This is a genomic window from Streptomyces sp. NPDC058985 (assembly GCF_042740985.1).
Taxonomy (GTDB): Bacteria; Actinomycetota; Actinomycetes; order Streptomycetales; family Streptomycetaceae; genus Streptomyces.
Window position 1 is genome coordinate 112,765 of the sequence record NZ_JBHYJX010000003.1, and the last position, 49,375, is coordinate 162,139.

The following is a 49,375-nucleotide window of genomic DNA, read 5'->3' on the forward strand; positions in this document are numbered from 1 at the left end:
TAGCGCTCCTTGATCTGCTCGCGGGTCATGCCCATGGCCAGGCCACCGAGGATGACGTTCCGCTCGCCGGTCAGGTCGTTCATGAGGGCCGCGTTCACGCCGAGCAGCGAGGGCTGGCCGTCCGTGTAGACCTTGCCGCGTTCGGCGGGCAGCAGGCCGGCGATGGCCCGCAGCAGCGTCGACTTGCCGGAGCCGTTGGAGCCGATGAGGCCGATGGCCTCGCCCCGGTAGGCGGTGAAGGAGACGCCCCGCACGGCGTGCACCTTGCGCACGCCGCGCGCCGCGTCGTCGGAGCCCCGCTTGATGATCCTGCTCAGGGCCGCGGTCGCGCTGCCTTTGCCCGTCTTGGCGCCGTTGACCCGGTAGACGATGTGCAGTTCGTCCGCGATGACCGTCGGCACCCGCTCGCCCTGCTGCTGCTCAGCCACGGCCGTACCTCTCCTCCGCCTTCCAGAAGTACACGAAGCCGCCCACGGCGAGGGCCACGGCCCAGCCGAGCCCGACCGCCCAGACGTGCGGCGGCAGGTTCTCGGAGCCGTACCCGTCGATGAGCGCGAAGCGCATCAGGTCCATGTAGATCGCGGCCGGGTTCCACTGGAGGACGTCCGAGATCCAGGACGGGTGCTCCGCCAGCATGACCGGGATGGAGAACATGACGCCCGAGGCGTACATCCAGGTCCGCATGATGAACGGCATCAGCTGGGCGAGGTCCGGGGTCTTGGCCCCCATGCGCGCCACGATCAGCGCCAGGCCCACGTTGAAGAGGAACTGCAGGACGAGCGCCGGCACCACCAGCAGCCAGGACAGCTTCGGGTAGCTGCCGAACCCGATCACCACGGCGAACATCACGATCATCGAGGCCAGCAGCTGCTGGAGCTGCTGCAGGGCGAACGAGATCGGCAGTGAGGCACGCGGGAAGTGCAGCGCCCGCACCAGGCCGAGGTTGCCGGAGATCGCGCGGACGCCCGCCATGGCCGAGGACTGGGTGAAGGTGAAGACGAACACACCCGTCACCAGGAACGGGATGTACACGTCCTTCGGCATGCCCTTGCCCGCGTTCAGGATCAGGCCGAAGATCAGGAAGTAGACGAGCGCGTTGAGCAGCGGGGTGGCCACCTGCCACAGCTGGCCGAGCTTGGCCTGGCTGTACTGGGCGGTCAGCTTCGCCTGGGAGAAGGCGAGGATGAAGTGCCGCCGGCCCCAGAGCTGGCGGACGTACTCCACGAGGGACGGCCGGGCACCGCTCACGGACAGCCCGTACTTGGCGGCGAGCCGGGCCGGTGGGAGGCCCTCGTCGGGCGCCACGGGCTTGGTCATGGCGACCGTGCCGTCGTGCGTTGTCTCACTCACTGGTGGATGCTTTCGTCTTCGGAATGCTCGGCCGCGCGGGCCTGGCACGGACCTGTTGGCCCCGGTCGGGGCCGGAACGCTCTCGGGTACGAGCTTGTCAGATCACCGGGGGGCGGCCCAGCCGGGTCAGGCGCCACACCGTACGCCACCGCATGGGCCGGCGGGGACCGCACGGGGTCGCCCAGCCTTCGCGGAAACCGCCGAACCAGGCCTTCAGCGCAGGTCGCGAGGGGCGGCGCAGCAGGGTGAGCAGCATCCAGACGCCCAGGTAGACCGGGACCAGGAGCGCGGGCAGGTTGCGGCGGGCGAGCCAGACGCGGTTGCGGGCGACCATGCGGTGGTAGACCGCGTGCCGGGAGGGGGCGGTCGTGGGGTGGTTGAGCACCATGTCGGACCGGTAGTCGATCATCCAGCCCGCGTCGAGCGCCCGCCAGGCCAGGTCCGTCTCCTCGTGGGCGTAGAAGAACGCGTCCGGGAGGCCGCCGACCTGGGTGAGGACACGGGTGCGCACGGCGTTGGCGCCGCCGAGGAAGGTGGTCACCCGGGAGGAGCGCATCGGGTCGGAGGCGCGCAGCCGGGGGACGTGCCGCCGCTGGGTCTCGCCGGTGTCCGGGTCGGCGATGCGGAAGCTGATGATGCCCAGCTCGTCGTCGGCGGCGAACGCCTGGCGGCACAGCTCGGCGGTGTCGGTGCGGGCGAGCAGGCCGTCGTCGTCGAGGAAGAGCAGGACGTCGACGTCGCTCCCGCCCGGTCCGAAGGCCTCGATGCCGACGTTGCGGCCGCCGGGGATGCCCAGGTTCTCGGGCAGCTCGACGGTGCGCACGCCGTCCGGCACCTCCGGGACGGGCGAGCCGTTGCCGACGACGACGACCTGGACCGGGTCGCCGTCCTGCTTGGCGACCGAGTCGAGCAGGGCCCGCAGCTCCTCGGGGCGGTTGCCCATCGTGATGACGACGGCGCCGACCTTCATGGGCGCGCTCACTTCAGCCTGCTGGAGGCGAGGATGGACACCAGGTGCAGCAGGGTCTGCAGCAGCGCGATGCCGGCGAGTACGGCGGTGCCGAGGCGGGTGAAGAAGAGGTCGCCGCGGCTCTCGTCGACGATCGCGAGGACGAGGATCAGCAGGGACGCCTCGATGCCGAGGATCAGCCGGTGGAACTTGAGGGCACCGGCGGCCCGGCGGGCCAGGGCCATGCCGGAGGAGCGGGGCTCGGAGGCGGACTCCTGGACCGGCTCCTTGCCGGTCTGGTGCCGGGCGACCCCGACGAGGTCGGTCTCGGCCTTGATCAGGATGGCGCCGAGAGCGGCCAGGGTGCCGAGGAAGGCCCACAGCCAGTCGATCCGCCCGGTGCCGAACACGTCGGCGGCGCGCAGGCCGAGGCCGACCAGGACCGCGGCGTCGGTCAGGTAGGCGCCGACCCGGTCCAGGTAGACACCGGCGAGCGAGTACTGCCCCCGCCAGCGGGCGATCTCGCCGTCGACGCAGTCCAGCAGCAGGTAGAGCTGGACCGCGACGACGCCGAGCACGGCGCCCGTGATCCCCGGCACCAGCAGGGCGGGGGCGGCGAGCACGCCGCAGACGGTCATCAGGTACGTGAGCTGGTTGGGCGTGATCCTGGTGTTCACCAGGTAGCGGTCGATCCGCAGCGAGACCTCGCGCATGTAGAGGCGTCCCGCCCAGTGCTCACCGCTGCGCCGGTCCTTGACCCCCGCGGGATGGACGACCGGACGTAGTTCAGCTACCGATGGCCTTGACATAGTCGGCGTACAGGTCCTTGATCTGGTCGGTTTTCAGGTCGAGGTGCTCGAGGATCGTGTAGCGGCCGGGCCGGGTCTGGGGGGCGTACTCCACGGCCCGGAAGAACTCCTGGGGTGTGAAGCCGATCTCCTCCGGCAGCACCGGCAGCCCGTGCCGGCGCAGCACCTCGGCCATGTGGGCGGACTCCTCGTGGGCCCCGCGCAGGTACATCGCGAAGGCCGCGCCCAGTCCGCACTGCTCGCCGTGGGCGGCCGCGCGGGTGGGGAAGAGCAGGTCGAGGGCGTGGTTGATCTCGTGGCAGGCGCCCGAGGACGGCCGCGAGTCACCCGACACCGACATGGCGATGCCGCTGAGCACCAGCGCCTCGGCCAGCACCTGGAGGAACTCGTTGTCGCCGATGCCGCCCGGGTGCCGGAGCACGGCCTCGCCCGCCTGGCGGGCCATGGCGGCGGCCAGGCCGTCGATCCGCTCGCCCTTGACGCGGTTGGCCAGCTCCCAGTCCGCGATCGCGGAGACGTTGGAGACGGCGTCGCCGATGCCGGCGCGCACGAAGCGGGCCGGGGCCGCGCGGATGACGTCCAGGTCGATGACGACCGCGATCGGGTTCGGCACGCCGTAGGAGCCGCGGCCGGCGTCGTTGTCCAGGGTGGCGACCGGCGAGCACAGACCGTCGTGCGCGAGGTTCGTGGGCACGGCCACCAGCGGGAGGCCGATGCGCGCCGCGGCGAACTTGGCACAGTCGATGATCTTGCCGCCGCCGAGGCCCACGACCGCGTCGTAGTGGCCGCCCTTCATGGCGCCGGCCAGGTTGATGGCGTCGTCCAGGGTGCCGCCGCCGACCTCGAACCAGTCGGCGCCGGGCAGGGAAGGAGTGACGCGCTCACGCAGCCGGGCGCCGGAACCGCCGCTGACGGCGACGGCGAGCTTGCCCGAGTGGGAGATGCGCTCGTCGGCGAGCACGGCTCCCAGGTCGTCGAGGGCACCCGCGCGGATGTCCACGACGACCGGCGACGGGATGAGCCTCGTCAGTACTGGCACGCGATCTCCCGGCCCTTGGCGAGGTCGTCGTGGTTGTCGATCTCGACCCACTTGAGGTCGCCGATCGGCGCCACGTCGATCTTGAAGCCGCGGTTGACCAGCTCCTGGTAGCCGTCCTCGTAGTACAGCTGCGGGTCGCGCTCGAAGGTGGCCTTCAGCGCGTCGGCCAGGTCGGCGGCGGCATCGCCCTCGATGAGGGTGACGCCGATGTACTCGCCGGTCGCCTCGGCCGGGTCCATCAGCTTGGTGATGCGCTGGACGCCCTTGTCGGGGTCGACGACGACCTTCATCTCCTCCTCGGCGAGGTTCTTCACCGTGTCGAGGGCGAGGATGATCTTCTTGCCGTCGCCGCGGGCGGCGAGCAGGGTCTTCTCGACGGAGACCGGGTGCACGGTGTCGCCGTTGGCGAGGATCACGCCGTCCTTGAGGGCGTCACGGCCGCACCACAGGGAGTAGGCGTTGTTCCACTCCTCGGCCTTGTCGTTGTCGATGAGGGTGAGCTTGACGCCGTACTTCTGCTCCAGCGCCTCCTTGCGGTCGTACACGGCTTCCTTGCGGTAGCCGACGATGATCCCGACCTCGGTCAGGCCGACCTCGGCGAAGTTCGCCAGCGTCAGGTCCAGCACCGTGATGCTGTCCTCCGCACCCTCGGGGCCGACCGGGACCAGTGCCTTGGGCAGGGTGTCGGTGTAGGGGCGCAGACGGCGTCCGGCGCCGGCCGCCAGCACGAGGCCGATCATGCGGGTTCTCCTTCGTCGTGTACGGCGGGTGCGCCGACCTTGTGGGCGGCGACCCAGAAGCGGATGCTCTCGGCGAGCACCACGAGTGCCACGGCCACGGCGAGGACCGTGAGCGCGACCTTGAACTGTGTGGCGGTGAGGAGCACGGCCAGCGCGGTGATCACCAGCGTGCGGCCCTCGTGCCCCCCGGCCGTCCGCACCAGCCAGGCAGGCGGCGCGCCCGCGTCACCCCGGATGCGGTAGACCGTGTCGTAGTGATGGTAGGCGACCGCGGCCACCAGCCCGAAAGCCGCCGGAAGGGCTCCGTTCACGTCGGCCTTCGCCGCCAGTGCCAGGACCGTGAGGTACTCGGCGGCGCGGAAGAACGGCGGGACGAGCCAGTCGAGGGCGCCCTTGAGGGGGCGGGCGACGGCGAGGGACGAGGTCAGGACGTAGACGGCCGCGGCGACGAGCGGCCACGGGCCGCCGAAGTCGGTGAGCGCGGCCGTCGCGACGACGGCGGCGCCGCCGAGCAGGGCGACGGCGGGGGCGGCGAAGCCGGGCAGGCGGCGCGCGGTCCCGGCGAGGCTCCTGGCGCCGGCCTCCGCGAGCGGGCCGGAGTCGGCGAGGTCCGCCAGCGCCCCGGCGGCCCGGTCGGTCCTGGTCGCCCTGCGGGTCAGGGAGCGCAGGACCCGGCCCGCCGTGGTGTACGTCGCGGCGAAGGCGCAGCCGATCAGCAGCACGTAGAAGGTGATGCGGGGGGTGGCGACCGCGGTCAGGACGGCGATCATGGCCCAGCGTTCGCCGATGGGCAGGACGATCATGCGGCGGAGCCAGACCGTCCAGCCGACGCTGTCGAGCCGGTCGGAGAGGGCGGCGGTGGGGCTCGTGTTGGCGGCGGCATCGTGGTTGGCCTCGTTGAACGAGAAGTCGACGACGTGCCGGCAGGTCTGGAGGACCATGGCGCCGAGCGCGAGGGCCCACACGTCGTCGCCGCCGCGGGCGGCGCCGAGGGCGAGGCCCGCGTAGTAGGCGTACTCCTTGGCGCGGTCGAAGGTGGCGTCCAGCCAGGCGCCGAGCGTGGAGTACTGCAGGGAGTAGCGGGCGAGCTGCCCGTCGGTGCAGTCGAGGACGAAGGACGCGATCAGCAGGACACCGGCGGCGACGAAGCCGCCGCGGGTGCCGGTGGCCGCGCAGCCGGCCGCTATCAGCGCGGTGAGCAGCGAGGCGGTGGTGACCTGGTTGGGGGTCAGTCCGCGCCGGGCGCACCAGCGGGCGATGTAGCGGGAGTACGGGCTGATGGCGAAGGTGGTGACGAAGCCGTCGCGGGCCTTGACCGCCGACTTCAGGCGTACGGCCTCGTCGTCGACGGCGGCGACCGCCTGCCGGGCCTCGTTGCGGGCCTGTGGGTCGGCGGGGACGGCGGCGACGAGGCTGCCCAGTTCGGGGCGGTGCACGGCGGCGCCGTCCGCGTCGAGGGCGGCGGTGATCCGGTCGGCGAGGCTGTCGACGGCGACCGCGGTGCCGCCGCCCGCGGAGTTCTCGCGGGCCATCGCGCGGGTCAGGGCCTGCCGGCCCTCGGGGCGGGCGGTCACGGCGCCGGGGACGGCGGCCAGCGGGAAGCGCGGGTCGGTGAGGCCGAGGCGCAGGGCGTGCGGGTGGCCCACGAAGCGGGCGTCGACGACGGCGACCCGTTCCGCGGCCGGGACGCGGGCCAGCAGCGTCTCGGTGTCGGCGGCGCCGGAGGCGTGCTGCACGTCGAAGCCCAGGGACCGCAGTTCGCTCTCGATCGACGAACCGGGGACCGGCTGACCGGTGAGGATGGCGGTCGGCAACCGAACTCACTCCCTGGTGCCCGGTGCCTGGAACGCCGGGCCTGTGCATGGTGGGACGCCCGTGCCGGTGGCACCCGGGCGGCGTGTCGGCAGAGGCTATCGGATGCCGGGAACGCCGTGTTCACCGCCTGTTTCACAGTCGGTCGGCGCCGCTTGCACCCGCCTTTGCCGCGATCATCATCGTGGATCCGGGGGTCCGCTCACAAACCGCGCACCCAGACCGGACATCACGGGCGTCGCTCAGTGTCCGCGGGTGTTCGCGGAGGGTCAGACCGGCCCGCTCTCCGGCCGTTCGGCCAACTGGCCCAGACAGGGCTCCCGAGCGTCGCCCGCCCCCTGACCTGCGTAACGTTTACGCAGGTCAGGGCACATGACAACGGTGTTCAGTGCCGCGTTGCCGGATACCCCCTACCCGTAGTTGACTGTGGCCCGGAGGCCAGGCGTCGGACGCCGGACAGACAGGGAGGCGGCTTTCTCATGGGGGCTGGGCACGACCACGGACACGCGCACGGGGCGCCGGCCGGCGGGACGGCGACGGCCGCGTACCGCGGCAGGCTGCGGGTGGCGCTGGGGATCACCCTCGCCGTCATGGTCGCCGAGATCGTCGGCGGGGTACTGGCCGACTCGCTGGCCCTGATCGCCGACGCGGCGCACATGGCGACGGACGCCCTGGGCCTGGGCATGGCGCTGCTCGCCATCCACTTCGCGAGCCGCCCGCCCAGCGACCGGCGCACCTTCGGCTACGCCCGCGCCGAGATCCTCGCCGCCCTGGCCAACTGTCTGCTGCTGCTCGGGGTCGGCGGGTACGTGCTGTACGAGGCGGTCGAGCGGTTCATCACACCCGCGGCCACCCAGGGCGGGCTGACCGTCGTCTTCGGCGCGATCGGCCTGGTGGCGAACGTGGTGTCGCTGTCGCTGCTGATGCGCGGCCAGGAGGACAGCCTCAACGTGCGCGGCGCCTTCCTGGAGGTGGCGGCCGACGCACTGGGTTCCCTCGCCGTGATCGTCTCGGCGCTGGTGATCCTGGCCACGGGCTGGCAGGCGGCCGACCCGATCGCGTCACTGGTCATCGGTCTGATGATCGTGCCGCGCACGCTGCGGCTGCTGCGCGAGACCCTGGACGTGCTCCTGGAGGCGGCCCCCAAGGGCGTGGACATCGCCGAGGTGCGCGCCCACATACTGGCGCTGGACGGCGTCGAGGACGTGCACGACCTGCACGCCTGGACGATCACCTCGGGCCTGCCGGTGCTGTCGGCGCACGTGGTGGTGAGCGGCGAGACGCTCAGCGCGATCGGCCACGAGAAGATGCTGCACGAGCTGCAGGGCTGCCTCGGCGACCACTTCGACGTGGAGCACTGCACCTTCCAGCTGGAACCCGGCGGGCACGCCGAGCACGAGGCGCGGCTGTGCCACTGAGGGCACCGCGCTGAGGGTCCGGGGGCGCGTGAGGTCCGGGGGCGCGTGCGCGCGCGAACGCGCCGTCGAGGGCCCCGATCCGCCGTGCGGTCGCTCCCGGTGCCCCCGTTCCACCCCTCGTGGCCTCGACACGGAGGTTCCCGGACGGCGCCGCCGGGCACGATCACCCATCGGGCCCCTCCCGCGGCGGCGCCTGGGACATGCGGGTACGCCGGTAAGTCCCGGGAGTGCCGGATTCGTACGGCACACTTGGGGCGCGAGGACCGATGTGAAGGATGGGTATGCCGATCACTCCTGCCACCGCGACGCACAGTTCGTCGAACGGCACCGCAGACGCGATTTTGCTGGAACTGGTCGACGAGAACGGCGTGACGATCGGCACCGCGGAGAAGCTCTCCGCGCACCAGCCGCCTGGGCGGCTGCACCGCGCCTTCTCCGTGTTCCTCTTCGACGAGCGGGGCCGGCTGCTGATCCAGCAGCGCGCGCTCGGCAAGTACCACTCCCCCGGTGTGTGGTCCAACACGTGCTGCGGTCACCCCTATCCCGGAGAGGCGCCGTTCGCGGCGGCGGCCCGGCGGACGTACGAGGAGCTGGGCGTCTCGCCGTCCCTGCTCGCGGAGGCCGGCACGGTGCGCTACAACCACCCCGACCCGGCCTCCGGCCTGGTCGAGCAGGAGTACAACCACCTCTTCGTCGGCCTGGTCCAGGCGGAGCCGCGGCCCGACCCCGAGGAGGTCGCCGGGACGGCCTTCGTCTCGCCGGCCGAGCTGTCCGAGCGGCACGGGCGGGACACCTTCTCGGCGTGGTTCATGACCGTGCTGGACGCCGCCCGTCCGGCCGTCCGCGAGCTGACGGGCCCGTCGGCCGGCTGGTGAGCCCTACGGCAGGGCGTGCTTGAGCGGCAGCGCGGCCCAGATCACCTTGCCGCCGGTCGCCGTGTGGACCACGTCGCAGGCTCCGCCCGACTCCCGGGTCAGCTCGCGGACCAGCAGCAGCCCGCGCCCGCCCGTCCGCCCGTAGTCGGTCTCCAGGGCGGTCGGGCGGTAGGGGTGGTCGTCCTCCACGGCCACCCGCACCCACTCGGGCCCGACGGCGACCTCGACGGCGAGCACCGGGGACAGCACCGCCGCGTGCCGGACCGCGTTCGTGACCAGCTCCGAGACGATCAGCAGCAGCGCCTGGGCCACGTCGTCGGAGACCGGGACGCCCTGGCGCACCAGAAGGTCCCGCACGGCGTGCCTGGCCTGCGGCACGGAGGCGTCCACCGCGGGGGCGGTGAACCGCCAGACCCCTTCGTACGGCAGCGGCCCGGCGGGCCCGGTCTCGTCCATCGTCCGGTCGCCACCCTTGGGCTCGATAGTCACCACACCCCTGAGTGTTGGCAACGCGTCGCTCCGCACCGGAGGACTGAACACAAGTCAGCAGGTATCGAGCGGTTCTGACCGCCTGCGGAAGACACGGTCGCTCCTGGGACCGTTCCTGTCCCCGCTTGCCCGCCTGCTCGGACCGGCTGAGTCGCCGGATAGCATCCGGCCCATGGAGCCGCAGCTGCTGCACGGGGTCGCCGACTCGGTCGCCACCGTCGTCGTCCACCACCCGGCCAAGCGCAACGCCATGACGGCCGCGATGTGGCGCGCGCTGCCGCCGCTGCTGGACGGCTTGGCCGCGGATCCGGCGGTACGGGTGCTGGTGCTCACCGGTGAGGGCGGGACGTTCTGCGCGGGCGCGGACATCTCGACGCTGCGGGAGTCGCCGGAGCGGGCACAGCGGCTGGCGGTGCTCGCCGAGGAGGCACTCGCCGCCTTCCCCAAGCCGACGCTCGCGGCGGTCCGCGGTCACTGCGTCGGCGGCGGGGCCCAGTTGGCGGCCGCCTGCGACCTGCGCTTCGCCGAGGAGTCGGCGCTGTTCGGGGTGACCCCGGCCAAGCTCGGCGTGGTGTATCCGGCGTCCGCGACCCGGCGCCTGGTCGCGCTGACGGGTCCGGCGACCGCGAAGTACCTGCTGTTCAGCGGGGAGTTGATCGACGCGGCGCGGGCCCTGCGCACCGGCCTGGTCGACGAGGTGCTGCCGGAGGGCGAGCTGGACAAGCGGGTCGCGGAGTTCACCCGCGTCCTGGCGTCCCGCTCGCTGCTGACGCAGGCCGCGGCGAAGGAGTTCGCGAACGGGCGCACGGACCGGGACGCCCACTGGGCCGGGCAGGCACGCGGCAGCGGCGACACCGCCGAGGGGGTCGCCGCCTTCCTGGAGCGCCGGCCGCCGCGGTTCGGCTGGAACGGGCCTACGTCAGGATGAACCGGCTCCGGCCGCGGAACTCCTCGACGAGGTGCGCGGGCGCCTTCTCCGGGGACCCGGCGTCGTAGGGCGGCTGCGGGTCGTACTCGGTCAGCAGCTGGACCGCACGGGCGTGCTCGTCCCCGGCGATCCGGCCGAGCAGCGTCAGACCCATGTCGATGCCGGAGGAGACGCCGGCCGCGGTGACGTACTTGCCGTCGGTGACCACCCGCTCCCCGGTCGGCTCGGCGCCGAAGCGCGTGAGGTGGTCCAGGGCCAGCCAGTGCGAGGTGGCGCGGCGCCCCCGCAGCAGCCCGGCGGCGGCCAGCAGCAGGGAGCCGGTGCACACGGACGTGGTCCAGGTGCTGGTGGCGTCGGCGGTGCGCAGCCAGTCCAGGAGGGTCTCGTTCTCCATCTGCGGGGTCTGTCCGGGGCCGCCGGGGACGACGACGATGTCGGGGCTGGGTACGTCGGCCAGGGTGCGGTCGGCGGTGAGCGCGAGGTCGCCGCTCTCGTTGCGCACGGGGCCGGTCCGTTCGGCGACGAAGACGGTCTCCGCGTCGGGGAGGCGGCCCAGGGTCTCGTACGGGCCCACGGCGTCCAGGGCGGTGAAGCGGTCGAAGAGGACGATGGCGATCTGCACGGGGTTCCTTTCGCGGTCGGTCGGTGGGTGCCGGTGCGCGCGGGTGGCCCTCAGTGGGCCGGCGCGGGACGGAAGCGGCGGCGGTACTCCGCCGGTGAGGTGCCGAGAGCCTTGACGAAGGCGCGGCGCATGGCCTCCGGGGTGCCGTAGCCGCTGGCCCGGGAGACCTGCTCGACTCCGTCGCCGGTGTCCTCGAGGAGCCGGCGGGCGTGTTCCAGCCGGACGCGGTCGACGTAGCGGCCGGGCGTCGTGCCGGTCTCCGCCCGGAAGGCGCGGGCGAAGTGGCGCGGCGAGAGGCCGGCCCGGGCGGCGAGGGCCTCCACGCCCAGGTCGGCGCCGGGGTGTTCGGTGATCCACTGCTGGAGTTCCCGCAGCGGTTCCCGGCACGCGGTCTGGGCGGCGAGCTGGGCGCTGAACTGGGCCTGGTTGCCGGGGCGGCGCAGGAACACCACCAGGTGGCGGGCGATGGTCAGGGCGGTGTCCCGGCCCAGGTCCTCCTCCACCAGGGCGAGGGCGAGGTCGATGCCGGAGGTGACGCCGGCGGACGTGGCGACGTGGCCGTCGCGGACGTAGATCGGGTCGGGATCGACGTCCACCGCCGGGTGGTCGCGGGCGAGCCGGTCGCAGTAGGCCCAGTGGGTGGTGGCGCGGCGGCCGTCCAGGAGGCCCGCCCCGGCGAGCAGGGCCGCCCCTGTGCAGACGGAGACCAGGCGCCGGACGTGCGGTCCGTGTGCGCGCAGCCAGTCGGTCAGGCGGGGGTCGGGACTCCGGGTGCCCTGTCCGCCCGGCACGACCAGGGTGTCCGGGTCCGGCACGTCGGCGAGCGCCCGGTCCGGTACGACGGTCAGACCGCTGGACGTGCGCACGGGAGCGCCGTCCAGTGAGGCGGTGCCGATGCGGTACGTCCCCGGGGTGTGCCGCTCGGCGCCCGCGAAGACCTCCACGGGGCCGGTGACATCGAGGCTCTGGACCTGGTCGAAGAGAACGACGAGGACGGTTCGCTGCGCCATGCCCCGATTCTTCGCCCACCTCGGCGATGGCCGCAATGACGGGCACCCCACCTTTCCTGCCATGCGCACTCATCCATGGAGAACGTACTGAGCGGTTGGTAACGTGCCTGGCATGACGACTGCCGCCATCGACACCCGCGCCGCACGCCGCTGCCACAACACGCTCAACTCGCTGCACTCGACGCACTACTTCTCGCCCGACACCGGCCGGGAACTGGCCGCCCTCGGGGTCACCGACCCGCGGGCCGTCAACTTCGCGGTGCGTGCCGCCGCGCTGGGCGCGGCCGGGGCCGGCGCGGTGACGGCCGCCTTCTACAACTACAAGTACGAGCTGGTCGCCCGGCACGTGCCCGCCGTCTGGGAGACGGTCACGCCGGAGCAGGCCCTGGCGGCCCGCTCGCGTGCCGTCGACGCGACGCTGCGCCGTCTGCTGGGCGAGCCGGTCCTGGCCTCGGCGGAGATGGCCGAGGCGGCCGAGCTGGCCCTGCGTGCCGCCGAGGGCTGCACGCGCGGCGGCCGTCCGCTCTACGCGGCGCACGCGGACCTGCCGGTGCCCGACGCGCCGCACCTGGCGTTCTGGCACGCGGCGACCCTGCTGCGCGAGTACCGGGGCGACGGTCACCTCGCCGCGCTGCTGGCCGCGGACCTGGACGGTCTGGAGGCGCTGGTGACGCACACCGCGACCGGCCGCGGGATGGCCCCGAAGTGGGTCCTGTCCACCCGCGGCTGGACCCAGGAGGAGTGGGACGCGGCGCGGGAACGGCTGCGCGGACGTGGGCTGATCGACGACGCCGGCGAGCTGACCGAGCGGGGAGCGGAGCTGCGCGACGAGGTCGAGCGGGAGACGGACCGGCTCGACACCGCGCCCTACGCGCACCTCGGCGAGGAAGGCGTGGCACGTCTGACCGAACTCGCAACGCCCTTCGCGCGCGCGGCACTCGGCGCGGGCGCCTACCCCGCGGATCTCTTCGGCAAGGGCTGAGGACACGCCCGGGCACGCGCACAGGCATGGCGGGCGGGTTCGGAGGTACCCGTTACCTCCCGGCCACCCGGCCGGGAGGTAACGAAAGGGGCTTCTCGTGTTCCGTGCCATCGCAGACGTGCTGCGCCAGATCGGTGGCGCAGTCGCCACCGTGGTGACGCTTCCCTTCCGGGCCCTGGCCCGGCTCTTCGGCGGTGCGTCGTCCACCGCCCGCGGCCGCAAGGCCTGATCTCCCGCCCGGTGTGGGGGCGGTTCCGACCGGCCGGGAGGACGCCCTGATCCCCGATTGTCGGCGCCACCTGCCACAATTGCCGCGCAACCTCAGTGAGAAGGCGGTACGGGATCGTGACGACACCCGGGTCCAGCGGGTCCATGGCAGTAGGGTCCATCGAGAGCAGGATCGCCGAGGAGCTCGGCGTACGGGAGCGGCAGGTGAAGGCCGCGGTGGAGCTGCTCGACGGCGGCTCGACGGTGCCCTTCATCGCCCGCTACCGCAAGGAAGCGACCGAGATGCTCGACGACGCGCAGCTGCGCACGCTCGAGGAGCGGCTGCGCTATCTGCGGGAGCTGGAGGAGCGGCGGACCGCGATCCTCGACTCGGTGCGCGAGCAGGGCAAGCTCACCGAGGAGCTGGAGGCGCGCATCCGCACGGCGGAGACCAAGGCCCGCCTGGAGGACGTCTACCTGCCGTTCAAGCCGAAGCGGCGCACCAAGGCGCAGATCGCGCGGGAGGCGGGTCTGGAGCCGCTGGCCGAGGGCCTGCTGGGTGACCCGTCCGTCGACCCGCACGCCGCGGCCGGCGCGTTCGTCGACGCCGGCAAGGGCGTGGCGGACACCCAGGCCGCCCTCGACGGCGCCCGGTCGATCCTCACCGAGAAGTTCTCGGAGGACGCCGACCTGATCGGTGAGCTGCGCGAGCGGATGTGGGGGCGCGGACGGCTCGCCGCCAAGGTCAAGGACGGCAAGGAGGAGGCCGGCGCCAAGTTCGCCGACTACTTCGACTTCGCCGAGCCGTTCACCGCGCTCCCCTCGCACCGCGTCCTCGCCATGCTGCGCGGCGAGAAGGAGGACGTGCTCGACCTCGTCCTGGAACCCGAGGAGGCCTCCGACGGGCCGTCCTCGTACGAGGGCATCGTCGCGAGCCGGTTCGGGATCGCCGACCGCGGCCAGCCCGCCGACAAGTGGCTCTCCGACACCGTCCGCTGGGCCTGGCGCACCCGCATCCTGGTGCACCTCGGCATCGACCTCAGGCTGCGGCTGCGCACCGCCGCCGAGGACGAGGCGGTGAACGTCTTCGCGGCGAACCTGCGCGACCTGCTGCTGGCCGCCCCGGCGGGCACCCGCGCGACGCTCGGCCTGGACCCCGGCTTCCGTACGGGGGTGAAGGTCGCCGTGGTCGACGCCACCGGCAAGGTCGTCGCCACCGACGTGATCCACCCGCACGTACCCGCCAACCGGTGGGACGAGGCGATCGCCAAGCTGGCCCGGCTCGCCGAGGAGCACTCCGTCGACCTGGTCGCCATCGGCAACGGCACGGCGTCCCGCGAGACCGACAAGCTCGCCGGGGAGCTGATCACCAAGCACCCCGAGCTGAAGCTCACCAAGGTGATGGTGTCCGAGGCCGGCGCGTCCGTGTACTCGGCCTCCGCCTTCGCCTCGCAGGAGCTGCCGGACATGGACGTCTCACTGCGCGGCGCCGTGTCGATCGCCCGGCGGCTCCAGGACCCGCTGGCCGAGCTGGTGAAGATCGACCCGAAGTCCATCGGCGTCGGCCAGTACCAGCACGACCTCTCCGAGGTGAAGCTCTCACGCTCCCTGGACGCGGTGGTCGAGGACTGTGTGAACGGCGTGGGCGTGGACGTGAACACGGCGTCCGCCCCGCTGCTCTCCCGCGTCTCCGGCATCACCTCGGGCCTCGCCGAGAACATCGTCTCGCACCGCGACGCGAACGGTCCGTTCACCTCCCGGACCGAGCTGAAGAAGGTCTCGCGGCTCGGGCCCAAGGCGTACGAGCAGTGCGCGGGCTTCCTGCGGATCCGCGGCGGCAGCGACCCGCTCGACGCGTCCAGCGTGCACCCCGAGGCGTACCCGGTGGTGCGCCGGATGGTGAAGACCGCCGGGCAGGAGGTGGCCGGCCTGGTCGGCAACACCTCGGTGCTGCGGTCGCTGAGGCCGGCGGACTTCGTGGACGAGACGTTCGGTCTGCCGACGGTCACCGACATCCTGCGGGAGCTGGAGAAGCCCGGGCGCGACCCGCGGCCCGCCTTCAAGACGGCCACCTTCAAGGAGGGCGTGGAGAAGCTGTCCGACCTGTCGTCCGGGATGGTGCTGGAGGGCGTCGTCACCAACGTCGCCGCGTTCGGGGCGTTCGTGGACGTCGGTGTGCACCAGGACGGGCTGGTGCACGTGTCCGCGATGTCGAAGACCTTCGTGAAGGACCCGCGGGACGTGGCCAAGCCCGGCGACATCGTCAAGGTCAAGGTGCTGGACGTCGACATTCCGCGCAAGCGGATCTCGTTGACGATGCGGCTCGACGACGAGGCCGCCCCGCAGGGCGAGCAGAAGAAGGAGCGCGGGGGCAACAGGCCCCCCAGGCAGCGGCAGCAGCGGCAGGGCTCCGGCGGTGGCGGAAAGGGCCGGTCCTCGGCCGCCCCCGCTCCGTCCAACGGGGCGATGGCCGACGCGCTGCGGCGGGCCGGGCTGGCGTAGGCCCCCGGCGCGGTGGCGGGGGCTGGCCGCTCAGGCCGACGTCTCCGTCACCTTGCCGTCCGCCACCTCCAGGCGGCGCGTCACCCGTACCGCGTCGAGCATGCGGCGGTCGTGGGTGATCAGCAGGAGCGTGCCCTCGTAGGCGTCGAGGGCCGACTCCAGCTGCTCGATGGCCGGCAGGTCGAGGTGGTTGGTCGGCTCGTCCAGGACCAGGAGATTGACGCCCCGGCCCTGGAGCAGGGCGAGGGCCGCCCGGGTGCGCTCGCCGGGTGACAGGGTCGACGCGGCGCGCATGACGTGGTCCGCCTTGAGGCCGAACTTGGCCAGGAGGGTGCGGATGTCCGCCGGTTCGGTCCCGGGAACGCCGGTGCGGAAGGCGTCCAGCAGGGTCTCGGGTCCGTGGAACAGCTCGCGGGCCTGGTCGACCTCGCCCAGCAGGACGCCGGAGCCGAGCGCCGCGTGTCCGGCGTCGAGCGGGACCCGGCCCAGGAGGGCACCGAGCAGCGTGGACTTGCCCGCGCCGTTCGCCCCGGTCACCGCCACCCGGTCCGCCCAGTCGACCTGCAGGGAGACCGGGCCGAGGACGAACGCGCCGCGCCGTACCTCGGCGTCGCGCAGGGTGGCCACGACCGCGCCCGAGCGGGGCGCCGAGGCGATCTCCATGCGCAGGTCCCATTCCTTGCGCGGCTCCTCGACCACCTCCAGGCGTTCGATCATGCGCTGGGTCTGGCGGGCCTTGGCGGCCTGCTTCTCGCTGGCCTCGCTGCGGAACTTGCGGCCGATCTTGTCGTTGTCGTTGCCCGCCTTGCGCCGGGCGTTCTTGACGCCCTTGTCCATCCAGGAGCGCTGCGTCTGGGCCCGGTCCTGGAGGGCGGCCCGCTTGTCGGCGTACTCCTCGTACTCGTCGCGGGCGTGCCGCCGGGCCACGTCCCGCTCCTCCAGGTAGGCCTCGTAGCCGCCGCCGTAGAGGTTGATCTGCCGCTGGGCCAGGTCGAGTTCGAGGACCTTGGTGACGGTGCGGGTGAGGAACTCGCGGTCGTGGCTGACGACGACGGTGCCCGCGCGCAGGCCGGTGACGAAGCGTTCGAGGCGCTCCAGGCCGTCCAGGTCGAGGTCGTTGGTCGGCTCGTCGAGCAGGAAGACGTCGTAGCGGGACAGGAGGAGGGAGGCGAGACCGGCCCGGGCCGCCTGGCCGCCGGACAGCGAGGTCATCGGCTGGTCGAGCCCGACCGTGAGGCCCAGTGCGCCGGCGGTTTCCTCGGCGCGCTCGTCGAGGTCGGCGCCGCCGAGGGAGAGCCAGCGCTCCAGGCTGGTCGCGTAGGCGTCGTCGGCGCCGGGGGCTCCGTCGACCAGGGCCTGGGTGGCCTCGTCCATGGCGCGCTGGGCCTCGGTGACGCCGGTGCGGCGGGCGAGGAAGTCCCGGACGGTCTCGCCGGGGCGGCGCTCCGGCTCCTGCGGGAGGTGACCGACGGTGGCGGCCGGCGGGGACAGGCGCAGTTCGCCCTGTTCCGGCGCGGTCAGCCCGGCGAGCATCCGCAGGAGGGTGGACTTGCCCGCGCCGTTGGCCCCGACGAGGCCGATGACGTCGCCGGGTGCGACGACGAGGTCGAGCCCGGTGAACAGGGAGCGGTCGCCGTGGCCGGCGGCGAGGTTCTTGGCGACGAGGGTGGCAGTCATCAGGCCCACGATCCTAGGGCCTGTCCGGCGCGTCCCGTCGTCGCGGGGCAGGCGGGCAACTCCGGACAGGCCCTGACGGCGTCGCGGGAACGGATCAGCCCGCCTCCGGGTGCGCCACCGCCGTCACCAGCACGCTTCCCGAGGCCCGCGCCACCACGAAAGCCTCCCCCTTCACCGCCTTCGCGTCCAGCGCCAGCCGGTGGCCGCCCGGTTCGAGGACGCCGTCGAAGACCTCGTGGACGTGGGTGCGGTGGAGCCGGTCGAGGCGGTACGCGGTGAGCCGGACCCGGCAGGCCGAGGTGACCTCGACGTCCGCGGCGGTGCGGGTCGCGGTCAGGCGGGTCAGGCGGCGCCGCTCGGCCGGTCCGCGGTCCAGGGCGTGTTCGACCTGCGCGACGAGCAGCGGGACGATCGGGGCGAGCCCGTCGACCTCGGCCACGTCCGCGCCGGCGTCCGCGAAGGCCCGGCGCACGGCGGCCCGCGCCTCCTCGGTGACCGCGCGTCCGAAGGCGACGGCACCGTAGGTGCGCAGCTCGTCGGCCGGGACGGCATCGGCGTCCCGGGTGATGTCGGCGCCGATGCCGATGGCGCGCAGCGCGGCGGCCGGCCTGGCCAGGAGGGCGGTGCGGGCGTCGATCAGCAGGACCCGGCGGCGGGACCGCGCGGGGCCGTCGAGCAGCGCGGCGAGGGCGGCGCGGTACCCGGCGCCCTCGAAGCGGTAGGGGCCGATGCCCTGGTAGGAGTTGCGTTCCAGGTCGGCGTGGTCGCCGGTCTGCCAGGCGAAGTCCCGCCAGACGAAGTCGTCGCCGTCCCGCAGGATGACGGCGGTCACCGCGCCGCAGCCCAGGTCCTCGCACTCGGGGCAGCCGTAGATCACGTAGCGGCCGCCGGGCAGCGGCGCCTCGGTCTCCAGGAGCAGGCCGCGCACGTGTGCGGCGAAGATCGCGGGCGGCACGTCGGAGGCGAGCGGGGAGACGGCGTCCAGGTCACAGAGCCGGAACAGCAGGGGCCGTCCGTCGACGACGAAGTCCACGAAGTCGCGGTGGACCTGGACGTCGCCGCCGGCGCGGACGGCGCCGGCGCGCGTCGCCGGGGCCAGACCGAAGGGCGTGTACTCGGCAGCCATGCCGTGAGTATTCCCGGGCCGGGGCCGTTCCGAGCCCGGCATCGGGCATTCCGCTACCGTCCCCGTGTGGAAACCGAACTGGATGACGAAGTCGTCGTGGTCGGCGGCGGGGTGACCGGGCTGACGACGGCCGTCGTGCTCGCCGAGCGCGGCAGGCGGGTGCGGCTGTGGACGCGGGACCCCGTCGAGCGGACCACCTCGGTGGTCGCGGGCGGGCTGTGGTGGCCGTACCGGATCGAACCGGTCGCGCTGGCGCAGGCGTGGGCGCTGCGCTCCCTGGACGTGTACGAGGAGCTGGCGGCGCGGCCCGCGGAGACCGGCGTACGCATGGTCGAGGGGGTGCTCGGCGAGACCCGCCCCGAGGAGGTGGGCGCGTGGGCGGCGGCCCGGCTGCCGGGGCTGCGCGCGGCGCGGGCCGAGGAGTACGCGGGGCCCGGTCTGTGGGCGCGGCTGCCGCTCATCGACATGTCGGCTCATCTGCCGTGGCTGCGGAAGCGGCTGGTGGCGGCGGGCGGCGTGGTGGAGAGGCGCCCGGTGGCCGCGCTGGCCGAGGCCGACGCGCCGGTCGTGGTGAACTGCACGGGCCTCGGCGCCCGGGAGCTGGTACCGGACCCGGCCGTGCGTCCGGTGCGCGGGCAACTGGTCGTCGTGGAGAACCCCGGCATCCGGAGCTGGCTGGTCTCGGCCGACGAGGACTCCGGGGAGACGACGTACTTCCTGCCGCAGCCCGGCCGGCTCCTGCTGGGCGGGACGGCCGAGGAGGACGCGTGGTCCACCGAGCCGGATCCGCGGGTGGCGGAGGCGATCGTTCGGCGGTGCGCGGCGCTGCGGCCCGAGATCGCCGGGGCCCGGGTGCTCGGGCACCTGGTGGGGCTGCGGCCGGCCCGGGACGCGGTGCGGCTGGAGCGCGAGACGCTGCCGGACGGGCGGCTGCTGGTGCACAACTACGGTCACGGCGGTGCCGGTGTGACGGTGGCCTGGGGCTGTGCGCAGGAGGCGGCCGGGCTGGCCACCCCCTGACACGGGCGGGGGCGGGCCCCGTGCGGGGCCCGCCCCCGGTCTCGGACCGTGTGCGTCGTACGTGGGTCAGTGGTGCTTGCCGATCGGGTCGCCCTCCACGTCGGTGCCGGGGCCCGGACCGATGCGGATCTCGAACTCGCCCTCGTACTGCTTGTGGCCCTCGATGACCGCCATCTCCACGGCCTCGGAGGCCATCTCGCCGCGCACGATGAGGGGGTCGCGGCGCAGGTCGCGCATGAGCGCGACGCACATGAAGATCATCACGATGACGAAGGGTGCCGCCGCGAGGATCGTGAGGTTCTGGAGACCGGTGAGCGCGTCTCCCTCGCCGCTGCCGACCAGGAGCATGATGGCGGCGACCGCACCGGTCACGACACCCCAGAACACGACCGCCCAGCGGCTGGGTTCGAGTGCGCCCTTCTGCGAGAGGGTGCCCATCACGATGGAGGCCGCGTCGGCGCCCGAGACGAAGAAGATGGCGACCAGGATCATCACCAGCAGGCTGGTGGCCGTGGCGATGGGGTACTCCTGGAGCACGGCGAAGAGCCTGCCCTCCGGGGTCGTCTCGTCACCGAGGCGGTTCTGCTCCTGGAGCCTCATCGCCGAGCCGCCGAAGATCGCGAACCAGATCAGGCTGACCGTGCTGGGGACGAGGATGACACCGCCGATGAACTGGCGGATGGTCCGGCCCCGGCTGATGCGGGCGATGAACATGCCGACGAAGGGCGTCCAGGAGATCCACCACGCCCAGTAGAAGACCGTCCAGCTGCCCAGCCAGTCCGCGACGCCCTCGCCACCGCTGATCTCGGTGCGGCCCGCCATCGCGGGCAGGTCGCCGAGGTAGCCGAAGACCGAGGTCGGCAGCAGGTCGAGGATGAGGATGGTCGGGCCCGCCACGAAGACGAACACGGCCAGCAGCAGTGCCAGCACCATGTTGGTGTTGGACAGCCACTGGATGCCCTTCTCGACGCCGGAGATGGCGGAGGCCACGAACGCCACCGTCAGCACCGCGATGATGCCGACCAGCAGTCCGGTGCTGACCTTGTCCATCCAGTCGAGTTGCTCGACGCCCGAGCCGATCTGGAGCGCGCCGAGGCCGAGCGAGGCCGCGGAGCCGAAGACCGTCGCGATGATGGCGAGGATGTCGATGACCCGGCCGCCCACACCGTTGGCGTGTTTCTCCCCGATGAGCGGCGTGAAGACGGCGCTTATGGTCTGCCGGCGGCGCCTGCGGAACGTGCTGTAGGCGATGCCGAGACCGACCACCGCGTAGATCGCCCACGGATGGAGCGTCCAGTGGAACAGGGTGGTGGCCATGGCCGTGGTCATGCGGTCGCCGGTGTCGGCGGGGTCGGTGCCGGGCGGGGCCGTGTCGAAGTGCGCCAGCGGCTCGCTCACGCCCCAGAACATCAGGCCGATGCCCATGCCCGCGCTGAACATCATGGCGATCCACGACACGGTCCGGAACTCGGGTTCCTCGCCCTCGGCTCCGAGGTGGATGCGGCCGTACCGGCTGGCCGCGAGCCAGAGGGCGAAGACGACGAATCCGGAGGCGGCCAGCACGAACGCCCAGCCGCCGTTGTGGATCAGACCGCTGAGCATGGTGCCGGAGGCGTCCTCCAGCGAATCGGTGCCGGCGGCGCCCCAGACGACGAAGGCCAGGGTCAGGGCCGCGGTGACACCGAAGACGACGCGGTCGGTCTTCGGCTTGCGCTCGTGCCCCGGCAGGCCCGCCTCGGACCCCGGTAGTGTCCCTCTTTCGTGCTGTTCCTTGTCACTTGGGTCCTGCGTCACAGACGGCACCTTTCAAGTCGGTGAGGCCGAGAATAGTCCTCCGCTACGCCCTTACCACGTGCGACGCGGACGTCACCTCCTCAGCAGCGGGCGTCGGGTTCACCCGCCGTCAGGTGGTACGCCGCCCGCTCGTCGAGGAGCAGCGGCACCAGGGCGCGCAGCGGCTGGCGCAGCGGTACGTAGGCGCCCTTCTCCCCGGTGGAACGCACTTGTACACCGTGCAGGGCCAGCTCGTCCCGAATGTCCTGGTACTGGGCAAGTGTCAGCCGGTAGCCGCAGGGCGGGTCCTGGATCACCTCGGCGGGTTCGGCCGGGTCGTTGTCCGCGCCGCCGACGTACACGGGCCCGGTGTCGGTGCGGCCGGTCCGGCGGGCGGCGTCGGTGGCCGCCTCGACCTGTCCGCGCCGCCGGTCCGCGAAGCGGAACATGCCGTCGAGCGCCGCGAGCTGGGAGTGCACCCGGCGCCGGTTGTTCAGGGCGGGGTCCGCCTGTTCGGCGTCGGTGAGCGCGTCCACGCGGCTCTCGATGAGCAGGCCGACCGAGTGCTTCACGCCGGACATGTTCCGCAGGATGCGTTCCTGGCCGTCGCCGGCGGTCTGCTTGACCGGGTCGCCGGTGACCGGGTCGGTCCAGATCCCGTAGGTGCCGGTCGAGTAGCCGGCTTCCCCGGCGGCGGGACGGACGTACGCCCCGGACAGGGTGCGGGCCTCGTCGTGGACCCGCGGGTGGGTGTTGAGGTTGCGGGGCCAGAGGTCGAAGAGGTCCTTGTCGTAGTACGGGGGTGTGGCGCCGTACTCGTGCAGGTCGTAGACGACGTCGGGGCGCCGGTCGCGGACGACGGCGGCCAGTGCGCGGGCCTCGGCGGTCCGCAGGGCGAGGTGGTCGCGGTTGATGTCGACGCCGTCGCCGTTGCCGCGGGTGTCGGCGGCCCGGCCGTCGGGGTTGGCGGTGGGCAGGACGAGCACGGTGGTGCGGTCCAGGAAGTGCCGGGTCCGGCGGTCGGTGGCGTACGCCAGGTCGCGCACCGTGGACAGGCACGCCTCGCGGCCGGAGGGCTCGTCGCCGTGCTGGCTGCACACGAGCAGCACCGTGTTCGGCGCGGCGGGCCTGCCGATGGTGACCAGGCGCAGCGGCCGGTCCTGCTTCGTGGTGCCGATGCGGTCGACGTCGACCCGGCCGCTGGCGCGGTCGGCGGCGGCCAGCAGCTCCCGCTCCTCCGCCTGGGTGGTCCAGCGGGCGCCGTTGCTCCGCTCGAAGCCGGTGCGGGGCGGGTGGTGCGCGGCGTCGGCCGAGTGCGCCGGTGCGGTGAGGAGGGACGCGGCGAGGGCCGCGGTGGTCACGGTGAGGGTGCGCAGCCGGTTCATCGGGCTCCCTTCGGGACGCGGTGGGTCGTGAGCGGTGGCGTGTTCACGCCGTCGAGGGGAGTGGGTGCCGCGGTGGCGCCGGCCGGGCCGGCACTCGCCCGGGCGAAGGCGTCCGGGCCGCCGACGAACGGTACGCGGGCCGACGTCCGGGAGAGGTCCAGGGTGAGGGTCGGCGTGTCGGCGGGCGGGTCGATGAGGCCCTTGTCGGTGCCCGCGACGATCAGGGCGAGACGGTGACCGGCCGGGACGACGTGGTCGGTGGCCGCCAGGTCGAGCGTCATGGTGTACGCCTTGCCCGGGGTGAGCGGGCGGCCGTGCCACGCGGAGGCGTGGTTGCCGAGGTCGGCCCAGCCGCGGCTGACGACGGTGTGCTCCACGTCGGTGGTCCTCGCGGCCGTCTCCAGGTAGCAGGAGCTGTCGCCCGCGGTCCGCGGTCCCCAGCAGGTGCGGTCGGTGAGGGTGGTGATGCCCTCGCCCTCGGTGGCGTAGTCGCGGATGGTGTCGGGACCGAGGTCGACGAGTACGGCGGACAGGTGGGCGGTCGGGGTGCTGGACCGTGCGGTGACGGTCACCTCGGAGGCGCCGGACAGGCGCAGGTCGCGGGTGAGCGGTCCGGTGACGAAGCCGGCCTTGGCCGGTGTGGACGCGTCGATGTGCGTGGCCCAGTCGGTCTCGCTCAGCGCGGGGTCGTCGGTGAAGGTCTCGGTGCCGCGGTCGCGGTGGAGGCCGAGGGTGCCGACGCCCGGTCGCGCGCCGTCGGCCGGGCGCAGGGTCGTGGTGGCCGTGGTGCGCGGCGGCCAGGTCCGCGACGTCTCCCACCGGTCGGGCCCGCGTTCGATGTCGGCCATGGGCTCGCGGTCGATGCCGTTGTCGTGGCCCAGCAGTTCGTGGTCGAACCAGCGGTGCAGGGTGTCGACCCAGTCGGCGCGGCGGAAGTCGAAGGGGTCGACGTGACCGGTCTGGGAGAGCCAGATCTTGCGGTCGACGCCGTGCTTCGCGAGGGCGTCCCACCACGGGCCGACGTGCTGCATGCGGACGTTGAGGTCCTGCATGCCGTGGACGAGGAAGACGCTGGCCTTCACCTTGCTCGCGGCCTTCACGTAGTCGCGCTCGGCCCACAGCCCGGTCAGGTCGCCGCTGCGCGGGGCGCCGTCGACGAGCCGCTGCTGGACGGCCTCGCAGCGGGCGCGGGCGTCGGGGCTGTTGACGTAGTCGGAGAGCCAGTCGGGACCGGAGTCGTAGAGCGGGGCGCCCTGGCTGAAGTAGTAGTCGTACCAGGAGGAGATGGCGGCGATCGGGACGATGGTCTCCAGGCCCTCGACGCCGGTGGCGGCCACGCCGTTGGCGATGGTGCCGTCCCAGCTCTTGCCGATCATGCCGGTCTTCCCGTTGGTCCACGTCGCCTCGGCGCGCTCGCCCCCGTCGCGGCTGGTGTACGCCTTCGCGCGGCCGTTCAGCCAGTCGACGACGGCCTTCGCGGACCGGATGTCGGAGCGTCCGCCGACGTCGACGCAGCCGTCGGAGCGGTTGGTGCCGGCCAGGTCGACGCCGACGAAGGCGTAGCCGCGGGGCACGAAGTAGTTGTCGTAGTACAGCGGCATCCCGACGACGTCGCCGTCCGCGTCGTACGTCTTCTTCTGGCTCTCGTTGCCGCGTCCGCAGCAGGAGTAGTACGGGCTGGCGTCCATGATGACGGGGATCTTCCGGCCCCGCTGGGCGGGTTCGCGCGGGCGGACGACGTCGACGGCGACGCGGTCGTCCTCGCCGTCGCCGTCCCCGTCGTACCCGGTGTCCACCCAGACGGCCTCGCGAACGGCGTTCGCGTAGGAGTAGACGGGTTCGCTCTGCCGCGGTGCGGGGTGCGCCGTCGCGGCGGGCGTGAGGAAGGCTGCCAGGAGTGCGGCCGTGGCCGCCGTCGCGAGCGTTCTCCAGATCGTGAAGCGCGTGCGTATCGGCATGCGCGGACGGTACATCGGTCAACTCCCGTGCAGAAGAGGGCAACGGGTGACTCATGTCGGCCGGATGGCGATCGTGTGACCGGGGTGGCCGTGGACATGACGGTGTCCACAGGGGCTGAATAGGCTGCGAACAGACCTCGTGCCCCTACGACTTGGAGCTTTCGTGCACCGCAGAATCATCGTGCCGGGCGCACTGGGCGCCGCCTCCCTCATGCTGGCGATCCCGGCGTCGGCGGCGGCCCCCTCCCCCGGCGCTCCGGGCATCGGCGACCCCTACTACCCGGCCTACGGCAACGGCGGATACGACGTCTCCCACTACGACCTGCGCCTGAAGTACCAGCCGGCCACCGACCGGCTGGAGGGGACGGCCACGATCCTGGCCCGCACCACCGAGGACCTGTCGCGGTTCAACCTGGACTTTTTGCTGGACGTCGGCGAGGTACGGGTGAACGGCGCGGAGGCGTCGTTCACGACCTCCGGCGAGCAGGAGCTGGAGATCACCCCGGCGAAGCCGCTGGCCAAGGGGACGGCCGTCACCGTGGTCGTCCGCTACAGCGGCGTGCCGTCCTCGAAGGAGGCGTTCGGCTTCACCAGCTGGCACCGCACCCCGGACGGCGGCGTCGCCGCGAACGAGCCCGAGGCCGCGGCCTGGTGGTTCCCCGGCAACGACCACCCGCGGGACAAGGCCACCTACGACGTGTCCGTGCAGGTGCCGGACGGCACCCAGGCGATCTCCAACGGGACGCTCCAGTCCACGAGTTCACGGATCGGCTGGACCCGCTGGAACTGGCGCTCCGACAAGCCGCAGGCCACGTATCTCGCCACGCTGGCGGTCGGGAGGTTCGACCTCACCACCGGGACCACCGAGAGCGGGATCCCGGTCGTCAACGCGTACAGCAAGGACCTGGGCGCCGACGACGGCGCGGCGCGGGCCAGTGTGGAGCGGACCGGGGAGATCGCGGACTGGCTGACCGGCTACTTCGGGCCGTACCCCTACAACGCGCTCGGCGGGTACGTGCCGAACACGGACACCGGGTACGCGCTGGAGACGCAGACCCGGCCGTTCTACAGCCCGCGGCAGTTCGCGAACGGGTCGAACGTCTCCGTGGTCGTGCACGAGCTGGCCCACCAGTGGTACGGCGACCTGGTCTCCGTGCGCGGCTGGAAGGACATCTGGATCAACGAGGGCTTCGCGCGGTACGCCCAGTGGCTGTGGTCCGAGCACGAGGGCGAGGGCACGGCGCAGGAACTGGCCGACTACACGTACGCCTCGCACCCGGCCGACGACCCGTTCTGGACGGTGCGGCCCGGTGATCCCGGTCCGGAGAACCAGTTCGACCTCGCCGTCTACGACCGGGGCGCGCTCGCCGTCCAGGCGCTGCGCAACGAGATCGGGGACGAGGACTTCTTCGCCGTGCTCAAGGGGTGGCCCGCGCGGTACGCCCACGGCAACGCGTCGGTCACCGACTTCCAGCGGTACGCCGAGGAGGTCTCCGGCAAGCCGCTGACCGCGCTGTTCGACACGTGGCTGTTCCAGCCGTCGAGGCCGGACGCCCCGGCGGCGCGCGCGGCGTCGCTCGCGCCGGCCTCGGACCCTCAGGCGCAGCCCCGGTCGTGGCGGAAGAGCGCCGCGACGAACGACGTGCACGGGCACTGACAGCCCGGGCACGGTCGGCGGGCGCGGTCCTCAGGCGGTGTCCCCGTGGTCGTAGACCGTCACCGGTATACCGCGCCGGGCCAGACGGCCGGTGACGAGCGGTTCGACCCGGGGCCACTTGCCGCCGGCCAGACCGCAGCCGATGCGCGGCATGTGCACGGACGCGTCCAGCTCGGCCGCCTTCTCGGCGAGGCGGCCGAGCGCCGTGTCGATCGCGTCGTAGCGCACGGGGACGCCCTTGCTGCCGGTCCAGGTGCCGCGCCGGCCGATCCCGGGGTCGTTGCAGACATGGGCGCCGCTCGGCTACTTCCTGAGCCCGCCCAGTTCCTGCTCGGCACTCGTCGCCGCCCGGCGCCGGACGCCGAACCAGCCCGCCACCAGCATCACCGCGATCACGGGCACGAGCAGCACGGTCTTGCGGCCGACCTCGTGGTCGTTCCACATCAGGACGATCACGGCGAGCAGGAAGGCGATCGTGACGATCTCGGTGACCGGGCTGCCCGGCAGGCGGAAGTGCGGTCGCTCGACCAGTCCCGCGCGCGCCCGGCGGACGAAGACGAGGTGGCAGATCATGATGATCACCCAGGTGCTGATGATGCCCAGCGAGGCGACGTTCAGCACGATCTCGAAGGCCTTGCTCGGCACCAGGAAGTTCAGGCCGACACCGAGGACGCAGACCGCGCAGGTCAGCAGGATGCCTCCGTAGGGCACCTGGCTGCGGCTCATCACGCCGGTGAACCTGGGCGCGGAGCCGGACATCGCCATGGAGCGCAGGATGCGGCCGGTGGAGTAGAGGCCGGAGTTCAGGGACGACATCGCCGCGGTGAGGACGACGAGGTTCATCACGTCGCCGGCGGCGGGGACGCCGATCTTCGACAGGACGGTGACGAAGGGGCTCTGGTCGCCCGAGTAGGCCGAGCTGGGGAGCAGCAGCGCCAGCAGGACGACCGAGCCGACGTAGAACAGGGCGACGCGCCACATGATCGAGTTCACCGCACGGGGGACGATCTTCTCCGGCTCCGCGGTCTCGCCGGCCGCGACGCCGACCAGTTCCAGGGCCGCGTAGGAGAAGATCACGCCCTGCATGACGAGGACCACGGGCATCACGCCGTGCGGGAGGATGCCGCCGTGGTCGGTGATCATGCTGACGCCCGGGGTCTGGCCGCCCACGTCGTGCTGGGTGGCCAGCAGGAAGATGCCGATCAGCATGAAGCCTATGAGGGTGGCGACCTTGACGATCGCGAACCAGAACTCCATCTCGCCGAAAATCCGGACCGAGATGAGGTTGACGGCCAGGACCACCGCGAGGGCGATCAGGGCGAGCACCCATTGCGGGATGCTCGTGAACATACTCCAGTAGTGCGTGTACAGCGCGATCGCGGTGATGTCGGCGATGCCGGTGGTCGACCAGTTCAGGAAGTACATCCAGCCGGCGACGTAGGCGCCCTTCTCACCGAGGAACTCACGCGCGTACGACACGAAGGACCCGGAGGAGGGCCGGTAGAGCACCAGCTCGCCGAGGGCCTTGACGACGAAGAAGGCGAAGACGCCCGCGACGAGGTAGGCGATCGCGAGCGCCGGGCCCGCGTCGCGCAGGCGGCCGCCGGCGCCGAGGAAGAGGCCGGTGCCGATCGCGCCGCCGATCGCGATCATGTTGACGTGGCGGGCCTTGAGGCCCTTGCTGTATCCGGCGTCGCCCGCGTCCGCGGGGAGGGGCCCGGCCGCCTGGGGATGGGCGGCGGCCTGTGCCGTGTCGACGGCGTCCTTGCTCACGGGTGGTTCCACTCTCTGGTGCGCTCGGGCGGGTTGCGCCCGAGTCGTCCGTACCTGTGTCTCGGGCCCGCACCACCCTTGACGCGGCACAGACCAAGTCGGCACCTTCCCACGACGCTGCGTGGACATGCGGTGGCTCATGTCACACAGCGTGACTTCTCACAAGATCCATCCGCGGCCTCCACCTGGTGCGCAAGAGGTTTCACAGCACTGGTGGGACAGCGATACTGCTGCACATGACGACGACCGACGCCGGGGAGCCGACCCTCACCATCGACGAGCTGGCCGCGCGGGCCGGCGTCACCGTGCGCACGGTCCGCTTCTACGGCACCAAGGGGCTGCTGCCGCCGCCGGTGATCGGGGCGCGCCGGGTGGGGCACTACGGCCGGGCGCACCTGGCCCGGCTGGCACTGATCGAGGAGTTGCAGCACCGGGGGATGACCCTGGCCGCGATCGAGCGGTACCTGGCGCAGCTGCCGCCCGACCTGAGCGAGCACGACCTGGCGCTGCACCGCGCGGTGGTGGCCTCCTGGGCGCCGGAGGCGGTGGAGAGCGTCACGCGCGGGGAACTGGACCGGCGCGCGGGCCGGCCGCTGACCGACGAGGAGGTGGACCGGCTGGCGGCGATGGACGTGGTCGTCCGGGACGCGGACGTCACGGAGGGCGACCTGTACCGGGTCGACACCGGGCTGCTCCGGCTCGGTGTCGAGCTGCTGGACGTGCCCTTCTCCCCGGAGACGGTGCTCGCGGCCCGCACCGCTCTCCTGGAGCACTCCCGCGCCGCCGCGCGCGACCTGTCGCGGCTGCTGCGCGACGCGGTGGCCGAAAGCGGGGCGCGGGACGTGCGGTCCCTGTCCGCGCACATGCACCCGCTGGTGGTGCAGGCGCTGCTGACCACCTTCCAGCGGTCGCTGCGGGAGGAGATCCGGGAGTGGATCGGCGGGGGCGGCGAGGACGAGCCCGCCGCCCCGGCCGAGGACAACCGCGCCGCCCCGGGCTGAGGCCGCTGCTCAGCGTCCGTCGGTGAAGACCTCCCCCTTGTCCGCCTTCTCCACCAGCAGCGCGGGCGGCGTGAAGCGCTCGCCGTAGCGGTCGGCCAGCTCACGCGCGCGTGCCACGAAGCCGGGCAGACCGCCCTCGTAACCGTTGATGTACTGCAGGACGCCGCCGGTCCAGCCGGGGAAGCCGATGCCGAGGATGGAGCCGATGTTGGCGTCGGCGACCGAGGTCAGGACGCCCTCCTCCAGGAGCCGGACCGTGTCGAGGGCCTCCGAGAAGAGCATCCGCTCCTGCATGTCCCGGAACGGGATCTCGTACCCGGGCTTGCTGAAGTGCTCCCGCAGGCCCGGCCACAGGGCCGCGCGCCTGCCGTCCTCGCCGTACTCGTAGAACCCGGCGCCGCCGCTGCGGCCGGGGCGCTCGAACTCGTCGACCATGCGGTCGATGACGGCATCGGCGGGGTGCGGGGTCCAGGTGCCGCCGGACTCCTCCACGGCCCGCCTGGTCTCCTTGCGGATCTTCCGCGGGAGGGTGAGCGTCAGCTCGTCCATCAGGGAGAGCACCTTGGCGGGATAGCCCGCCTGGGCCGCCGCCTGCTCGACGGAGGCGGGCTCGACGCCCTCGCCGACCATCGCCACGCCCTCGTTGATGAAGTGGCCGATGACCCGGGAGGTGAAGAAGCCGCGCGAGTCGTTGACGACGATCGGCGTCTTGTTGATCTGCCGGACCAGGTCGAAGGCGCGCGCGAGCGCCTCGTCGCCGGTCCGCTCGCCCTTGATGATCTCGACGAGCGGCATCTTGTCGACCGGCGAGAAGAAGTGCAGCCCGATGAAGTCGCCCTGGCGCTCGACGCCCTCCGCCAGCGCGGTGATGGGCAGCGTGGAGGTGTTGGAGCAGAGCAGGGCGTCGGGGGCGACGACGCCCTCGATCTCCTGGAACACCTTGTGCTTGAGCGAGGTGTCCTCGAAGACGGCCTCGATGACCGCGTCGCACCCGGCGAGGTCGGCGGCCTCGGCGGTCGGCGTGATGCGGGCGAGGAGCGCGTCGGCCTTCTCCTGGGTCGTGCGCCCCTTGGCGACGGCCTTGGCGCACAGCTTCTCGGAGTAGCCCTTGCCCTTGACGGCCGACTCCAGGGCGACGTCCTTGAGGACGACCTCGATGCCCGCGCGTGCGCACGAGTAGGCGATGCCGGCGCCCATCATGCCGGCGCCGAGGACGGCCACCTTGGTGACCTTCCGGGGCTCGATGCCCCGGGGGCGGTTGGCGCCGGAGTTGACGGCCTGGAGGTCGAAGAAGAACGCCTGGATCATGTTCTTCGAGGTCTGTCCGGCGGCCAGTTCGACGAAGTAGCGGGCCTCGATGACCTGCGCGGTCTCGAAGTCGACCTGGGAGCCCTCCACGGCGGCGGCCATGATGTTGCGGGGCGCCGGGTAGGGGGCGCCGGCCGTCTGCTTGCGCAGGTTGGCGGGGAAGGCGGGCAGGTTGGCCGCGAACTTCGGGTGCGACGGGGTGCCGCCGGGGATGCGGTAGCCGGGCTTGTCCCAGGGCTGGGCCGACTCCGGGTGGGCGTCGATGAAGGCGCGGGCCCTGGCGAGCATGTCGTCGCGGCTGTCGGCGACCTCGTCGACCAGGCCGTTCTCCTGGGCACGGCGCGGGTTGTACTGGGTGCCCTGGAGGAGCACTTTGAGCAGCGCGTCGGTGATGCCGAGCATGCGGACGGTGCGGACGACTCCGCCGCCGCCGGGGAGCAGGCCGAGGGTGACCTCGGGGCAGCCGATCTTGGAGCCGGGGGCGTCGAGGGCGACACGGTGGTGGCAGGCGAGGGCGATCTCGTAACCGCCGCCGAGGGCCGCGCCGTTCATGGCGGCGACGACGGGCTTGCCGAGGGTCTCGATGCGGCGCAGGTCGCGCTTGATGGCCATGCCGCCGTCGAAGAGGTCCTGGGCGGTCTCCGGGGTGACGCGGATCAGGTCGCGCAGGTCGCCGCCGGCGAAGAAGGTCTTCTTGGCCGAGGTGACGATGACGCCGCGGATCGAGTCCTTCTCGGCCTCCAGGCGGTCGGTGACCGCCGCGAGGGACCGGCGGAACGCCTGGTTCATGGTGTTGGCGGACTGGCCGGGGTCGTCGAGGACGAGGGTGACGACGCCGGTGTCGTCCTGTTCCCAGCGGATGGTGGTGGGCTCGGTGCTCATGAGGGTGTGCTCCAGGTGGTCCGTCGTATCCGTCGGGAGGGGGTCAGACGCGCTCGACGATGGTGGCGATGCCCATGCCGCCGCCCACGCACAGGGTGGCGAGGCCGTACCGCTTGTCCTGGCGCTCCAGTTCGTCCACGAGCGTGCCGAGGATCATCGCGCCGGTGGCGCCGAGGGGGTGGCCGAGCGCGATGGCCCCGCCGTTGACGTTGACCTTGTCGAGGGAGAGGCCCATGTCCTTGACGAAGCGCAGGACGACCGCGGCGAACGCCTCGTTGATCTCGACCAAGTCGATGTCGTCGATGGTGAGCCCGGCCTTGGCGAGCGCCTTGCGGGTGGCCGGGGCGGGGCCGGTGAGCATGATGGTGGGCTCGGAGCCGGACACGGCGGCCGAGACGATCCGGGCGCGCGGGCGCAGGCCGTAGCGGTCGCCGACCTCCCGGGAGCCGATGGCGACCAGGGAGGCGCCGTCCACGATGCCGGAGGAGTTGCCCGCGTGGTGGACGTGGTCGATCTTCTCGACCCAGTGGTACTTCTGCAGCGCGACGGCGTCGAAACCGCCGAGTTCGCCGATGTCGGCGAAGGACGGCTTGAGGCCCGCGAGGGAGTCGGCGGTGGTGCCGGGGCGCGGGTGCTCGTCGTGGTCGAGGACGGTGAGGCCGGCGCGGTCCCGCACGGGGACGACGGAGCGCTCGAAGCGGCCGTCCTTCCAGGCGGCGGCCGCGCGCTCCTGGGAGAGGGCCGCGTACTCGTCGACGTCGCGGCGGGTGAAGCCCTCGATGGTGGCGATCAGGTCGGCGCCGATGCCCTGGGGCACGAAGTTGGTGGCGAGGTTGGTCATCGGGTCGTTGAACCAGGCGCCGCCGTCCGAGGCCATCGGCACGCGGGACATGGACTCGACGCCGCCCGCGAGGACCAGGTCCTCCCAGCCGGAACGCACCTTGGCGGCGGCCAGGTTGACGGCCTCCAGGCCCGAGGCGCAGAAGCGGTTCTCCTGGACGCCGGCCACGGTGTCCGGCAGTCCCGCGGCGATGGCGGCGATGCGGGCGATGTCGGAGCCCTGGTCGCCGACGGGACCGACGACGCCGAGGACGACGTCGTCGACCGCGGCGGGGTCCAGGTCCGGGAAGCGGGCGCGGATCTCGTGGATGAGGCCGACGACCAGGTCGACGGGCTTCGTGCCGTGCAGGGCGCCGTTCGCCTTGCCGCGTCCGCGCGGGGTGCGGATCGCGTCGTACACGTACGCTTCGGTGGTCACTGGCAGGCCTTTCACTGAGGGTTCTTCACAGGACTGTTCGGGTGAGGGGCAGGGGTCTGCTCCCCGGCGCGCGTCGGTCCGCCCTCGCGGGGCAGGTCCCAGTCGCGGGCCACGGCGTCGGTGTCGGCGCCGGGCAGCGCGGGCCCGGTGCGGACGGCGGTGGGGGTCGCGGAGAAGCGGGGTGCGGGGGCCGGCTGGGTGAGGCCGTCGTGGTCGGTGAAGGTGGAGCGGGCGGCGAGGTGGGGGTGGTGCGGTGCCTCGCGCAGCGTGAGGACGGGGGCCACGCAGGCGTCGGAGCCGGCGAACACGGACGTCCACTCGTCGCGGGTGCGGGACGCGAACCGGTCGGCGACGGCCGCGCGCAGCTCGGGCCAGCGGGCCGGGTCGTCGCGGGCGGGCGCCACGCCGGGGATGCCGAGCAGCTCCATGAACTCGGTGTAGAAGCGCTGCTCCAGGGCGCCGACCGCCATGTACCGGCCGTCGGCGGTCTCGTAGGTGCCGTAGAAGGGGCAGCCGCCGTCGAGGAGGTTGGCGCCGCGCCGGTCCTGCCAGGCGCCGGCGGCGAGCATGCCGTGGATCATCGAGGAGAGGTGGGCGGTGCCGTCGACGATCGCGGCGTCCACGACCTGGCCGGTGCCCGTCGCGCGCGCGTGGTGCAGGGCGGCGAGGACTCCGACGACCAGGTAGAGGGAGCCGCCGGCGTAGTCACCGAGGAGGTTGGCGGGGACGGCGGGCGGGCGGCCGGGGTCGCCGATCATGCCGAGGGTGCCGGTGAGCGCGATGTACCCGATGTCGTGACCGGCGCGTTCGGCGAGCGGGCCCTCCTGGCCCCAGCCGGTCATCCTGCCGTACACGAGGCGCGGGTTGAGGGCGTGGCAGGGCTCGGGGCCCACGCCGAGCCGTTCGGCGACGCCCGGGCGGTAGCCCTCGATCAGCACGTCGGCGCGTTCGGCGAGGGCGAGGACCCGCTCGGGGCCGTCCGGTGCCTTGAGGTCGACGAGCACGGAACGCTTGTTGCGGTTGGTGACGTCGTGCGCCGGGTCGACGCCGAGTCCCGGGCCGCCGGGGCGGTCGACGCGTACGACGTCGGCGCCGAGGTCGGCGAGGATCATGGCCGCGAACGGCCCCGGGCCGATGCCGGCCAGCTCGACCACGCGCACCCCGGAGAGCGGGCCCTCGCCCGTGGTCAGGGCCGGTGTGCCGGCTTTCGACATCGCATCCCCGCTCTGTGACACAACCGATGTAACACCAGTGATGCTAAGAACGTGTTCCACTGGGCACAAGACCCGGACGAGCAAGCGCTTAGCCCATTATGCGCCGCGGGCGTCCAGCCGCGCCGCCAGCCGGCGAGGAGCCACGGTGCGGTAGCTCTCCTCCACCCAGTCGCGGAGCAGGCCGGCGGCGGGGGCACCCTGGTCCTGCAACGGGATGCTCACCCAGCCCGACCTGCCCAGGCCGTACCCCGCGGGTTCGGCGCCGGGACACGACAGGGCATGGGCGTGCGCCTCCTCGCCGGTGAGCTTGAGGGTGACGCCCAGGGGGTGGCTGCCGTCGGTCACGCCGAGGAAGACGAACACCTTCTTGTTGACCTTCGCGACGGACTCGCCCCACGGGAACTCCTCCACGGCGTCCGGCATGCCGAGGGCGAACTCACGGACGTTCTCCCATTTTTTCAGGGCACTCCTGGACACGGCCACGCGATGCCTCCGGGGTCGTCGACGGACTCCACCCTCCTCACGCTAGCCTCAGCCACCGGCAACGGCGCGTGCTGCGGACCCGGGGGTTGCCGACGGGTGACGAAGGGATGTCATGAGCAGGCTGAAAGAGGCCGACCGGCCGTACGACATCGTGCTCTTCGGGGCGACGGGGTTCGTCGGAGAACTGACCGCGCGGTATCTCGCCGCGCACGCCCCCGAGGGGCTGCGCTGGGCGATCGCCGGCCGCGGCGAGGAGAAGCTGCGCCGGCTGCGCGACCGGCTGCCGGGCGCGCAGGACGCCGGCGTGCTGCGGGCGGACGTGTCCGATCCGGACTCGCTGCGCGAACTCGCCGGACAGGCGCGCGTGGTGGCCACGACGGTCGGCCCCTACGTCCGGTACGGCGACGCCCTGGCCGCCGCCTGCGCGGAGAGCGGCACGGACTACCTCGACCTCACCGGCGAGCCGGAGTTCGTGGACCTGACCTACGTGCGCCACGACGCCCGCGCGCGGGAGACCGGCGCCCGTCTGGTGCACGCCTGCGGTTTCGACTCGATCCCGCACGACCTGGGCGTGTACTTCACCGTGCGGCAGCTGCCGGAAGGTGTGCCGCTCACCGTGGACGGCTTCGTGAGCGTCGACGCGACCTTCTCCGGCGGCACCTTCGCCTCCGCGCTCGGCCAGTTCGCGCGCGGGCGGCAGCTGCGGGCCGCGGCCGTGGAACGCCGGCGGCACGAACCGCGCCTGGTGGGCCGCCGCGCCGTCACGCCGGCGGGCGCGCCGCGCTTCGCGGGTGAGGTCGGGGCCTGGGCGCTGCCGCTGCCGACCATCGACGCGCAGGTCGTACGGCGCTCCGCGAAGGCCCTGGACCGCTACGGCCCCGACTTCCGCTACCGCCACTACGCGGCCGTCCGGCGTCTGCCGGTGGCGGTGGGCGGAGTGGCGGCCGTGGGCGCGCTGCTGGCGGCGGCTCAGGTCCCGCCCGCGCGGCGCTGGCTGTCCGGGCGGCTCAAGCCAGGTGAGGGCCCGAGCGCCGAGAAGCGCGCCAGGAGCTGGTTCTCGGTCCGCTTCGTCGGCGAGGGGGGCGGGCGCAAGGTGTTCACGGAGGTCGCGGGCGGCGACCCCGGTTACGACGAGACGGCGAAGATGTTCGCCGAGGCGGCGCTCTGTCTCGCCCTCGACGAACTGCCGCCGACGTCCGGCCAGGTCACCACGGCCGTCGCGATGGGCGACGCGCTGACCGAGCGGCTGGTGGCGGCGGGCATCCGCTTCCGGGTGGCCGCCGCCCACTGAAAAGTCCCTCGTCCGGCGAGGGCGGGGGTCACCCCGTCCAGCCGGCGATCGTGTAGATCATTCCGCCGACCCAGGCCAGCCCCGCCACCACCGCCAGCGCCAGCCCCGCGAGGGCGGTCCGGCCGACGGGGCGGCCGGGGCGGGCGGGGTACTCGGGTGTCCGGCGTGTCGTCATGCGGTCCAGCCTGCCGGGGCGACGGGGGACGGCATATCCGTACGGATACTCAGACGGCCTGAGTGGTCCCGCGCAGCCGCCCTGCCCGCGGTTTGAGACTTTCCCGCCCGTCTCGACCGGCACGGCAGGTGCGACGCGGCCGAAGTCCCCATGGGAAGTTCAATGAAACCCTTGAGGGTATGAAGTTCCTTCTCGAAGTCACCATGGACGAGGGCGCGGTCGCCGAGGACCCCACCGGCGAGCTGCAGCGCATCCTGCGCTACTGGGGCGGCAACCTGCACCACTACGCGCTGCGGCCCGGCGACGGTTCGGCGGTCTACGACTCGGCGTACCAGGAGGTGGGCCGCTGGAGCGTAGCGGGCCGGGCCGGTTAGACGGCGGCGGCCCGCAGCGCCGCACGGCACAGGGCGTCGGCCCTGCGGGTGGTCTCCGGCAGACGGAAGGCGGGTGCCAGGGCCAAAGTGTGCGCGCAGGCGTTGGTAAGGCTCACCCGGTGACCGACGGAGACGAAGACCGGCTTCACGCCGTCCCGCGTGCGCACCGCGCGCCCGACCTCCTCGGCACCGGCGAGCAGCGGGGACGTGCTGCCGCGCGGGGCGGCCGGCTCGTCGTGGGTGAAGGTGAAGGGGTTCTTGGCCACGCCGATGGTGGGCAGGCCGGTGAGCACGCCCAGGTGGCTGGCGAGGCCGAAGCGGCGCGGGTGGGCCAGGCCGTACCCGTCGCAGACGACCAGGCCGGGCGGACACGGCAGGGCGTCCAGCGCGGCGCGGACGGTCGGGATCTCCCGGAAGGCGAGCAGGCCCGGCACGTAGGGGAAGGAGATCCGCCCGACGGCGGTGGCCTCGGCGACGACGGCGAGGGTCGCGGCGTCCAGCACGACGGCCGCCGCCGCGACCACGTCCCGTTCGTCGTCGTAGGCCACGTCGACGCCGGTCACCGTGCCCGTACCGGGCGGCGGGCCGGTCTCGTCGAGGACGACCCGCGCGCGCAGCCCGTCCTGGACGGCGCGCGCCCGCTCCTCGGTCGCGGGCCAGTCGGCGGGGATCTGCGCGGTCACGGGCGTCATGGTGGGGCAAGCCTAGAGGAGCCCGCAGTAGGCTCGCGATCATGTTCGTACTGGAGCTGTCCTACACCGCCCCGCTCCAAGCCGTCGACGCCGTCCTGCCGGATCATGTGGCCTGGCTGGACGAGCTGTACGGGCAGGGTGTGTTCCTGGCGTCCGGGCGCAAGGAGCCCCGCGACGGCGGGGTGATCATCGCCGTCGCGGCGGACCGTGCGCGGATCGAGGAGATCACCGCGGGCGACCCGTTCGTCCGGGCCGGTGTGTGCGCGTACCGCGTCACGGAGTTCGTCGCCAGCAAGACGGCCCCGGCGCTGGAGCCGTACCGGGAGACGCTCGCCTAGAGGGCGGTACGGCTCACTTGCCGAGGGCGCGTCGCAGGTCGCTCTTGTTCATGCTCGAACGGCCGTGCACGTTGCGGCGCTTGGCCTCCTCGTAGAGCTGGTCGTACGTGGGCCCCTGCGGCCCCTCGCCCCGGCCCGACCGCCGGCCGCCCCGCTCGCCCGGCGACATGTCCCGGGTGGACGTGCGGCTGGCGGTCTTCGACTCGCCCGACCGGGCGCGCTCCTTGTTGACCGTCCGGGCCGCGATCTCCTTGGCGCGGCCGGTGCTCTCACCGCGGTCCTCGGCGCTGCCCTTGATGTGCTCGTACTGACGTTCCCGTTTGGGGCCGACACCTCGCGGCATGTCCGCTCACTTCCTCTCACGCTTCGGCGAGCGGGTACCCGCATCGCGGAACGACACCCCACCCCGCCCGGCGTCACCACTCCAGACGCGCGGCCCTGCCCTGCTCACCCGCGGCCCAGCAGCCCAGGTCGGGCGTGCAGTCCACGGTGTCGTAGGAGCCGGTGTCGACGGTGCGCCAGGTGCGGCCGCCGTCCGTGGTGAGGTCGGTGCCGGTGGGGCCCACCGCGAGGGCGGCGGTGCGGCTGTGCGGGAGCCAGGCGACGCCGGAACGGTAGGCCGGCGGCGGCCGGTCGGCGGGCCGCCAGGTGCGGCCGGCGTCCGCGGTGCGTGCCCCCGCCCGCGGCGAACTCTGGTCGGGGCGGTAGTCGCCGCCGACCGCGAGGCCGTGGGCGCGGTCGCGGAAGGCGAGCGCGAAGACGCCCCGCGCCGGGTCGCCCGCCGGGATCGGCGCGTCGGCGGCCGTCCAGGTCAGCCCCCGGTCGGCGGAGTGCAGCACGCGCGCGTGCGCGGCCCCGCCGGTGGCCAGCCACACGTCCCGCGGACCGGAGGAGACCAGGCACTGGCCACTGGCCGCGAACCCGGCCTCGCCGTCCTGGGCGGCCGGCATGCCCCGGTCCGGCAGCACCTTCCAGGAGCGGCCGCCGTCGCGGGTGGACAGGATGCGGAACTTCCCGTCCACCGGGTCGCTCATGGCGAGTCCGTGCCGGGAGTCGAAGAAGGTGAGGCAGTCGTAGAAGGCCCGCGCGTCGGTGTTGCGGAAGGACTCCGTCCAGGTGGCCCCGCCGTCGGCGGTGCGGTAGACCCGGGACGCCTCGCCCTCGCCGATGGCCAGGACCACGGCCCGGCGGGCGTCGAAGGCCTCGACGTCCCGGAACTCCAGGTCGCCGGCGCCCGGCGGGGAGACGTCGCGCCAGGTGTCGCCGCCGTCGGTGGTGCGCAGGACGGTGCCCTCGGAGCCGGCCAGCCACGCGGTGTGCCGGCTGACGGCGGCGAGCCCCCGGAAACGGGCGTCGGGCGCCCCGGTGTCCTTCAGCTCCCAGTGCGGACTGTGCCCGGGCTGGTGTGCCTGTGCCGGTACGGTCGTCAGCGCGGCCAGCGCCGCCGCGCAGACCGCCCCCGCGAGCGCCCTGCGCCCCGTGCGCCGGCGAGCGGTTCGAATCGGCCGTACCGTGCGTCGCGTGCTTCCCAAGCGCCTCATGGCGGGCGAAGCTAGCCCACCGGGGGTGAGCCGTCCAGAGGACCTGCCCGGCACGCGCGTGGCGCAAGTGCCGTACGGGGCGGGCGAGGAGAGCCGTGTCACGCCGGTGCATGAACGCGGTGACAGAGGTCACTCGATGCTCGTGTGCACGGATCGGCTGATTCCAACGTCTCTTCAAGTGCCCGGCCCGCACCACCCCGAGAGCCCGTCCAGCCGTCACGAGGGAGCAAGGCGTTGTCCACCGTCATCGAGCAGCCGGTCGAGGCGCGGCTCGTCGCCGCCGCACCGCGCATGCCGAGCATTCCCGCCACCCTGCACTACGACCGCGGCGACCCCTTCGCCGTCCGCATGACCTTCCCGGCCCCGGCCACCCTGGAGGGTGTGGAGGTCTGCTGGACCTTCTCCCGCGAGCTGCTCATCGCGGGGATGCGGGAGCCGGACGGCCACGGCGACGTGCGGGTGCGCCCGTACGGGTACGACCGCACCGTCCTGGAGTTCCACGCGCCCGAGGGCACCGCCGTGATCCACGTGCGCTCCGGCGAGCTGCGCCGGTTCCTGGCGGCCACGGGCGAGCTGGTGCCCGTCGGCATGGAGCACCTTCACCTGGACCTGGAGCACGACCTGGCGGAGCTGATGCGCGGCAGCTGCTGACCGGGCGTCGCTGCCGGTGCCTCTCCGCGCCCCGGGCCCGCCTCCGCCCCGACCTCGGCGCCCCGACCTCAGCGCCCCGACGACGCCACGGCCCGGGCGGTCTCCGCGCTCACCGCACCCCAGACCTCTCCCACGATCTTCCGCAGCCCGGGGGCCGCCGCCCCGCCCCGCTCGGTCAGCTCGGCGATGCGCTCCTCGCCGCGCCCACCGCCGGCCGCGCCGGGTCCGGCGCCGGCCGGGAGGCCGGGTGCCGCGGCGGCGACGAGCACGGCCGCGGCCGCGTCGCGCTCGGACACCTCCCCGGCCGGGATCCGGCCCTCCAGCACCTCCCGCGTCTCCTCACGGAGCGCCTTCGCCACGGCCGGGCGCGCCAGGACATGCTCCACGGACGGGAACACCCCGAGCACCCGTTTCTTCTCGGCCCGCAGGTAGCCCTCGGCCACCAGTTGCTCCCGGACGGCGTCGAAGGTGACCCGCGCGTGCAGCGCGACCCACGTCCGCCACCGGTGCGGCAGCGACTCGCGGACCAGGTCGAGCAGTCCGTCGAGGACCGCGTCCCCGGTGCGGGAGTCCAGGTCGACGGGGGTGGCGATACCGTCGTCGTCGGTGAGCAGGCCGCGCCGGGCCAGTTCGGTGAGCGCGCCGGCGCGCACCAGGTGGTGGACCCGGGCGGTGTCCGCGGCCCCGGACCTCGCGGGGTCCCAGGCCAGCAGGCAGAGCCGGGCGGGCAGTGAGAGCGGGCCGTTGGGCACGGGGCCTCCTCGGGGCCGTGTGGCCGGGTGCGCGGAAATACGTTGACAGCGCACCCGGCCCCTCGTACGGTGTATATCGCTTCTGTTGCCGCCGATTGGAGAAGGACGTTGCTCGTCTGAGGTCCTGAGACACCGCGACACACCTCACGTGTGTGTACGCAGCGTGCGACCTCGGCGTTCGAGCCGTCCCTTCGCGGAGCAGGGCATTTTTCATGCCCGGCACTCCCCCGGGGCTCCTCCTTCTCTCGTCCGACGGCGGTCGCCGCCCTCCCGGTGTCTCGATACGCGTTTGCCCCTGACGGCTTCAAGCAACCGCGGAGACCCGTATGTCCACATCCATCACTTGTACGTCCCTGTCCTTCGCCTGGCCCGACGGCACGCCCGTCTTCGAGGGACTCGACACCGCGTTCGGCCCCGGCAGGACCGGCCTCGTCGGCGTCAACGGGGCGGGCAAGTCCACCCTGTTGAAGCTGATCGCCGGGCAGCTCACGCCCGCCGACGGCCTCGTCCGCGTCACCGGCGAGGTCGGCCACCTGCCGCAGAACGTCACCCTCGACACCGCGCTGCGGGTCGACGAGGTGCTCGGCATCGCCGCGCGCCGGGCCGCGCTGCACGCCATCGAGGCGGGTGACGTGGCCGAGGAGCACTTCGAGACGGTCGGCGACGACTGGGACGTCGAGGAGCGCGCCCTCGCCACCCTCGGTGAACTCGGGCTCGGCCACGTGGGGCTCGACCGCACCGTCGGCGAGGTCTCGGGCGGCGAGTCGGTGCTGCTGCGGCTGGCCGCGCTGCTGCTGCGCCGGCCCGACGTCCTGCTCCTGGACGAGCCCACCAACAACCTCGACCTGTACGCCCGCAGGCGCCTGTACGCGGCCGTCACCTCCTGGCCGGGCGTGCTGGTCGTGGTCAGTCACGACCGGGAACTGCTCGAACTGGTCGACCAGATCGCCGACCTGCGCTCCGGCGGCATCACCTGGTACGGCGGGAACCTCTCGGCGTACGAGGAGGCGCTGGCCGTGGAGCAGGAGGCGGCCGAGCGCATGGTGCGGGTCGCCGAGTCCGATCTGCGCAAGCAGAAGCGGGAACTGGCCGACGCCCAGGTCAAACTGGCCCGCCGCAAGCGGTACGGCCAGAAGATGTGGGACCAGAAACGCGAACCGAAGATCGTCATGGGGGCGCGCAAGCGCGCGGCGCAGGAGTCCGCGGGCAAGCACCGCATCATGCACGAGGAGAAGCTCGCCGAGGCCAGGGAGCGCCTCGACGACGCGGTGGAGGCCGTGCGGGACGACGACGAGATCCGCGTCGACCTGCCGTACACGGCCGTACCGCCGGGCCGGTCCGTGCTCACCCTGCGCGACCTGGAACTCCGGTACGGCGCGCGGGTGGAGGGCGGCTTCGATCTGCACGGTCCCGAACGGATCGCGCTGGTCGGACGCAACGGCGCGGGCAAGACCACGCTGCTGCGCACGGTCGCCGGGGAGCTGGCCCCGGTGGCGGGCGAGGCGACGGCGCACGTGCCGCTGCGGTTCCTGCCCCAGCGCCTCGACGTCCTCGACGGGGAGCTGACCGTCGCGGAGAACGTGGCCCGGTTCGCGCCGGGCGCCACCAACAACCGGATCCGCGCGCGGCTGGCCCGCTTCCTGTTCCGGGGCGCCCGCGCCGACCAGAAGGCGGCGACACTCTCCGGCGGCGAACGGTTCCGGGCGGCGCTGGCCGCGCTGATGCTGGCCGAGCCCGCGCCGCAGCTGCTGATGCTGGACGAGCCGACGAACAACCTGGACATGGCGAGCGTGCGGCAGCTCACCACCGCCCTGGAGTCCTACGAGGGAGCGCTGATCGTGGCCAGCCACGACATGCCGTTCCTGGAGTCGCTGGGCATCACCCGGTGGCTGCTGTTCGAGGAGGGAGAACTGCGGGAAATCACGCCAGAAGCTGTCGGGTATCCCGCCTAGCGTCCCTCGCATGAGCGAGTTCATCACCATCACCGGAGCCAGGGAGAACAACCTCCAGGACGTCACCCTCCGCATCCCGAAGGGCCGGCTGACCGTGTTCACCGGCGTTTCGGGGTCGGGGAAGTCGTCGGTCGTCTTCGACACCATCGCGGTCGAGTCGCGGCGCCAGCTGAACGAGACGTTCACCTGGTTCGTGCGCAACCGGCTGCCCAAGTACGAGCGGCCGCACGCGGACGCCCTGGAGGACCTCTCCCCCGCGATCGTCGTCGACCAGCGGCCGGTGGGCGGCCACTCGCGGTCCACGGTCGGCACGATGACCGACATCCACTCGGTGCTGCGGGTGCTGTTCTCCCGGCACGGCACCCCCAGCGCCGGCGGGGCGACGGCGTACTCGTTCAACGACCCGTCGGGCATGTGCCCCGGCTGCGACGGGCTGGGCCGCACGGTGCGGCCCGACTGGGACCGGATCCTCGACCCCGCCAGGTCGCTGGCCGACGGGGCGGTCCGCTTCCCGCCGTTCGCGGCCGGCACCTGGCAGGGGCAGGCCTACACCAACTCCGACGAGCTGGACCCGGACCGCCCGGTCGGCGACTTCACCGACGCCGAGCGGGCCTTCCTGATGCGCGGGCGGCCCGGCAGCAAGGTCACCGTCAACGGCTCGGGCGGCACCTGGACCACCGAGTACGAGGGGCTCGCCGACCGCTTCGAGCGGCTCTACCTCAAGCGGGACCTGTCGGGCATGAGCGAGAAGACCAGGAACCTCGTACGGGGGTTCCTGGTGGAGGGCGCCTGCCCCGAGTGCGGCGGGGCCCGGCTGAACGCGGCCGCGCTCGCGGCCCGGATCGACGGGCACTCCATCGCCGACTGCTCCGCCATGCAGGTCACCGACCTGATCGCCGTACTGAAGCGGATCGACGACCCGGTGGCGCTGCCGGTCGCCGGTGCCGCCGTCGCGGCGCTGGAGCGGGTCGAGGCGATCGGCCTCGGCTATCTCAGCCTCGGCCGGGAGACCTCCACGCTCTCCGGCGGCGAGGGACAGCGGCTGAAGACCGTGCGGCACCTCGGCTCCAGCCTGACCGGGATGACGTACATCTTCGACGAGCCCAGCGTCGGGCTGCACCCGCGCGACGTCGGGCGCCTGGGCGACCTGCTGCTGCGGCTGCGCGACAAGGGCAACACCGTGCTGGTCGTCGAGCACGACCCGGACGTCATCGCGCTGGCGGACCACGTGGTCGACATGGGGCCGGGCGCCGGCGCCGACGGCGGCCGGGTGGTGTTCGAGGGCACGCCGGACGGACTGGCCGCGTCGGACACGCTCACCGGGCGGTGCCTGGGCAGGCGGACGACGGTGAAGGCGGAGCCGCGGCAGGCGGACGGGCACCTGTGGGTGAAGGGCGCCGGCCGGCACAACCTGCGGGACGTGACGGTGGCGTTCCCGACCGGGGTGCTCACCGCGGTCACCGGGGTGGCCGGATCCGGCAAGAGCACGCTGGTCGCGGAGCTGACCGCCGCCCACCCGGACGCCGTGACCGTCGACCAGTCGGCCATCGGCGTCTCCGCGCGGTCCACCCCGGCGACCTACCTCGGGATCATGGACACCGTACGGAAACTCTTCGCGCGGGAGACGGGCACCGAACCGGGCTTCTTCAGCTTCAACTCGGCGGGTGCGTGCGGCACCTGCGAAGGGCGCGGGGTCATCCACACCGACCTCGCGTTCATGGACCCGGTGACGACCACCTGCCACGACTGCGAGGGGCGGCGGTTCCGGGAGGAGGTGCTGCGGCTGACGGTGGACGGCAGGTCGGTCGCCGACGTGCTGGCGATGACCGCGGGCCAGGCGCTGGACTTCTTCGCCGACCCGGGCCTGCGGCGCCGGCTGCGCGCCCTGCACGACGTCGGTCTCACCTACCTCGCCCTCGGACAGCCGCTCTCGACGCTCTCCGGCGGCGAGCGGCAGCGCATCAAGCTGGCCACCCGCCTGCACCGCACCGGCGCCGTGTACGTCCTGGACGAACCGACCACCGGGCTGCACATGTCGGACGTGCAGGGGCTGCTCGCGCTGCTGGACCGGCTGGTCGGCACCGGCAACACGGTGGTCGTCGTGGAGCACAACCTGGACGTGGTCGCGCACGCCGACTGGGTCGTGGACCTCGGCCCCGACGGCGGCCGGGACGGCGGCCGGGTGGTCTTCGAGGGCACCCCGCGGGACCTGCTCGCCGCCCGCGGCTCCAGCACGGCGGAGCATCTCAGGAGGGCTACGAGCGGCTGACGGGGGTTCCGTCCGCACGCGTCCCCGCTGCATGATGGCGGACCGGCGCCGGACCACGGGCGCCGGACCCGACAGCGCCGATACGGAAGGCCCCGCGTGCCCAGCAAGAAGGCCCTCGTCCGCCGCCCCAGCCCCAGGCTCGCCGAAGGCCTGGTGACCCACGTCGAGCGGGAGCCGGTCGACCACGCCCTGGCGGTCGAGCAGTGGGACGCCTACGTCGAGGCCCTGGCGGCGAACGGCTGGGAGACGCTGGAGGTGGACCCCGCCGACGACTGCCCCGACTCGGTGTTCGTCGAGGACACGGTCGTCATGTACCGCAACGTCGCCCTGATCACGCGGCCCGGCGCGGAGTCCCGGCGGGCGGAGACGGCCGGCGTCGAGGAGGCCGTGGCCCGGCTCGGCTGCTCGGTCAACTGGGTCTGGGAGCCCGGCACCCTGGACGGCGGCGACGTCCTGAAGATCGGCGACACGATCTACGTCGGGCGCGGCGGGCGGACAAACGCGGCCGGGGTGCAGCAGGTGCGGGCCGCGTTCGAGCCGCTGGGCGCCCGGGTCGTCGCCGTGCCGGTGAGCCGGGTGCTGCACCTGAAGTCGGCGGTGACCGCGCTGCCGGACGGCACGGTGATCGGGCACATCCCGCAGACCGACGTGCCGTCGCTCTACCCGCGCTTCCTGCCGGTGCCGGAGGAGTCCGGGGCGCACGTGGTGCTGCTCGGCGGGGAGAAGCTACTGATGGCGGCGAGCGCGCCGAAGACGGCGGAGCTGCTGGCCGACCTCGGCCACGAACCCGTGCTCGTCGACATCGGCGAGTTCGAGAAGCTCGAAGGCTGTGTGACATGCCTCTCGGTCCGGCTGCGGGAACTGTACGCCTGAATTCGCCGGCACGTCACCCGTCCGGCCCCGGGACCTGCGTGTCTCGGCGCCTTTCCGGGCCCCGCGGGACCGTGGCTGATCAGCGCCCTTTACAGTGCGTTTAACCTACGCCCTCGTAACCTACGGTTTCGTAGCCTACGATCCCGTAGGTTCCCGGCACCGCTCGCCGGCCGCTCCGCACTGTCGCACGTCCCCTGGAGTTCTCCGTGACGATCGTCTCCCCGCACCTCGGCTCCTCCGCCGAATGGACCGACGCCCGGCTGCTGTACGCGCTGGAGGAAGTGGTCGAGAACGAACTCAACCGGCATCTGAAGGTCGCCAAGGACTGGATGCCGCACGAGTACGTGCCGTGGACCGACGGACGGAACTTCCCGGGGATCTTCGAGGACGGCGAGGCCTGGGAGAAGGAGCAGTCGAAGGTCACCGAGATCGGCCGGATCGCGCTCGTGGTGAACCTGCTGACGGAGGACAACCTCCCCAGCTACCACCACGAGATCGCCAGCCTCTTCGGCCGTGACGGTGCCTGGGGCACCTGGGTGCACCGCTGGACCGCCGAGGAGGGGCGGCACGGCATCGTCATGCGCGACTACCTGCTCGCCTCCCGCGCGGTCGACCCGGACAAGCTGGAGCAGTTCCGGATGGCCCACATGAGCGAGGGCTTCGAGTCGGACAACCGGCACTCGATGCTGCACTCGGTGGCCTACGTCGCCTTCCAGGAGCTGGCCACCCGCATCTCGCACCGCAACACCGGCCACCAGTCCGGCGACCCGGTCTGCGACCGCATGCTGGCCCGCATCGCGACCGACGAGAACCTGCACATGGTCTTCTACCGGAACCTGCTCAAGGCCGCCTTCGAGATCGCGCCCGACCTCACCATGCAGGCGGTGCGGGACGTGGTCGTGAACTTCCGGATGCCCGGTCACGGCATGCCCGGCTTCGAGCGGGCCGCGGCGCAGATGGCGATCGGCGAGGTCTACAACCTGCGCATCCACCACGACGACGTGATCCAGCCCGTGCTGCGCTTCCTGAAGGTCCTGGAGATCGACGGACTCGGCCCGGAGGGTGTGCGGGCCCAGGAGGAACTGGGTCTCTACATGGGCGGGCTGGACGCCGAGGCGTCCAAGTTCGACGAGAAGCTGGCGGCACGCAAGGCCCGGATGGCGGCCCGCGCGGCGGGCTGACCACGGGGCGGCACCGGTGGCGACGCCGTCGACCGCGGCGGGTCCGTCACTCGTAGGCCGTCGTCTCCGCGTCCGTATGCGCCGTGCGTCTCGGCTCGGTGAGCAGGGACCACGGGTCGTGCGACTGGCCTGCGCGCACGACGAGTTCGCACATGCGGGCCGGTGGGCGAGCGGGTCGTGCGGGCCGATGGGCGAGCGGGTCGAGGGCGTGCAGCAGACTGTCGGCCGCGTGCTGGACCACTGTGCCGCGCCCGCCGGGATCCGCCTGCCCCGGCGGGCGCGGCACAGCGAGTCACCGGTGCGGGCGGCCGGTCCGGGAGCCGCGCTCAGGGGGTGGCGCGGCGCAGTTCCAGGCGTTCCTTCTCCGACAGTCCGCCCCAGACGCCGAAGCGCTCGTCATTGCTCAGCGCGAAGTCCAGGCAGGCCGAACGGATCGGGCAGAGGGCGCAGATCCGCTTCGCGTCCCGTACGGAACTGCCGGGCTCGGGGAAGAAGAACTCGGCTCCGGTCTGTGCGCACAACGCCTCCTCCTGCCAGTCGAGGTCCGGCGTGGCGATCGTCTCGATGTGCATGGACAGGAGCGTGCCGGGGGGCGAAAAACATTTCATCAACGCCGGATCAACGACGTCGGCGGGTCCGCCCCGCTCCGATGGTCCTCCGCCGGGTGCGGCAGCGCACGGCGGCGCGCGGAAGCGGGGGCCGGTGGTCGGTGGAAGACTCGGCTGTACAGGCAACGGGACCCTTCCGAGGAGGGCGATCATGCTCACCACCCGTTTCGTCACCGGCGCCCCGAACTGGGTCGACGTCGGCACGACCGACTTCGACGCCTCCGCCGCCTTCTACGGGGGTCTCTTCGGCTGGCGGTTCCGGTCGGCGGGTCCGGAGGCCGGCGGCTACGGCTTCTTCGAACTGGACGGCCGGATCGCGGCCGGCGGCATGGAGACGTCGTCCGAGCAGGGCCCGCCGTCCTGGACGGTGTACTTCCAGACCCCGGACGCCCGGGCCACCGCCAAGACCTCCGAGCAGGCCCGCGGGGGTGTCTTCGCGCAGCCGATGGAGGTGATGGAGCAGGGCACCATGGCGATCCTCGCCGACCGGGCCGGGCTGCCGTTCGGCGTCTGGCAGCCGGCGCGGCTCCCGGGTCTGGGCGTGGTCGGCGAGAGCGGCGCGCTGTGCTGGGTCGAGCTGCACACGGCGGACGTCGCGGCCGCCGCCGCGTACTACCGGAGCGTCCTGGGACTGGAGACCTCGGCGGTGTCCTTCCCGGGTGGCTCCTACACCTCGGTCAACCCGGGCGGGCAGGGCGAGGACGCCATGTTCGGCGGTGTCGTCCCGCTCGCCGACGATCCGGAGCCGACGGAGACCGGCTGGCTGCCGTACTTCGCGGTGGACGACACCGACGCGACGGTCGCCCGGGCCCGGGAGCTGGGCGGCACGGTGCCGATGGCCGCGACGGACATCGAGGACGTCGGCCGTGTCGCCCGCATCGCCGACCCGTCCGGCGCCCGCTTCGCGGTCCTCAGGCCACTGCCGCGGCAGGCGTAGGGACGCCGGGTGCCCGGTGCCGACGGGGGCTCCGGGAGGCGGGGCGGGCGCCGGGTCCGCGTGCTCACGCCCGCGAGCGCCCGCGCCACGGGGAACAACGAGGCCGACTCGGTGGACCAGCGTGGTCGGCAGGATGACGCCGGACGTCCCGGGCTCCGGCGGTGCACCGGGACCCTCGGCGGCCGTGCAGGAGACGGAACGGCGGCCTCCGGGCCGTCGGCAGCCGTGTGGGGGGGGGCGGGCCGCGCCGGAGGAGACGGCCGTCAGACGTGGGCGACGCGGGGACCCCGGTGCCGGCATGGGCCCTCAAGGGGAGGCGGGCGCCGGGTCCGCGTGGTCATGCGCTGGCGCGGTGGACCAGCGTGGTCGGCAGGATGACGCCGGACGTCCCGGGCTCCGGAACGGCGGCCTCCGGGCCGTCGGCGGCCGTGCGGGGGGCCGGGCCGCGCAGGAGGAGACGGGCCATCAGGCGGCCCATCTCCTCGATGTCCTGGCGGACGGTGGTCAGGGGCGGGTCGGTCTGTTCGGCGACGGGCAGCATGTCGTCGAAGCCCACCACCGCCACGTCGTCCGGCACCCGGCGCCCGCGCTCGCGCAGCACCCGCAGGGCACCGGCGGCGGTGAGGTCGTTGGCCGCGAACACGGCGTCCAGGTCCGGGCAGCGGTCGAGCAGTTCCCGCATCGCCCGTTCGCCGCCGCCGGGGGTGAAGTCGCCGTGCGCGACCAGCCCCGGGTCGGCGCCGGCCCGGACGTCGCGGAAGCCGGCCAGCCGGTCGGCGGCGGAGGTCTGGTCGAGCGGGCCGGTGATGTGCGCGATCCGGGTGCGGCCGAGGGCGGCCAGGTGGCGGACGGCCGCGCGGGCGCCGCCGCGGTTGTCGCTGTCGACGTACACCACGTCGTCCCCGTCGTCCTCCCAGTCGGGGCGCCCGCCGAACACCGTCGGCACCCCGGCCCCGCGCACGAGGCCGGGCAGCGGGTCGTGGAGGTGCAGGGAGAAGACGAGGGCGCCGTCGACGTGCCCGCCGGCCAGATAGCGGCCGACCCGGGCGTGGTCTTCGCGGCCCTCGGTGAGCAGGAGCACCAACTGGTTGTCGTGGGCCGTCAGTTCCTTGCTGATGCCGCGCAACTGCTGGGCGAAGTAGGGGTCGGCGAAGACCCGGGTCTCCGGCTCGGCGGCGACGACGGCGACGGCGTCGTGCCGTCGGGTCACCAGGCTGCGGGCGGCCTGGTTGGGCACGTAGCCGAGTTCCTCCACCGCGCGCCGGACCCGCTCGGCCAGCGCGTCGCGCACCCCGTGCGCCCCGTTGACCACGCGGGACACGGTGGCCCGCGAGACCCCGGCCCGCTCGGCCACGGCCTCCAGCGTGGGGCGGGGCACTGTCTCGCTCACTCGATGGCTCCTCGTCGGGGGGGGGGGGCGGCGGGAATCGCCGCGGCCCCCCGAGGGGTGGGTGCGGGGGGGGGGCCGCCGAGGGGGGGGTGGGGGGGGGGAGA

The 49,375-nt window shown here is 73.0% G+C and carries 46 protein-coding genes and 1 pseudogene (1 of these 47 cut by a window edge); 18 read left to right on the top strand and 29 right to left on the bottom strand.

Annotation, left to right across the window (positions count from 1 at the left end; all coding sequences use genetic code 11):
• From ACFW01_RS03605 to ACFW01_RS03635, 7 genes are all read right to left on the bottom strand, one after another.
• Nucleotides 1–428, bottom strand: the 5' portion of a protein-coding gene (locus ACFW01_RS03605) for an ABC transporter ATP-binding protein (protein WP_185832114.1). Its footprint begins 361 nt before the window's first position; only the first 428 of its 789 coding nucleotides appear in the window; its start codon is at nt 426–428; its stop codon lies off the left edge, out of view.
• Nucleotides 421–1,350 (bottom strand): ABC transporter permease, encoded by a 930-nt coding sequence (locus ACFW01_RS03610; RefSeq protein WP_234956959.1) that lies wholly within the window; start codon nt 1,348–1,350, stop codon nt 421–423. Before ACFW01_RS03610 ends, ACFW01_RS03605 begins: the two co-directional genes overlap by 8 nt.
• A 97-nt stretch (nt 1,351–1,447) precedes the next feature.
• Nucleotides 1,448–2,320: a glycosyltransferase gene (locus ACFW01_RS03615; protein WP_234956987.1), complete on the bottom strand. Its 873-nt coding sequence runs from the start codon at nt 2,318–2,320 to the stop codon at nt 1,448–1,450.
• An 8-nt stretch (nt 2,321–2,328) separates the two neighbouring features.
• Nucleotides 2,329–3,108: a CDP-alcohol phosphatidyltransferase family protein gene (locus ACFW01_RS03620; protein WP_234956958.1), complete on the bottom strand. Its 780-nt coding sequence runs from the start codon at nt 3,106–3,108 to the stop codon at nt 2,329–2,331.
• On the bottom strand, nt 3,086–4,147 hold the full coding sequence (locus ACFW01_RS03625; RefSeq protein ID WP_234956957.1) for an iron-containing alcohol dehydrogenase family protein: 1,062 nt from the start codon (nt 4,145–4,147) through the stop codon (nt 3,086–3,088). The genes ACFW01_RS03620 and ACFW01_RS03625 overlap by 23 nt, the downstream gene beginning before the upstream one ends.
• Nucleotides 4,135–4,887 (bottom strand): sugar phosphate nucleotidyltransferase, encoded by a 753-nt coding sequence (locus ACFW01_RS03630; protein ID WP_122620666.1) that lies wholly within the window; start codon nt 4,885–4,887, stop codon nt 4,135–4,137. Before ACFW01_RS03630 ends, ACFW01_RS03625 begins: the two co-directional genes overlap by 13 nt.
• Nucleotides 4,884–6,701 carry a DUF5941 domain-containing protein gene (locus ACFW01_RS03635; protein ID WP_234956956.1) on the bottom strand — a complete coding sequence of 606 codons (1,818 nt, stop codon included), beginning with the start codon at nt 6,699–6,701 and terminating at the stop codon, nt 4,884–4,886. Before ACFW01_RS03635 ends, ACFW01_RS03630 begins: the two co-directional genes overlap by 4 nt.
• 477 nt (nt 6,702–7,178) lie before the next feature.
• Here ACFW01_RS03635 and ACFW01_RS03640 point away from each other — a divergent pair, with 477 nt between their 5' ends.
• The gene (locus tag ACFW01_RS03640) at nt 7,179–8,117 is read left to right on the top strand and encodes a cation diffusion facilitator family transporter (protein WP_234956955.1); all 939 of its coding nucleotides are present in this window, start codon (nt 7,179–7,181) and stop codon (nt 8,115–8,117) included.
• A 281-nt stretch (nt 8,118–8,398) separates the two neighbouring features.
• Nucleotides 8,399–8,992: an isopentenyl-diphosphate Delta-isomerase gene (idi, locus tag ACFW01_RS03645; RefSeq protein ID WP_234956954.1), complete on the top strand. Its 594-nt coding sequence runs from the start codon at nt 8,399–8,401 to the stop codon at nt 8,990–8,992.
• 3 nt (nt 8,993–8,995) lie between these two features.
• Here the strand turns inward: idi and ACFW01_RS03650 are convergent, their stop codons facing one another.
• On the bottom strand, nt 8,996–9,448 hold the full coding sequence (locus tag ACFW01_RS03650; protein ID WP_234956986.1) for an ATP-binding protein: 453 nt from the start codon (nt 9,446–9,448) through the stop codon (nt 8,996–8,998).
• A 205-nt stretch (nt 9,449–9,653) separates the two neighbouring features.
• Between ACFW01_RS03650 and ACFW01_RS03655 the strand changes: the two genes are divergently transcribed.
• Nucleotides 9,654–10,409, top strand: coding sequence for an enoyl-CoA hydratase/isomerase family protein (locus ACFW01_RS03655; RefSeq protein ID WP_234956953.1), 756 nt, complete (start codon nt 9,654–9,656; stop codon nt 10,407–10,409).
• Here ACFW01_RS03655 and ACFW01_RS03660 read toward each other — a convergent pair.
• Nucleotides 10,396–11,031 (bottom strand): DJ-1/PfpI family protein, encoded by a 636-nt coding sequence (locus ACFW01_RS03660; protein ID WP_234956952.1) that lies wholly within the window; start codon nt 11,029–11,031, stop codon nt 10,396–10,398. The genes ACFW01_RS03655 and ACFW01_RS03660 overlap by 14 nt on opposite strands.
• Nucleotides 11,032–11,081: 50 nt before the next feature.
• Complete coding sequence (locus ACFW01_RS03665) at nt 11,082–12,041, bottom strand: GlxA family transcriptional regulator (protein ID WP_234956951.1); 960 nt, start codon at nt 12,039–12,041, stop codon at nt 11,082–11,084.
• 112 nt (nt 12,042–12,153) lie between these two features.
• Between ACFW01_RS03665 and ACFW01_RS03670 the strand changes: the two genes are divergently transcribed.
• From ACFW01_RS03670 to ACFW01_RS03680, 3 genes are all read left to right on the top strand, one after another.
• Complete coding sequence (locus ACFW01_RS03670) at nt 12,154–13,023, top strand: hypothetical protein (RefSeq protein ID WP_234956950.1); 870 nt, start codon at nt 12,154–12,156, stop codon at nt 13,021–13,023.
• A 97-nt stretch (nt 13,024–13,120) separates the two neighbouring features.
• Nucleotides 13,121–13,252 carry an LPFR motif small protein gene (locus ACFW01_RS03675; RefSeq protein ID WP_346346251.1) on the top strand — a complete coding sequence of 44 codons (132 nt, stop codon included), beginning with the start codon at nt 13,121–13,123 and terminating at the stop codon, nt 13,250–13,252.
• Between the two features lie 143 nt (nt 13,253–13,395).
• Nucleotides 13,396–15,732 carry a Tex family protein gene (locus tag ACFW01_RS03680; RefSeq protein ID WP_234956949.1) on the top strand — a complete coding sequence of 779 codons (2,337 nt, stop codon included), beginning with the start codon at nt 13,396–13,398 and terminating at the stop codon, nt 15,730–15,732.
• 30 nt (nt 15,733–15,762) lie between these two features.
• Here the strand turns inward: ACFW01_RS03680 and ACFW01_RS03685 are convergent, their stop codons facing one another.
• Both ACFW01_RS03685 and ACFW01_RS03690 read right to left on the bottom strand, forming a co-directional pair.
• Entirely contained in the window at nt 15,763–17,409 is a 1,647-nt protein-coding gene (locus tag ACFW01_RS03685; RefSeq protein WP_234956948.1) for an ABC-F family ATP-binding cassette domain-containing protein, read from the bottom strand.
• Nucleotides 17,410–17,503: 94 nt separating this feature from the next.
• A complete protein-coding gene (locus ACFW01_RS03690) occupies nt 17,504–18,535 on the bottom strand; it encodes an oxidoreductase (protein WP_234956947.1) in 1,032 nt (343 codons plus the stop codon).
• Between the two features lie 66 nt (nt 18,536–18,601).
• Here ACFW01_RS03690 and ACFW01_RS03695 point away from each other — a divergent pair, with 66 nt between their 5' ends.
• A complete protein-coding gene (locus ACFW01_RS03695) occupies nt 18,602–19,555 on the top strand; it encodes an FAD-dependent oxidoreductase (RefSeq protein WP_234956946.1) in 954 nt (317 codons plus the stop codon).
• 66 nt (nt 19,556–19,621) lie between these two features.
• Here the strand turns inward: ACFW01_RS03695 and ACFW01_RS03700 are convergent, their stop codons facing one another.
• The 3 genes from ACFW01_RS03700 to ACFW01_RS03710 form a co-directional block, all read right to left on the bottom strand.
• Nucleotides 19,622–21,349, bottom strand: coding sequence for a BCCT family transporter (locus tag ACFW01_RS03700; RefSeq protein ID WP_234956945.1), 1,728 nt, complete (start codon nt 21,347–21,349; stop codon nt 19,622–19,624).
• 80 nt (nt 21,350–21,429) lie between these two features.
• The gene (locus ACFW01_RS03705) at nt 21,430–22,713 is read right to left on the bottom strand and encodes a M14 family metallocarboxypeptidase (RefSeq protein ID WP_384502288.1); all 1,284 of its coding nucleotides are present in this window, start codon (nt 22,711–22,713) and stop codon (nt 21,430–21,432) included.
• Nucleotides 22,710–24,671 (bottom strand): Xaa-Pro dipeptidyl-peptidase, encoded by a 1,962-nt coding sequence (locus ACFW01_RS03710; RefSeq protein ID WP_384502289.1) that lies wholly within the window; start codon nt 24,669–24,671, stop codon nt 22,710–22,712. The genes ACFW01_RS03705 and ACFW01_RS03710 overlap by 4 nt, the downstream gene beginning before the upstream one ends.
• A 163-nt stretch (nt 24,672–24,834) precedes the next feature.
• On the opposite strand from ACFW01_RS03710, the gene ACFW01_RS03715 reads away from it, so the two are divergent.
• On the top strand, nt 24,835–26,328 hold the full coding sequence (locus ACFW01_RS03715; RefSeq protein ID WP_384502290.1) for a M1 family metallopeptidase: 1,494 nt from the start codon (nt 24,835–24,837) through the stop codon (nt 26,326–26,328).
• A 30-nt stretch (nt 26,329–26,358) separates the two neighbouring features.
• On the opposite strand, the pseudogene ACFW01_RS03720 reads toward ACFW01_RS03715, so the two are convergent.
• Both ACFW01_RS03720 and ACFW01_RS03725 read right to left on the bottom strand, forming a co-directional pair.
• Nucleotides 26,359–26,598: pseudogene (locus ACFW01_RS03720) on the bottom strand (Appr-1-p processing protein); the annotation flags it as partial.
• A gap of 33 nt (nt 26,599–26,631) precedes the next feature.
• Nucleotides 26,632–28,101, bottom strand: coding sequence for an amino acid permease (locus ACFW01_RS03725; RefSeq protein ID WP_234956941.1), 1,470 nt, complete (start codon nt 28,099–28,101; stop codon nt 26,632–26,634).
• A 236-nt stretch (nt 28,102–28,337) separates the two neighbouring features.
• On the opposite strand from ACFW01_RS03725, the gene ACFW01_RS03730 reads away from it, so the two are divergent.
• Entirely contained in the window at nt 28,338–29,102 is a 765-nt protein-coding gene (locus tag ACFW01_RS03730; protein WP_234956940.1) for a MerR family transcriptional regulator, read from the top strand.
• Nucleotides 29,103–29,111: 9 nt separating this feature from the next.
• Here the strand turns inward: ACFW01_RS03730 and ACFW01_RS03735 are convergent, their stop codons facing one another.
• The 4 genes from ACFW01_RS03735 to ACFW01_RS03750 form a co-directional block, all read right to left on the bottom strand.
• On the bottom strand, nt 29,112–31,292 hold the full coding sequence (locus tag ACFW01_RS03735) for a 3-hydroxyacyl-CoA dehydrogenase NAD-binding domain-containing protein (RefSeq protein WP_234956939.1): 2,181 nt from the start codon (nt 31,290–31,292) through the stop codon (nt 29,112–29,114).
• Nucleotides 31,293–31,335: 43 nt separating this feature from the next.
• Nucleotides 31,336–32,550, bottom strand: coding sequence for an acetyl-CoA C-acetyltransferase (locus tag ACFW01_RS03740; RefSeq protein WP_234956938.1), 1,215 nt, complete (start codon nt 32,548–32,550; stop codon nt 31,336–31,338).
• 11 nt (nt 32,551–32,561) lie between these two features.
• Complete coding sequence (locus ACFW01_RS03745) at nt 32,562–33,764, bottom strand: CaiB/BaiF CoA transferase family protein (RefSeq protein ID WP_384502291.1); 1,203 nt, start codon at nt 33,762–33,764, stop codon at nt 32,562–32,564.
• A 96-nt stretch (nt 33,765–33,860) separates the two neighbouring features.
• Nucleotides 33,861–34,247: an MmcQ/YjbR family DNA-binding protein gene (locus tag ACFW01_RS03750; protein ID WP_234956936.1), complete on the bottom strand. Its 387-nt coding sequence runs from the start codon at nt 34,245–34,247 to the stop codon at nt 33,861–33,863.
• A 112-nt stretch (nt 34,248–34,359) separates the two neighbouring features.
• Between ACFW01_RS03750 and ACFW01_RS03755 the strand changes: the two genes are divergently transcribed.
• Complete coding sequence (locus ACFW01_RS03755) at nt 34,360–35,538, top strand: saccharopine dehydrogenase family protein (protein WP_384502292.1); 1,179 nt, start codon at nt 34,360–34,362, stop codon at nt 35,536–35,538.
• 28 nt (nt 35,539–35,566) lie between these two features.
• On the opposite strand, the gene mmpA is transcribed toward ACFW01_RS03755, so the two are convergent.
• Nucleotides 35,567–35,713, bottom strand: coding sequence for a morphogenic membrane protein MmpA (gene mmpA, locus ACFW01_RS03760; RefSeq protein ID WP_122620642.1), 147 nt, complete (start codon nt 35,711–35,713; stop codon nt 35,567–35,569).
• Between the two features lie 179 nt (nt 35,714–35,892).
• Here mmpA and ACFW01_RS03765 point away from each other — a divergent pair, with 179 nt between their 5' ends.
• Complete coding sequence (locus ACFW01_RS03765; protein ID WP_234956934.1) at nt 35,893–36,087, top strand: hypothetical protein; 195 nt, start codon at nt 35,893–35,895, stop codon at nt 36,085–36,087.
• On the opposite strand, the gene ACFW01_RS03770 is transcribed toward ACFW01_RS03765, so the two are convergent.
• Nucleotides 36,084–36,779 carry an endonuclease V gene (locus ACFW01_RS03770; RefSeq protein WP_234956933.1) on the bottom strand — a complete coding sequence of 232 codons (696 nt, stop codon included), beginning with the start codon at nt 36,777–36,779 and terminating at the stop codon, nt 36,084–36,086. The two genes, ACFW01_RS03765 and ACFW01_RS03770, sit on opposite strands and share 4 nt — an antisense overlap.
• 41 nt (nt 36,780–36,820) lie before the next feature.
• Between ACFW01_RS03770 and ACFW01_RS03775 the strand changes: the two genes are divergently transcribed.
• The gene (locus ACFW01_RS03775) at nt 36,821–37,117 is read left to right on the top strand and encodes a YciI family protein (RefSeq protein ID WP_234956932.1); all 297 of its coding nucleotides are present in this window, start codon (nt 36,821–36,823) and stop codon (nt 37,115–37,117) included.
• Nucleotides 37,118–37,130: 13 nt separating this feature from the next.
• Here the strand turns inward: ACFW01_RS03775 and ACFW01_RS03780 are convergent, their stop codons facing one another.
• Nucleotides 37,131–37,460, bottom strand: a complete 330-nt coding sequence (locus ACFW01_RS03780) for a plasmid stabilization protein (protein ID WP_234956931.1) — start codon at nt 37,458–37,460, stop codon at nt 37,131–37,133.
• Between the two features lie 73 nt (nt 37,461–37,533).
• The gene (locus tag ACFW01_RS03785; RefSeq protein WP_384502293.1) at nt 37,534–38,658 is read right to left on the bottom strand and encodes a WD40/YVTN/BNR-like repeat-containing protein; all 1,125 of its coding nucleotides are present in this window, start codon (nt 38,656–38,658) and stop codon (nt 37,534–37,536) included.
• Nucleotides 38,659–38,892: 234 nt separating this feature from the next.
• Between ACFW01_RS03785 and ACFW01_RS03790 the strand changes: the two genes are divergently transcribed.
• Entirely contained in the window at nt 38,893–39,309 is a 417-nt protein-coding gene (locus ACFW01_RS03790) for an SsgA family sporulation/cell division regulator (protein WP_161327022.1), read from the top strand.
• A gap of 68 nt (nt 39,310–39,377) precedes the next feature.
• On the opposite strand, the gene ACFW01_RS03795 is transcribed toward ACFW01_RS03790, so the two are convergent.
• On the bottom strand, nt 39,378–40,061 hold the full coding sequence (locus tag ACFW01_RS03795) for a GPP34 family phosphoprotein (protein WP_234956929.1): 684 nt from the start codon (nt 40,059–40,061) through the stop codon (nt 39,378–39,380).
• A 326-nt stretch (nt 40,062–40,387) separates the two neighbouring features.
• On the opposite strand from ACFW01_RS03795, the gene ACFW01_RS03800 reads away from it, so the two are divergent.
• The 4 genes from ACFW01_RS03800 (at nt 40,388) to ACFW01_RS03815 (ending at nt 46,336) form a co-directional block, all read left to right on the top strand.
• A complete protein-coding gene (locus ACFW01_RS03800; RefSeq protein ID WP_234956928.1) occupies nt 40,388–42,013 on the top strand; it encodes an ABC-F family ATP-binding cassette domain-containing protein in 1,626 nt (541 codons plus the stop codon).
• 10 nt (nt 42,014–42,023) lie between these two features.
• Complete coding sequence (locus ACFW01_RS03805) at nt 42,024–44,282, top strand: excinuclease ABC subunit UvrA (RefSeq protein ID WP_234956927.1); 2,259 nt, start codon at nt 42,024–42,026, stop codon at nt 44,280–44,282.
• 96 nt (nt 44,283–44,378) lie between these two features.
• The gene (gene ddaH / locus ACFW01_RS03810; protein WP_234956926.1) at nt 44,379–45,155 is read left to right on the top strand and encodes a dimethylargininase; all 777 of its coding nucleotides are present in this window, start codon (nt 44,379–44,381) and stop codon (nt 45,153–45,155) included.
• 206 nt (nt 45,156–45,361) lie between these two features.
• On the top strand, nt 45,362–46,336 hold the full coding sequence (locus tag ACFW01_RS03815; RefSeq protein WP_234956925.1) for an acyl-ACP desaturase: 975 nt from the start codon (nt 45,362–45,364) through the stop codon (nt 46,334–46,336).
• Nucleotides 46,337–46,382: 46 nt separating this feature from the next.
• On the opposite strand, the gene ACFW01_RS03820 is transcribed toward ACFW01_RS03815, so the two are convergent.
• Complete coding sequence (locus tag ACFW01_RS03820; RefSeq protein ID WP_384502294.1) at nt 46,383–46,577, bottom strand: hypothetical protein; 195 nt, start codon at nt 46,575–46,577, stop codon at nt 46,383–46,385.
• 85 nt (nt 46,578–46,662) lie between these two features.
• Nucleotides 46,663–46,908, bottom strand: a complete 246-nt coding sequence (locus ACFW01_RS03825; protein ID WP_234956924.1) for a WhiB family transcriptional regulator — start codon at nt 46,906–46,908, stop codon at nt 46,663–46,665.
• Between the two features lie 187 nt (nt 46,909–47,095).
• Here ACFW01_RS03825 and ACFW01_RS03830 point away from each other — a divergent pair, with 187 nt between their 5' ends.
• The gene (locus ACFW01_RS03830) at nt 47,096–47,881 is read left to right on the top strand and encodes a VOC family protein (RefSeq protein WP_384502295.1); all 786 of its coding nucleotides are present in this window, start codon (nt 47,096–47,098) and stop codon (nt 47,879–47,881) included.
• Between the two features lie 337 nt (nt 47,882–48,218).
• Here ACFW01_RS03830 and ACFW01_RS03835 read toward each other — a convergent pair whose 3' ends face one another.
• Complete coding sequence (locus ACFW01_RS03835; RefSeq protein ID WP_384502296.1) at nt 48,219–49,271, bottom strand: LacI family DNA-binding transcriptional regulator; 1,053 nt, start codon at nt 49,269–49,271, stop codon at nt 48,219–48,221.
• Nucleotides 49,272–49,375 lie beyond the last annotated feature (104 nt).

What these genes read in the sequence shown, in the direction of transcription:
- ACFW01_RS03730 (WP_234956940.1), top strand. Translation starts at nt 28,338, where the DNA reads ATGACGACGACCGACGCCGGGGAGCCGACCCTCACCATCGACGAGCTG.
- ACFW01_RS03630 (WP_122620666.1), bottom strand. Translation starts at nt 4,887, where the DNA reads ATGATCGGCCTCGTGCTGGCGGCCGGCGCCGGACGCCGTCTGCGCCCC.
- ACFW01_RS03655 (WP_234956953.1), top strand. Translation starts at nt 9,654, where the DNA reads ATGGAGCCGCAGCTGCTGCACGGGGTCGCCGACTCGGTCGCCACCGTC.
- ACFW01_RS03680 (WP_234956949.1), top strand. Translation starts at nt 13,396, where the DNA reads ATGGCAGTAGGGTCCATCGAGAGCAGGATCGCCGAGGAGCTCGGCGTA.
- ACFW01_RS03650 (WP_234956986.1), bottom strand. Translation starts at nt 9,448, where the DNA reads ATGGACGAGACCGGGCCCGCCGGGCCGCTGCCGTACGAAGGGGTCTGG.
- ACFW01_RS03755 (WP_384502292.1), top strand. Translation starts at nt 34,360, where the DNA reads ATGAGCAGGCTGAAAGAGGCCGACCGGCCGTACGACATCGTGCTCTTC.
- mmpA (WP_122620642.1), bottom strand. Translation starts at nt 35,713, where the DNA reads ATGACGACACGCCGGACACCCGAGTACCCCGCCCGCCCCGGCCGCCCC.
- idi (WP_234956954.1), top strand. Translation starts at nt 8,399, where the DNA reads ATGCCGATCACTCCTGCCACCGCGACGCACAGTTCGTCGAACGGCACC.
- ACFW01_RS03800 (WP_234956928.1), top strand. Translation starts at nt 40,388, where the DNA reads ATGTCCACATCCATCACTTGTACGTCCCTGTCCTTCGCCTGGCCCGAC.
- ACFW01_RS03710 (WP_384502289.1), bottom strand. Translation starts at nt 24,671, where the DNA reads ATGCCGATACGCACGCGCTTCACGATCTGGAGAACGCTCGCGACGGCG.
- ACFW01_RS03830 (WP_384502295.1), top strand. Translation starts at nt 47,096, where the DNA reads ATGCTCACCACCCGTTTCGTCACCGGCGCCCCGAACTGGGTCGACGTC.
- ACFW01_RS03615 (WP_234956987.1), bottom strand. Translation starts at nt 2,320, where the DNA reads ATGAAGGTCGGCGCCGTCGTCATCACGATGGGCAACCGCCCCGAGGAG.
- ACFW01_RS03775 (WP_234956932.1), top strand. Translation starts at nt 36,821, where the DNA reads ATGTTCGTACTGGAGCTGTCCTACACCGCCCCGCTCCAAGCCGTCGAC.
- ACFW01_RS03690 (WP_234956947.1), bottom strand. Translation starts at nt 18,535, where the DNA reads ATGGCTGCCGAGTACACGCCCTTCGGTCTGGCCCCGGCGACGCGCGCC.
- ACFW01_RS03785 (WP_384502293.1), bottom strand. Translation starts at nt 38,658, where the DNA reads ATGAGGCGCTTGGGAAGCACGCGACGCACGGTACGGCCGATTCGAACC.
- ACFW01_RS03640 (WP_234956955.1), top strand. Translation starts at nt 7,179, where the DNA reads ATGGGGGCTGGGCACGACCACGGACACGCGCACGGGGCGCCGGCCGGC.
- ACFW01_RS03670 (WP_234956950.1), top strand. Translation starts at nt 12,154, where the DNA reads ATGACGACTGCCGCCATCGACACCCGCGCCGCACGCCGCTGCCACAAC.
- ACFW01_RS03805 (WP_234956927.1), top strand. Translation starts at nt 42,024, where the DNA reads ATGAGCGAGTTCATCACCATCACCGGAGCCAGGGAGAACAACCTCCAG.
- ACFW01_RS03735 (WP_234956939.1), bottom strand. Translation starts at nt 31,292, where the DNA reads ATGAGCACCGAGCCCACCACCATCCGCTGGGAACAGGACGACACCGGC.
- ACFW01_RS03765 (WP_234956934.1), top strand. Translation starts at nt 35,893, where the DNA reads ATGAAGTTCCTTCTCGAAGTCACCATGGACGAGGGCGCGGTCGCCGAG.
- ACFW01_RS03825 (WP_234956924.1), bottom strand. Translation starts at nt 46,908, where the DNA reads ATGCACATCGAGACGATCGCCACGCCGGACCTCGACTGGCAGGAGGAG.
- ACFW01_RS03705 (WP_384502288.1), bottom strand. Translation starts at nt 22,713, where the DNA reads ATGAACCGGCTGCGCACCCTCACCGTGACCACCGCGGCCCTCGCCGCG.
- ACFW01_RS03745 (WP_384502291.1), bottom strand. Translation starts at nt 33,764, where the DNA reads ATGTCGAAAGCCGGCACACCGGCCCTGACCACGGGCGAGGGCCCGCTC.
- ACFW01_RS03770 (WP_234956933.1), bottom strand. Translation starts at nt 36,779, where the DNA reads ATGACGCCCGTGACCGCGCAGATCCCCGCCGACTGGCCCGCGACCGAG.
- ACFW01_RS03665 (WP_234956951.1), bottom strand. Translation starts at nt 12,041, where the DNA reads ATGGCGCAGCGAACCGTCCTCGTCGTTCTCTTCGACCAGGTCCAGAGC.
- ACFW01_RS03685 (WP_234956948.1), bottom strand. Translation starts at nt 17,409, where the DNA reads ATGACTGCCACCCTCGTCGCCAAGAACCTCGCCGCCGGCCACGGCGAC.
- ACFW01_RS03620 (WP_234956958.1), bottom strand. Translation starts at nt 3,108, where the DNA reads ATGTCAAGGCCATCGGTAGCTGAACTACGTCCGGTCGTCCATCCCGCG.
- ACFW01_RS03780 (WP_234956931.1), bottom strand. Translation starts at nt 37,460, where the DNA reads ATGCCGCGAGGTGTCGGCCCCAAACGGGAACGTCAGTACGAGCACATC.